General features: G+C 57.8%; 55 protein-coding genes and 1 pseudogene (2 of these 56 running past the window's edge). 31 read left to right on the top strand and 25 right to left on the bottom strand.

The window, feature by feature from the left end:
* The 3 genes in view from ACR0DK_RS07830 to ACR0DK_RS07820 are tightly spaced (each overlapping or abutting the next) and all read right to left on the bottom strand, a layout consistent with a single transcriptional unit that may run on beyond the window.
* Positions 1 to 6: the start of a DUF1761 family protein gene (locus ACR0DK_RS07830; RefSeq protein WP_480735538.1), read on the bottom strand. It extends 363 nt beyond the left edge of the window; only the first 6 of its 369 coding nucleotides appear in the window; its start codon is at positions 4 to 6; its stop codon lies off the left edge, out of view.
* Positions 3 to 425, bottom strand: coding sequence for an SRPBCC family protein (locus ACR0DK_RS07825; protein ID WP_170394703.1), 423 nt, complete (start codon positions 423 to 425; stop codon positions 3 to 5). The genes ACR0DK_RS07830 and ACR0DK_RS07825 overlap by 4 nt, the downstream gene beginning before the upstream one ends.
* Complete coding sequence (locus ACR0DK_RS07820; RefSeq protein ID WP_170394700.1) at positions 406 to 759, bottom strand: metalloregulator ArsR/SmtB family transcription factor; 354 nt, start codon at positions 757 to 759, stop codon at positions 406 to 408. The genes ACR0DK_RS07825 and ACR0DK_RS07820 overlap by 20 nt, the downstream gene beginning before the upstream one ends.
* Before the next feature lie 268 nt (positions 760 to 1,027).
* Here ACR0DK_RS07820 and ACR0DK_RS07815 point away from each other — a divergent pair, with 268 nt between their 5' ends.
* On the top strand, positions 1,028 to 2,629 hold the full coding sequence (locus ACR0DK_RS07815) for a BCCT family transporter (RefSeq protein ID WP_170513982.1): 1,602 nt from the start codon (positions 1,028 to 1,030) through the stop codon (positions 2,627 to 2,629).
* 116 nt (positions 2,630 to 2,745) lie between these two features.
* Here the strand turns inward: ACR0DK_RS07815 and ACR0DK_RS07810 are convergent, their stop codons facing one another.
* Entirely contained in the window at positions 2,746 to 2,955 is a 210-nt protein-coding gene (locus tag ACR0DK_RS07810) for a hypothetical protein (RefSeq protein ID WP_480735535.1), read from the bottom strand.
* A gap of 449 nt (positions 2,956 to 3,404) precedes the next feature.
* On the opposite strand from ACR0DK_RS07810, the gene ACR0DK_RS07805 reads away from it, so the two are divergent.
* Positions 3,405 to 4,652, top strand: coding sequence for an MFS transporter (locus tag ACR0DK_RS07805; protein ID WP_170408500.1), 1,248 nt, complete (start codon positions 3,405 to 3,407; stop codon positions 4,650 to 4,652).
* A 386-nt stretch (positions 4,653 to 5,038) separates the two neighbouring features.
* Here ACR0DK_RS07805 and rpsO read toward each other — a convergent pair whose 3' ends face one another.
* The 3 genes from rpsO to ACR0DK_RS07790 form a co-directional block, all read right to left on the bottom strand.
* Complete coding sequence (gene rpsO, locus ACR0DK_RS07800) at positions 5,039 to 5,308, bottom strand: 30S ribosomal protein S15 (RefSeq protein ID WP_050605082.1); 270 nt, start codon at positions 5,306 to 5,308, stop codon at positions 5,039 to 5,041.
* A gap of 143 nt (positions 5,309 to 5,451) precedes the next feature.
* Positions 5,452 to 6,486, bottom strand: a complete 1,035-nt coding sequence (locus ACR0DK_RS07795) for a calcium-binding protein (RefSeq protein WP_480735532.1) — start codon at positions 6,484 to 6,486, stop codon at positions 5,452 to 5,454.
* A 96-nt stretch (positions 6,487 to 6,582) separates the two neighbouring features.
* Positions 6,583 to 7,086 (bottom strand): DUF1643 domain-containing protein, encoded by a 504-nt coding sequence (locus ACR0DK_RS07790; protein ID WP_170513974.1) that lies wholly within the window; start codon positions 7,084 to 7,086, stop codon positions 6,583 to 6,585.
* A gap of 106 nt (positions 7,087 to 7,192) precedes the next feature.
* Between ACR0DK_RS07790 and ACR0DK_RS07785 the strand changes: the two genes are divergently transcribed.
* A complete protein-coding gene (locus tag ACR0DK_RS07785; protein ID WP_170626774.1) occupies positions 7,193 to 8,641 on the top strand; it encodes a pyridoxal-dependent decarboxylase in 1,449 nt (482 codons plus the stop codon).
* Positions 8,642 to 8,648: 7 nt separating this feature from the next.
* Here ACR0DK_RS07785 and truB read toward each other — a convergent pair whose 3' ends face one another.
* The 3 genes from truB to rbfA are packed head-to-tail and all read right to left on the bottom strand — an operon-like array spanning position 8,649 to position 10,744.
* Positions 8,649 to 9,557 (bottom strand): tRNA pseudouridine(55) synthase TruB, encoded by a 909-nt coding sequence (gene truB, locus ACR0DK_RS07780; RefSeq protein ID WP_170566955.1) that lies wholly within the window; start codon positions 9,555 to 9,557, stop codon positions 8,649 to 8,651.
* Positions 9,558 to 9,611: 54 nt separating this feature from the next.
* On the bottom strand, positions 9,612 to 10,352 hold the full coding sequence (locus ACR0DK_RS07775; RefSeq protein ID WP_480735529.1) for a phosphodiester glycosidase family protein: 741 nt from the start codon (positions 10,350 to 10,352) through the stop codon (positions 9,612 to 9,614).
* Positions 10,349 to 10,744: a 30S ribosome-binding factor RbfA gene (gene rbfA, locus ACR0DK_RS07770; RefSeq protein WP_170408494.1), complete on the bottom strand. Its 396-nt coding sequence runs from the start codon at positions 10,742 to 10,744 to the stop codon at positions 10,349 to 10,351. Before rbfA ends, ACR0DK_RS07775 begins: the two co-directional genes overlap by 4 nt.
* A gap of 90 nt (positions 10,745 to 10,834) precedes the next feature.
* Between rbfA and dapB the strand changes: the two genes are divergently transcribed.
* Entirely contained in the window at positions 10,835 to 11,644 is an 810-nt protein-coding gene (dapB, locus tag ACR0DK_RS07765; RefSeq protein ID WP_480735526.1) for a 4-hydroxy-tetrahydrodipicolinate reductase, read from the top strand.
* Between the two features lie 72 nt (positions 11,645 to 11,716).
* Here the strand turns inward: dapB and tmpB are convergent, their stop codons facing one another.
* Complete coding sequence (gene tmpB / locus ACR0DK_RS07760; protein WP_170733901.1) at positions 11,717 to 12,307, bottom strand: (R)-1-hydroxy-2-trimethylaminoethylphosphonate oxygenase; 591 nt, start codon at positions 12,305 to 12,307, stop codon at positions 11,717 to 11,719.
* Positions 12,304 to 13,440: a 2-trimethylaminoethylphosphonate dioxygenase gene (tmpA, locus tag ACR0DK_RS07755; RefSeq protein WP_170733900.1), complete on the bottom strand. Its 1,137-nt coding sequence runs from the start codon at positions 13,438 to 13,440 to the stop codon at positions 12,304 to 12,306. Before tmpA ends, tmpB begins: the two co-directional genes overlap by 4 nt.
* Before the next feature lie 99 nt (positions 13,441 to 13,539).
* Here tmpA and ACR0DK_RS07750 point away from each other — a divergent pair, with 99 nt between their 5' ends.
* A complete protein-coding gene (locus ACR0DK_RS07750) occupies positions 13,540 to 14,400 on the top strand; it encodes a LysR family transcriptional regulator (RefSeq protein ID WP_480735524.1) in 861 nt (286 codons plus the stop codon).
* Here ACR0DK_RS07750 and ACR0DK_RS07745 read toward each other — a convergent pair whose 3' ends face one another.
* Positions 14,401 to 14,583 (bottom strand): DUF1674 domain-containing protein, encoded by a 183-nt coding sequence (locus ACR0DK_RS07745; RefSeq protein WP_480735522.1) that lies wholly within the window; start codon positions 14,581 to 14,583, stop codon positions 14,401 to 14,403.
* Between the two features lie 90 nt (positions 14,584 to 14,673).
* Between ACR0DK_RS07745 and ACR0DK_RS07740 the strand changes: the two genes are divergently transcribed.
* The 8 genes from ACR0DK_RS07740 (at position 14,674) to ACR0DK_RS07705 (ending at position 23,593) form a co-directional block, all read left to right on the top strand.
* Complete coding sequence (locus ACR0DK_RS07740) at positions 14,674 to 15,933, top strand: RsmB/NOP family class I SAM-dependent RNA methyltransferase (protein ID WP_170426173.1); 1,260 nt, start codon at positions 14,674 to 14,676, stop codon at positions 15,931 to 15,933.
* Positions 15,934 to 16,021: 88 nt separating this feature from the next.
* Positions 16,022 to 17,761 carry a heparinase II/III family protein gene (locus tag ACR0DK_RS07735; protein ID WP_480436549.1) on the top strand — a complete coding sequence of 580 codons (1,740 nt, stop codon included), beginning with the start codon at positions 16,022 to 16,024 and terminating at the stop codon, positions 17,759 to 17,761.
* Between the two features lie 22 nt (positions 17,762 to 17,783).
* Positions 17,784 to 19,373 (top strand): bifunctional phosphoribosylaminoimidazolecarboxamide formyltransferase/IMP cyclohydrolase, encoded by a 1,590-nt coding sequence (purH, locus tag ACR0DK_RS07730; RefSeq protein WP_170394650.1) that lies wholly within the window; start codon positions 17,784 to 17,786, stop codon positions 19,371 to 19,373.
* Positions 19,373 to 19,843, top strand: a complete 471-nt coding sequence (gene lspA / locus ACR0DK_RS07725; RefSeq protein WP_170566969.1) for a signal peptidase II — start codon at positions 19,373 to 19,375, stop codon at positions 19,841 to 19,843. Before purH ends, lspA begins: the two co-directional genes overlap by 1 nt.
* A gap of 50 nt (positions 19,844 to 19,893) precedes the next feature.
* Entirely contained in the window at positions 19,894 to 20,409 is a 516-nt protein-coding gene (locus ACR0DK_RS07720) for a DUF3035 domain-containing protein (protein WP_170466572.1), read from the top strand.
* An 85-nt stretch (positions 20,410 to 20,494) separates the two neighbouring features.
* On the top strand, positions 20,495 to 21,835 hold the full coding sequence (locus ACR0DK_RS07715; RefSeq protein ID WP_223117189.1) for a M16 family metallopeptidase: 1,341 nt from the start codon (positions 20,495 to 20,497) through the stop codon (positions 21,833 to 21,835).
* Complete coding sequence (locus ACR0DK_RS07710; protein WP_480735518.1) at positions 21,832 to 23,136, top strand: M16 family metallopeptidase; 1,305 nt, start codon at positions 21,832 to 21,834, stop codon at positions 23,134 to 23,136. The genes ACR0DK_RS07715 and ACR0DK_RS07710 overlap by 4 nt, the downstream gene beginning before the upstream one ends.
* Positions 23,137 to 23,428: 292 nt before the next feature.
* Positions 23,429 to 23,593, top strand: a complete 165-nt coding sequence (locus tag ACR0DK_RS07705) for a hypothetical protein (RefSeq protein WP_170394635.1) — start codon at positions 23,429 to 23,431, stop codon at positions 23,591 to 23,593.
* Between the two features lie 69 nt (positions 23,594 to 23,662).
* Here ACR0DK_RS07705 and ACR0DK_RS07700 read toward each other — a convergent pair whose 3' ends face one another.
* Genes ACR0DK_RS07700 through deoC form a run of 3 tightly spaced genes read right to left on the bottom strand, consistent with a single transcriptional unit; the run spans position 23,663 to position 27,847 of the window.
* Positions 23,663 to 24,478, bottom strand: coding sequence for an SDR family oxidoreductase (locus ACR0DK_RS07700; RefSeq protein WP_170737228.1), 816 nt, complete (start codon positions 24,476 to 24,478; stop codon positions 23,663 to 23,665).
* Positions 24,479 to 24,503: 25 nt separating this feature from the next.
* Positions 24,504 to 26,837 (bottom strand): aldehyde dehydrogenase family protein, encoded by a 2,334-nt coding sequence (locus ACR0DK_RS07695; protein WP_480735516.1) that lies wholly within the window; start codon positions 26,835 to 26,837, stop codon positions 24,504 to 24,506.
* Between the two features lie 11 nt (positions 26,838 to 26,848).
* On the bottom strand, positions 26,849 to 27,847 hold the full coding sequence (deoC, locus tag ACR0DK_RS07690; RefSeq protein ID WP_170514996.1) for a deoxyribose-phosphate aldolase: 999 nt from the start codon (positions 27,845 to 27,847) through the stop codon (positions 26,849 to 26,851).
* 199 nt (positions 27,848 to 28,046) lie between these two features.
* Here deoC and ACR0DK_RS07685 point away from each other — a divergent pair, with 199 nt between their 5' ends.
* From ACR0DK_RS07685 to ACR0DK_RS07660, 6 genes are all read left to right on the top strand, one after another.
* On the top strand, positions 28,047 to 29,000 hold the full coding sequence (locus ACR0DK_RS07685) for a metal ABC transporter solute-binding protein, Zn/Mn family (protein WP_170426190.1): 954 nt from the start codon (positions 28,047 to 28,049) through the stop codon (positions 28,998 to 29,000).
* Positions 29,001 to 29,003: 3 nt separating this feature from the next.
* Positions 29,004 to 29,807 carry a metal ABC transporter ATP-binding protein gene (locus tag ACR0DK_RS07680; RefSeq protein WP_480735514.1) on the top strand — a complete coding sequence of 268 codons (804 nt, stop codon included), beginning with the start codon at positions 29,004 to 29,006 and terminating at the stop codon, positions 29,805 to 29,807.
* A gap of 2 nt (positions 29,808 to 29,809) precedes the next feature.
* A complete protein-coding gene (locus tag ACR0DK_RS07675; protein WP_480591468.1) occupies positions 29,810 to 31,015 on the top strand; it encodes a metal ABC transporter permease in 1,206 nt (401 codons plus the stop codon).
* Positions 31,012 to 31,941, top strand: coding sequence for a metal ABC transporter permease (locus tag ACR0DK_RS07670; protein ID WP_170426196.1), 930 nt, complete (start codon positions 31,012 to 31,014; stop codon positions 31,939 to 31,941). The genes ACR0DK_RS07675 and ACR0DK_RS07670 overlap by 4 nt, the downstream gene beginning before the upstream one ends.
* 283 nt (positions 31,942 to 32,224) lie before the next feature.
* Positions 32,225 to 34,075, top strand: a complete 1,851-nt coding sequence (gene mutL, locus ACR0DK_RS07665) for a DNA mismatch repair endonuclease MutL (RefSeq protein ID WP_480735511.1) — start codon at positions 32,225 to 32,227, stop codon at positions 34,073 to 34,075.
* Positions 34,076 to 34,127: 52 nt separating this feature from the next.
* Positions 34,128 to 35,357, top strand: a complete 1,230-nt coding sequence (locus ACR0DK_RS07660) for a DNA recombination protein RmuC (RefSeq protein WP_480735509.1) — start codon at positions 34,128 to 34,130, stop codon at positions 35,355 to 35,357.
* 3 nt (positions 35,358 to 35,360) lie between these two features.
* Here ACR0DK_RS07660 and ACR0DK_RS07655 read toward each other — a convergent pair whose 3' ends face one another.
* The 3 genes from ACR0DK_RS07655 to ACR0DK_RS07645 all read right to left on the bottom strand — a co-directional run bounded on the left by ACR0DK_RS07655 (position 35,361) and on the right by ACR0DK_RS07645 (position 37,132).
* A complete protein-coding gene (locus tag ACR0DK_RS07655; RefSeq protein ID WP_255611950.1) occupies positions 35,361 to 35,702 on the bottom strand; it encodes a hypothetical protein in 342 nt (113 codons plus the stop codon).
* 112 nt (positions 35,703 to 35,814) lie between these two features.
* Complete coding sequence (locus tag ACR0DK_RS07650) at positions 35,815 to 36,465, bottom strand: ChrR family anti-sigma-E factor (protein ID WP_170408477.1); 651 nt, start codon at positions 36,463 to 36,465, stop codon at positions 35,815 to 35,817.
* Between the two features lie 10 nt (positions 36,466 to 36,475).
* Positions 36,476 to 37,132 carry a sigma-70 family RNA polymerase sigma factor gene (locus ACR0DK_RS07645; RefSeq protein WP_480735705.1) on the bottom strand — a complete coding sequence of 219 codons (657 nt, stop codon included), beginning with the start codon at positions 37,130 to 37,132 and terminating at the stop codon, positions 36,476 to 36,478.
* A 147-nt stretch (positions 37,133 to 37,279) separates the two neighbouring features.
* On the opposite strand from ACR0DK_RS07645, the gene ACR0DK_RS07640 reads away from it, so the two are divergent.
* The 4 genes from ACR0DK_RS07640 (at position 37,280) to ACR0DK_RS07625 (ending at position 39,080) form a co-directional block, all read left to right on the top strand.
* Positions 37,280 to 38,050: a DUF1365 domain-containing protein gene (locus tag ACR0DK_RS07640; RefSeq protein WP_480735506.1), complete on the top strand. Its 771-nt coding sequence runs from the start codon at positions 37,280 to 37,282 to the stop codon at positions 38,048 to 38,050.
* Between the two features lie 87 nt (positions 38,051 to 38,137).
* Positions 38,138 to 38,455: a DUF3775 domain-containing protein gene (locus tag ACR0DK_RS07635; RefSeq protein WP_170394599.1), complete on the top strand. Its 318-nt coding sequence runs from the start codon at positions 38,138 to 38,140 to the stop codon at positions 38,453 to 38,455.
* A gap of 130 nt (positions 38,456 to 38,585) precedes the next feature.
* On the top strand, positions 38,586 to 38,822 hold the full coding sequence (locus ACR0DK_RS07630) for a DUF1127 domain-containing protein (RefSeq protein WP_170394595.1): 237 nt from the start codon (positions 38,586 to 38,588) through the stop codon (positions 38,820 to 38,822).
* A 57-nt stretch (positions 38,823 to 38,879) separates the two neighbouring features.
* Positions 38,880 to 39,080, top strand: a complete 201-nt coding sequence (locus ACR0DK_RS07625) for a DUF1127 domain-containing protein (RefSeq protein ID WP_480735504.1) — start codon at positions 38,880 to 38,882, stop codon at positions 39,078 to 39,080.
* A gap of 66 nt (positions 39,081 to 39,146) precedes the next feature.
* Here ACR0DK_RS07625 and ACR0DK_RS07620 read toward each other — a convergent pair whose 3' ends face one another.
* The 4 genes from ACR0DK_RS07620 to ACR0DK_RS07605 are packed head-to-tail and all read right to left on the bottom strand — an operon-like array spanning position 39,147 to position 42,638.
* Positions 39,147 to 40,289 carry a saccharopine dehydrogenase family protein gene (locus ACR0DK_RS07620; protein WP_480735502.1) on the bottom strand — a complete coding sequence of 381 codons (1,143 nt, stop codon included), beginning with the start codon at positions 40,287 to 40,289 and terminating at the stop codon, positions 39,147 to 39,149.
* A gap of 3 nt (positions 40,290 to 40,292) precedes the next feature.
* On the bottom strand, positions 40,293 to 41,348 hold the full coding sequence (locus ACR0DK_RS07615; protein ID WP_480735500.1) for a saccharopine dehydrogenase: 1,056 nt from the start codon (positions 41,346 to 41,348) through the stop codon (positions 40,293 to 40,295).
* 14 nt (positions 41,349 to 41,362) lie between these two features.
* Positions 41,363 to 41,977, bottom strand: a complete 615-nt coding sequence (locus ACR0DK_RS07610; RefSeq protein WP_170626796.1) for a glutathione S-transferase family protein — start codon at positions 41,975 to 41,977, stop codon at positions 41,363 to 41,365.
* A gap of 10 nt (positions 41,978 to 41,987) precedes the next feature.
* Complete coding sequence (locus tag ACR0DK_RS07605; protein ID WP_170514965.1) at positions 41,988 to 42,638, bottom strand: histidine phosphatase family protein; 651 nt, start codon at positions 42,636 to 42,638, stop codon at positions 41,988 to 41,990.
* A 129-nt stretch (positions 42,639 to 42,767) separates the two neighbouring features.
* On the opposite strand from ACR0DK_RS07605, the gene ACR0DK_RS07600 reads away from it, so the two are divergent.
* The 7 genes from ACR0DK_RS07600 (at position 42,768) to ACR0DK_RS07570 (ending at position 52,377) form a co-directional block, all read left to right on the top strand.
* Entirely contained in the window at positions 42,768 to 43,955 is a 1,188-nt protein-coding gene (locus ACR0DK_RS07600) for a Zn-dependent hydrolase (RefSeq protein ID WP_223117178.1), read from the top strand.
* 291 nt (positions 43,956 to 44,246) lie between these two features.
* The gene (gcvT, locus tag ACR0DK_RS07595) at positions 44,247 to 45,344 is read left to right on the top strand and encodes a glycine cleavage system aminomethyltransferase GcvT (protein WP_480735497.1); all 1,098 of its coding nucleotides are present in this window, start codon (positions 44,247 to 44,249) and stop codon (positions 45,342 to 45,344) included.
* Between the two features lie 17 nt (positions 45,345 to 45,361).
* Positions 45,362 to 45,727 carry a glycine cleavage system protein GcvH gene (gene gcvH / locus ACR0DK_RS07590; RefSeq protein ID WP_170393732.1) on the top strand — a complete coding sequence of 122 codons (366 nt, stop codon included), beginning with the start codon at positions 45,362 to 45,364 and terminating at the stop codon, positions 45,725 to 45,727.
* A gap of 111 nt (positions 45,728 to 45,838) precedes the next feature.
* Complete coding sequence (gene gcvP / locus ACR0DK_RS07585; RefSeq protein ID WP_480735693.1) at positions 45,839 to 48,694, top strand: aminomethyl-transferring glycine dehydrogenase; 2,856 nt, start codon at positions 45,839 to 45,841, stop codon at positions 48,692 to 48,694.
* 96 nt (positions 48,695 to 48,790) lie between these two features.
* Entirely contained in the window at positions 48,791 to 49,786 is a 996-nt protein-coding gene (locus ACR0DK_RS07580; RefSeq protein ID WP_480735495.1) for a helix-turn-helix domain-containing protein, read from the top strand.
* A gap of 317 nt (positions 49,787 to 50,103) precedes the next feature.
* Positions 50,104 to 51,120, top strand: coding sequence for a GlxA family transcriptional regulator (locus ACR0DK_RS07575; protein ID WP_170394570.1), 1,017 nt, complete (start codon positions 50,104 to 50,106; stop codon positions 51,118 to 51,120).
* 108 nt (positions 51,121 to 51,228) lie between these two features.
* Positions 51,229 to 52,377, top strand: coding sequence for an amidohydrolase (locus tag ACR0DK_RS07570; protein ID WP_480735493.1), 1,149 nt, complete (start codon positions 51,229 to 51,231; stop codon positions 52,375 to 52,377).
* Between the two features lie 89 nt (positions 52,378 to 52,466).
* Here the strand turns inward: ACR0DK_RS07570 and ACR0DK_RS07565 are convergent, their stop codons facing one another.
* Positions 52,467 to 54,446, bottom strand: coding sequence for a bifunctional 2',3'-cyclic-nucleotide 2'-phosphodiesterase/3'-nucleotidase (locus ACR0DK_RS07565; protein WP_480735491.1), 1,980 nt, complete (start codon positions 54,444 to 54,446; stop codon positions 52,467 to 52,469).
* A 240-nt stretch (positions 54,447 to 54,686) separates the two neighbouring features.
* Positions 54,687 to 54,812 (bottom strand): annotated as a pseudogene (locus ACR0DK_RS07560) (IS5/IS1182 family transposase); the annotation flags it as partial.
* A gap of 370 nt (positions 54,813 to 55,182) precedes the next feature.
* Between ACR0DK_RS07560 and ACR0DK_RS07555 the strand changes: the two are divergent.
* Positions 55,183 to 55,433, top strand: the start of a protein-coding gene (locus ACR0DK_RS07555) for a nucleotide sugar dehydrogenase (RefSeq protein ID WP_170407894.1). Its footprint extends 1,066 nt past the window's final position; only the first 251 of its 1,317 coding nucleotides appear in the window; the start codon lies at positions 55,183 to 55,185; its stop codon lies beyond the right edge, outside the window.

Raw genomic sequence — 55,433 nt, 5'->3', positions numbered from 1 at the left:
GATCACAGCGCACCCTCCAGCGTCTCAAGGATTCGGGTCCAGCCACCTTCGTGATTGTTGCGGCTTTCTTCCGAAGGGAAGCGGATGTGGTGCAGGCGCAATTCCGTACCCTTGTCGGTGGGCGTGAAATCTAGCGTCACGGTGGAATCGTCCTGACTGTATGGAGAGTTCCAAGTGAATTGCAGCCGATTGGGCCGGTCGATCACCTTGTATTCGCCCTCATGCGGAAGGTCCCCGGCCTCGGGCGCGCGCATGATGATCTTGAACCGGCCCCCTACCTTGGCGTCAGAATAAGCTTCGGGCACTGACATGTTGGGACCGGGCAGCATGAACTTGGCCAACATTTCCGGGTCTAGCCAAGCATCAAAAACCTTTTCCGGCGGGTGCGGAATGGCGCGGGTTATTTCAAGGGACAGTTCCGTCATCTTCTGGGTCCTCCAAAGCAGTTTCCAAGGCGTCCAGCCGAAGCGCCCAGATCGAACGCAGCCCGGCGAACCAGTCATCCACGGCTGACAAGGGGGCCATCTGCACCTCGATCAGATGCTCGCGCCATTCCGTCCGACGCCGCACCAGCCCGGCATTCTCGAGCACCTTGATGTGCTTGGACACCGAGTTGAGGCTCATATCGAATTGCCGCGCAATATCCGTCACCCGCAAGGGGCCTTGCTGCGCGAGCATCGTTAGGATCACGCGGCGGGTTGGGTCGGACGCGGCCTTCAATATAGCGCCTAGGTCATAGCGATTCTCTCGTTCAACCATTTGGATGAATTACATGCCTTTTCTGCTTCAGTCAACCATTTGGTTGAATAACAGGATATTTGCAGCTCTGAAAGCTAATTCGGTCGCTCCCACCGCCTAACTATTCGCGAAATCGAATATATTTGGTGAAAATTTAGTATCCGTATAGGCTGAAACCACCATACCTGCGGTCGAAACGACGGAAACGCGCCAAGGTAATACGAATATCACCTCCGTCCGCCGGTCGAATACCTTGGCGTTTGCACGTAGCGAACAGAAGGGCAGACGCATGGCACAAACCAAGAAAATGCTGGATCCGGATCCCCGGATTTATGACTTTGAGACCGAATATGAGCTGGGGCAGGACAATGTCCGGCCTTTCGGTCTGGACATCCATAACCCGGTCTTTTTGATCTCTAGTATCCTGATCTTTGCGTTCGTCCTGATCGCGCTGGCAAATCAGGAATCCGCAGCCACGTTCTTTGGCTGGCTCCGGCCATGGCTGACCAGCACGTTTGACTGGTTTCTGGTGCTGTCGGTTGACGCAATCACCCTGTTCTGTCTGGTGCTGATCATCTTGCCTGTGGGCAAGGTGCGGATCGGCGGCAAGGACGCCAAACCCGACTATTCCTACGCCGGATGGATCGCGATGATGTTCGCGGCCGGGATCGGCATCGGGCTGTTGTTCTTCGGCGTGATGGAGCCGGTCTATTACAACTTTGCAGAAGACGGCAACGCCCGCCCACTGGGCATCGATATCGCTGTGCCGGGTAACGAATATATCGGCATTGTCGGCACGATCCATCATTGGGGTCTCGAAGGCTGGGCGGTATATGCGGCCGTTGGTCTGGCGCTTGCAATCTTCAGCTATAATCTCGGGCTACCATTGACCCTGCGTTCGGCTTTTTATCCGATCCTGGGCGAGCGCGTCTGGGGCTGGTGGGGCCACATCATCGATACTCTGGCAGTATTCGCGACCCTCTTCGGCCTGACCACATCATTGGGTTTGGGCGCACAACAGGTGGCCGCCGGGCTATATGAGGTCTTTGGCATCGAACCCAGCCCCACCGTCACCGTCCTGCTGATCATAGGCATTACGATGATCGCACTGGGCTCGGTCCTGATGGGCATGGATGCAGGTGTCAAACGGTTGAGTGAGATCAACATGATCATGGCCGTAGGACTGTTCATCTTCGTCATCGTAGTTACCGGTGTCGGAACCGCCATTGCACGGTACTTCAACGTGATGGTGGATTACGTGACCCATCTACCGGCCCTGTCCAATCCGTTCGGTCGGGAAGACACCAGCTACTTCCACGGCTGGACAACCTTCTACTGGGCCTGGTGGATTGCGTGGTCACCTTTCGTGGGCATGTTCATCGCCCGCATTTCCAAAGGTCGTACGGTGCGTGAGTTCGTGATCTGCGCCTTGCTGGCACCCACTGCGGTATGTGCCTTGTGGATGTCGACCTTTGGCGGCGCAGCCATCGACATGCTGAACGCAGGCGGCGCAGAAGGTGTCCGCGCCACGGTGATCGACAGTTACGCCCCAGAAGGTGCGCTGTTCGGGTTCCTGAAGGAACTGCCGCTTTATGGCATCATTGCCCCGATCGCTCTGATCCTGATCGTTGTGTTCTTTGTCACATCGTCGGACTCAGGCTCGCTGGTGATCGACACGATCACGGCAGGCGGAAAGATGGACGCACCGGTTGTGCAACGCGTGTTCTGGTGCACGCTTGAAGGCCTCGTCGCAATCGCACTGCTGCTGGGCGGAGGTCTCTCTGCCTTGCAAGGGGCAGCGGTGTCGACTGGAATTCCGTTTACCCTGGTGGTTCTGATCATGTGCTACTGCCTGTGGCTGGCGCTTAAATCAGAAAAGGCCAAGATGTAACTGGGATTATCCTGAGAAAACCGAAACGCCCGCCAATTCGGCGGGCGTTTTTGGTCCGGAGCGGACCCTGTTGCGCGTGCCCATGCAGAAGTCGTCAGGAGCGTACCAAACGGCGGTCAGTGCAGCGAATCCTCGCGTTTGTCTTGGGTTGGATATTCCATCTTTTCATCTTCTAGGATCCCGCGAAGAACCGCCGCTGTCTCAACCTTCGAAATTGCCTTCTTGTGGTCGTAGGGGTTATTCAAAATCGACCGCGCATTTGTGGCGTTGGACGTCTCAGACATCTTGGTTGCAAACACCCGGCTCAGAATTGTCTTCAATGGCATCATTCAACTCCGGCAACATATGGTCATCAAATCCTTGCCGCTGCGGGTCAGGTCCAAGCCACTTGAGGGAAGGGCTCAAAGACCAACTTCCGTGAGTGTGAACCCGCAGCGACACCGTCCATGTAAGAAAAATGGGGTGCCGAGAAAGGGGGAAGAAATCTGCTGTTTGCATCATTTTTTTGACCGCTTGGAAAAAAATCACGGCACTGCTTACGCTTACGTCAACCTTCTAACCTTGGGCCCGGCTTTTGCGACGCGGCGTCACAATTCGAAACCCAAGGTCAGCCACCCGGATACCGCCCGTCGCCGCGCCAAATTGGACAGAAAACAAAACAGCCCATACCCTGACTCTGGGCAAATCTTGGCGCAGCGCGTGTTTCTTGTGATGTGGCCGGCCCCCTCGACGTTTTGAAATTGGATTATTCCGGGACCGTAATGAGGAAGCTGTTATGAACCTTTCACGATTGTCTCTGTTGCTGGTCGTATTCATTGACGTGATGGGTTTTGGACTGATCGTGCCGATTTTCAACACGATCCTGCTGGATCCACACCAGGCTTTCCTCGCACATGGAACAGCGACGAATATCCGCCAGCTCGACTATACGATTCTGATTGTCGTCTTCTTTCTGTTCTACTTTTTCGGGGCGGCCTTTATCGCCAAGTTGTCGGACTATATCGGGCGTAAAACAGGCATCATGATCTGCCTTACCGGTGCCCTGATCGGCTATGTTCTGACTGTGGCCGCGATCATGACGTCCAGCTATTGGCTGTTACTTTTGGGGCGCGCCATTTCCGGGTTTACGACGGCCAACCAACCCATTGCGCAGGCCGCATTGATCGACATCAGCCATGACGATCAGGAGAAATCAAAAAACCTCGGGATGATTGTTGCGGCATCCGCGCTGGGCCTGCTCGGGGGGCCACTGATTTCAGGATTGCTCAGCGACCAAAACCTGATGGGGTCATTTGCGTCACTGGAACTGCCTTTCTACGTCGCCATTGCCCTGATCCTGATCAACATGGCACTGATTCTGTTCTTCTTCTCCGAACCCGGTTTCAAAAGACAAAAAATTGACTTCGGGCTTTTAGATGTTGTTTTGAACCTGTGGAAAGTCTTCTCGCACCCGGTCGTTTTGCGGCTTTCGGTCGTCATGTTGTTCTCGCTGATGTGCCTGAATGCGTTTTTCTTCTTCATCGACACGTATCTGCTGACCCGGTTCAAGTTCAGTACGCTTCAAAACAGCATGGCCCTCGCCGTGTTCGGAGGCTCCATGGCCTTTGGCAGTGCCTACCTCACCGCACCGCTGCACGAGCGCTATAAAAAGTTTCCGATTCTATATGTCTCCATTGCAGCGATGGCGCTTGGGATATTGGCCTTCATGCTGAACCCCATGGCCGATCTGACCTATGTCCTGATTGTTCCGATAACCATCGCGTTCGCGATCATGTACCCGACCATGCTTTCGTTGTTTTCCGCGAGCGTCGGCCCAACCGAGCAAGGTTGGGTCATGGGTGTGACAGTCGCCATCTACGCGTTGGGCTCCGGGACCATTACGGCCCTCAGCGGGTCCCTCATGGCTATCAATTTGCGGATGCCTTTCGTGCTCGCGGTCATCTGCGGTGTACTGGCATTGATTGCGATGGCGAAACTCTTTCGCCATCCCGGCGTTCAAGCGCTTGATACCAAAGGCAAGTAGGTTTCATCAGTGTGTCCCGAACGAAAATGGGCGCGCCCGCTACAGGCACGCCCAGTAAAAAAGGGAGGACTATGAAAAACCTGACGCTCGAAACAAAAGAAGCGCCTACTCACTAACATCCTCAGAATGGCGCAATCTTTGACCGCGTTCAGTGAAGTGGTTCACAGGAAGTTAAAAAAGTTTGCGCTTCTTTGCGTAGCGGTAAGGTTTGGGCCGCAGGTATGTGTGTGCCGTCTCTCATGAACATGGCGGGAAATTCGCGCGCCGCACAGTTCACTAGATTAGACAGTGACCAAAACAAATACGCCCACCAAATGGCGGGCGTACAAGATGTACAATTTGTACGAACAGGGCCTCAGCGCCTGTACAACATGAACAAAACGCGTTTAGCGGCGGATGCCCAGCTTTTTGATCAGGTCCTGATAGCGTGCTTCTTCTTTGCCCTTCAGATAGTCCAGCAGCTTACGGCGCTGAGCAACCATCTTCAGCAGACCACGACGACCGTGGTTGTCTTTCTTGTGGGTTTTGAAGTGCTCGGTCAGGGTGTTGATGCGCGAGGTCAGGATAGCAACCTGGACTTCAGGCGAACCAGTGTCGCCGTCCTTGGTTGCGAATTCTTTCATGACGCGTGCTTTATCAGCGGCAGTAATCGACATCGGGGTCTCCTTTAAAGGTTAGAGTTGATGGCGCAGGCCGGGATGTCGTCCAGCACAGGCCCATGGAGAAAACCGCACCGATTCCGATGCGGATGGGCGCGTATAGGCGCATTCACCGCAAATGGCAAAGGGATTCTGCAGGCTCAACTGGTGAAGGCGTACTGCTCCAACTGGGCTTCGGTCACGAACTGAATATCTTCAACAGTCAGTCCCTCTGCGCCAAAAAGCTGAGCGACGTCTTCACCATTGACCCGAACATGGGTCAAGCTGTTGTTTTCACTGTCCTGTTCGATCGTCAATTCCGGTTCTTCCGGGTTGTCCCAGGTGATCAGAAGCTTGTCGTGACCGATCTGGAAATCCATGATTGTCGTGGCTTCCTGCTCGGGGTCGGACTGCACAACGATCTCGTCCTCACCCTCTCCACCTGTGACCACATCGCCGTCTTCGGCAAGAATGACGTCGTCCCCAGAGCCCCCGTTTAGGAAGTCGCGCGAAGGCTCGTCCGGGCCGTCTTCTCCGGACAAGATGTCATCACCATCTCCGCCAAACAGGGCGTCTTCACCGGCACCCCCAACAAGGTAGTCGTCGCCATCTCCGCCTTGTAGCGCGTCGTCGCCGTTATCGCCGCTTAACGTGTCATCGCCCTGACCACCAAAAAGCCGGTCATTCCCATCACCGCCGCTCAGATCATCTGTTCCGAAATGACCATACAGGTCGTCATTTCCTGACATTCCGTCCAGCGCGTCGTCACCATATTCACCATGGAGCACATCATTCCCGAGGTTGCCAAACAGGACGTCCCCGCCACCACCGCCATACAACACGTCGTTGCCAGCGCCGCCGTCGATCCAGTCGTCCCCGCCATATCCGTTGATCTGATCGTTGCCTTCCTGCCCGGTCACAACATCCGCATCCTCATCGCCCGCAATGACCAGATCGCCTTCATACTCGGACACAATCTCACCAGTGTCAGAGTCGGTTTCCTCGGCAGAGCTGGGCTCGTCGACATTCTCGTCCGCGTCAAGCAAATTGCCTTCCGACAGGTCGTCGTCGGCCGTTTCCTCGATGCGATCGTCTTCCTCCTCGTCATCGCCTTTGTCTTCTGGCACAAGTACGTCGCTGATTGCGTAGGCGGCACCACCCATGGCGGCCATTCCGAATAATCCGATCAGAAACATATCTACCCTCCGCAAGCACAATGGCTCCGAGTGTAAAACATCTCATGCAAACAATGGCTTGGTCAAAGCGAAGCTGAGAGCGTGGTTAACCCTTTATCACCAGGGTTCGGGCTGCTGAGTGTACGCAATGTAGAGAGGATGCTTCGGATGCCCGTCCTTGGTCAGCCCAAGGTGGAACAAGGGCTGGCCCGTGCCGCGCAGCAAGTCCTCAACTGCGGGGCCGCGTTCCAGATGTGCGCCATGGGTGCCCCAGGCGGCGATGACCTGATCCGCCCATTCCACGCCGTCTAGGATGGCTGCGTCATTCTCAGGCCCCACCGGATCTGCAGATGCTCGCATCTTGCGCGGATCAGTGTCGCGCCAGGCAAAGATATTGGTGACCTGAAAAGCTCCGAAACCCAGTGTGCGTGCGCGACGCTCGCAACGTTCCACCGTGGGGTCGTTCTGCACCTCGGTCGCCGTCGACGGATTCAGCATCACAAACAACGCCTTGCGGCCCGCCGGGTTCCAGATACGGGTCAGGCTATAGCGGTATTTTTCGCAATCGGAGTAGATGGCAGTCGAGGGCGCGTCGCCCTTGGTATGAGAACGGGTGATCATGCAGTCGGGTTTGGCTGGAATTAGGCCCGTTTACAAGGGGCGATGTCCTGATCCTTAACTTGTGCTATACCTGCCTTCATTTGAACGGCTTATTCTGGGGGAAGACATGACATTCGAGACATTGGATCCGGCGGATTGGGAGCAGACCCGCAAGTTAGCACATGAAATGTTGGATATGGCGTTGGATCATACGCGTGATGTGCGTGATAGGTCGATTTGGAAAGATATGCCGACTGCCATACGCAACGGGTTCGAAACGCCTGCACCTCAGCAGGGTATGCCGTTGGGTGATTTGATGGATGATGTCCAGTCTCAGGTCATGCAGTATCCAATGGGCAATATTCATCCCCGGTTTTGGGGCTGGTATATGGGCGCGAGCAATTTCACTGGCGCGATGGCGGATTTTCTGGCTGCGGTTCAGGGATCGAACCTAGGGGGAGGGAATCATGCGGCAGCCCTGATCGACCGACAAGTCGTCGACTGGCTACGCGAGATGATCGGTCTGCCGGAAGGGGCCAGTGGGACATTGGTCAGCGGCGGCAGCGTGGCAAACTTGATCGGGCTGACGGTGGCCCGCAACGTCAAATCCGGGATCGACATGCGCGAAGAGGGCATCGCCGCCATGGATAAGCCGATGCGGTATTACGGATCGGATCAGATGCATAGTTGTCACCAAAAGTCGCTCGAAACACTGGGTCTGGGCAACAAGGCGCTGCGGCGTGTTCCTACGCAAGACGATTTGACGATGGATCTTGAAGCGCTTGCCGGCATGGTCGCGCAGGATCGCGCAGACGGCCTTAACCCCGCTTGTGTGATTGCTACCGCCGGAACCGTGAACACAGGCGCCATCGACGACTTGTCGGCGATTGCCGATTTCTGCCGCGAGGAAGGCCTGTGGTTTCATGTTGACGGCTGTATCGGTGCGTTAATTGCAATCGCCCATGATAACAGTTGGCGCGTGTCCGGCATCGAACGCGCGGATTCCGTCGCGCTCGACCCACACAAATGGTTACATGCGCCTTTCGAAGTGGGTTGCGCATTGGTGCGAAGCCATGATGCCCACCACGCGACATTTACTCTGACCCCGGAATACCTGGAACCGCAATCCCGAGGCGTCGCCGGGGCGGCGTTTTTGCACGATTACGGCATTCAGACTTCGCGTGGGTTTCGAGCGCTCAAGGTCTGGATGTCCTTGAAGGAGCACGGCGTTCAGAAATTCGGCAGGCTCATTGATCAGGATATCGAAAAGGCGCGTTATCTGACTTCGCTGATCGAGGCAGAGGATGACCTCACCTTGATGTTCCCCACCAATATAAACATCGTTTGTTTCCGCTATGACCCGGGCGGTCTCAGCCCCGAAACTCTGCGTGCGATTAACAGCGAAATCATGTTGTGCCTGCAAGAGGAAGGCACAGCGGTTTTATCGGATACAACGGTTCAGGGGGCGCATTGCCTACGGGTGGCGGTCAACAATCACCGCACGCAAAAGCAGGATCTGGATCTACTGGTGTCCGAGATACTTCGACTGGGTCACAAATTGCGTATCGCCGCCTGAACAGTCATCAGTTGGCGGCAAAGACGCGGCTTGGGTGCAATTCGCCCGACTTGTAAATTCCTACGGCCACGGCCTTGCCATCCAGCGAGGCCCAGGCCTCGTCGCCGTATTCTACGTCAGAGGCCAGCACCATGCCCGGATTGCCATTCCGCAGACGGGTGGCTCCTTCAGAGGTGCATTTCAGCTCGGGTAGGTCCGATAAGCCGGTTTCCAGCGGATGCAGATAATTATCCAGTGCGGTGGTTTTGGCCATTTCGTCGATCTGTTCGATGGTCAGGCCATCCTCGGCCTCAAACGGGCCGGACCAGATGCGGCGCAGTTTTTTCACGTGGCCGTGGCAGCCGAGCGCCTCACCCAGATCACGCGCAATGGAACGGACATAGCCACCTTTGCCACAGGTCATCTCCAGCACGACGTGGTCTTTGTCGGGGCGGTCGATCAGCACCAGTTCCTCTACCCAAAGAGGGCGGGCGGTCAGTTCTACATCCTCGCCATCGCGGGCCAGCTTATAGGCGCGTTGACCGTCGATTTTCACGGCCGAGAACTTGGGCGGCACCTGTTTGATATCGCCCAGAAACGGGCCGAGCGCTTGTTTGATATCCTCATCCGAGGGGCGCGCAATGCTCTCAGCGATGACTTCGCCCTCAGCATCATCGGTGTTGGTGGCCTGCCCCAGCCGCACGGTGAAGGTGTAGGCCTTCAGCGCATCGGTGATGTAGGGGACGGTCTTGGTTGCCTCACCCAGCGCAACGGCCAAAACGCCGGTCGCCTCGGGGTCCAGCGTGCCCGCATGGCCCGCTTTCTTGGCGTCCATCGCCCAACGCACCTTGTTGACCACCGCGGTCGAAGTCATGCCAGCGGGCTTATCCACCACCAGCCAACCGGAAATGTCGCGGCCCTTGCGTTTGCGTCCCATTCTACACCTTGAGTCTTGCTGAGGCGCGCGAGTTAGCGGATCGTTTCGATGCTGTCAATTTGCCGGAACATCCTCGACGACACCCACGATGGGTCCCAGCGAAAACCCGATATCCGACCGATTGCTGGCGCGATCATACATGCGGGAAATGTTGCCATCTAGAAACAGCGCATTCGGTGTTTTTAAGACATCGCGGAATAGGCTGCCGAATTCGTGGAAAGTGACGTAATCGTCCGAGATCGCAAACACCGCACGCGTGCCATCGGCGCTGGTGCCCACCCCGTTTCGGGTGTAGCGCGAGGTTGATTCCGGCAGAAAGCGAGGGTGTAACTCTCCGTTGATCACCAGCATGGGGCCCGATTGTGTCGCAAAGCGGCACTGCGGTGCCTGATCGACGAAATCCAAAGTCTCGAACACATCGGCACGGTTTTCACGGATGCAGAACACACCGTTGGGCAGCAGGCCGAAATTGCCGGGTCCGGCATTCGGTATCACGCGCATCTGCTCTTCCCCTTCTTCGACATAGTGGCCGACGGGCGAGCGGTCGTCATGGTACATGCCCGCATTCATCGCAAAGACGAGCCTTTTCCCCTGAGGCTCCAACGCCTCATTCACCGAAGAGAAATGACCCAGCAGATCGCCATTTTCATCGTTCAGAAACAGGCGCAAATCTTCCGAGGTATCCACCTCGCAAACCGTATATCGCTTGTCCTCATGAGTCAGCTTCTCGCAGGTGACTGCAGAGACTTGCGCGGCCCAAAGGACAGCACACAGCGTGACAAGTGTACGGATCACTCGTCCAGATCGCGGCGTACCGCGTCCTGATTAAACATACGGCGGGTGTCGTCCAGTCGATCAAACGTGTCGTCCAAACGGAACCGCAGGTCGGGTGAGAATTTCAGGCCCACCTTCTTGCCCACTGCGCGCCGAAGCTCACCCTTGTTTCGAGCGAGCAGTTCGATCACGTCCTCCTGCCCCTTGCCGCCCAAGGGCAGCACATAGGCGGTGGCGATCTTTAGATCGGGCGAGGTGCGCACCTCACCCACGGTGATCGACATGCGGTTCAAGTCGGGGTCGTGGACATCTCCGCGCGCCAAAACTTCGGACAGGGTGCGGCGGATCAGTTCGCCGACACGCAGCTGTCGTTGGGAAGGGCCGGGGCCATCGTGGAATTTGTTCTTTGCCATGCCCCCCGATCTAAGCCCAAAGCGGGGCTTTGCCAAGCGGGCGCGAACCGGGTAGGAGGCTTTGAGCCGACTTTAGAAAGGACTAACGCAATGACCCATATTCCGGGGATCGTTATCACAGGGGCTTCGGGCCGTATGGGGCAGATGCTGATCAAGACCGTGTCTGAGAGCGATCAGGCGCGTCTGGTCGGTGTGGTCGAGCGTAAGGGTCATGACTGGATCGGTCAGGATGTGGGTCAGGCAATGGGCGGGCAGGCGCTCGGTATTACCGTCACTGACGATCCGCTGGAGGCATTTGCGCAGGCGCAGGCTGTTATCGACTTTACGGCGCCCGAGGCGACGCTCGAGTTTGCCGCGCTGGCAGCACAAGCGCGGTGCGTTCACGTGATTGGCACCACCGGAATGACGGATGAACAGATCGCAGCTTTGGAACCTGCCGCGCGCCATGCCGTGATTGTGCGGGCCGGGAATATGAGCCTCGGGGTAAATCTGTTGGTTCAGCTGACCAAGAAGGTCGCTGCGGCACTGGATGAGGATTTTGATATCGAGGTCATCGAGGGGCATCACCATCACAAGGTCGATGCGCCTTCAGGCACAGCTTTGATGCTGGGCGAAGCCGCCGCCGAGGGGCGCGGTGTCAAGTTGTCGGATGTGGCCGATAGGGGCCGCGACGGTATTACCGGTGCGCGCAAACGCGGCGACATCGGCTTCCACGCCATTCGTGGCGGAGACATTGTCGGCGAACACGATGTCCTGTTCGCGGCACCCGGTGAGCGTATCGTGTTGCGCCATCTGGCTACTGACCGTGCGATCTTTGCCCGTGGGGCGCTCAAAGCCGCGTTGTGGGGTCAAGGCAAGGCGCCGGGCCAGTATGACATGGTGGATGTTCTGGGGCTGTAGGCTTTAGGATCAAGAGCCAAGAAAATTCGACGAATTTTCTTGGCTTTATCGATCGGGCAGATGAAAGCTGTCTCAGCTTGCCTGAATGTGCCGGTCGACCATCCGTTGTACCATCGGTGCGAAATGGGCGAAATCCGGGGTCTCCATATCAGCGCGTTTTCCCGCTTCGTCCAGATAACGGACCTGAATGATTTCTTTCAGGTTCGGATTTGCCTCGAACTCGGCTATCTCCTTGGCACTCATCGGACCACCCTGCAGTTCCAGCGTATGGACCGAGGCTGCGGACAGGCGATTGAAATACTCCGGCTTGGTGGCGCAGAGATACCGCTTGGCTGCCACGTGGTATCGGCAGCAATCGGTGATGACCGACGGAAAGAACTGCTCCAACACCTCTGCACCCGCATCTTCATGATGCCGGTCTTCGGTATCGTCCGGATGGTAAGTGCCGAATTCCGACGTAAAATGGCCAATGTCATGCAACAGCGCACCGACGATGATTTCTTCAGACTGTCCGCTCTGTTCCGCAATCGTGGCACCCTGCAGCATGTGCTGGGCCATGGTGACGGGTTCCCCCAGATATTCCTCACCCCCCCGACGATCGAAGATGTCACCGATAAAGGCCACGATATTGTCCCGGTTTAAGGTCGAGAAATCGGGTTTCATTCCGCCGCCTCCGGTTGTGTCATCTGCATGGCGGCCAGTGTCGAAAGCAGCCCATCCTTGTCAGCATAGCATCCCTGCAACCAGCGAGACCCGGCCCCGGAATAGCCCAGCCGTGCATGCATTACGCGTGTGTTGTCGACGATGAAACTTTCGCCCGGTTCCAGCTTGAAAGACACGCCCATAGCGGGATCGTCAATGATCTCACCCAGCTGGCGATAGGCTGCATAGTAGGCTTCCATCTTGTCAAAGGGTACATCCACGAACGGCGCAGACGAGCGGTTGTTGAAGCGAATGCCGATCAACTCGCCATCGGGGGAAAGCTCGATCATCGGGCGACGTGACCGCAAACAGACCCCGTCCGAACCTTTATACTCGAACCGTGCCGGATAGCCTGCAAGCAAGGCGAAGCCCTCGGGGTTCAGATCGCGCAGACGCTCAGCCGCGCGGAAACCATCGACAACGATGGAATCGCCGCCTTCAGCCGAATTCTCAAGGCAGTAGAGGATTTGCAGTGTCGGTACCGGGTCGCGATAAGGGTTGTCGGTATGGGCCTGCAACCCCAACCCAGTATAGGCGAGGTTGGTCGGGTTCACCTCGGTCCGAACCTCGAAATAAGGGCCATAATTTGTCTGGCGCACGTAGCCGAACAGATCGGCCACTTTCAGCAGCGATTCCGGCTCGGTCGGGCCACCTGTCAGCTTGGCAAAGCCGTACTCCGCGACGGCAGCCAGCCAGCTGCGCTTAGCCTCCGGGTCGGTGTGCACCCTTTCCCAGTCACCGCTGGGGGCGCTGATACCACGCTCCCATGTGGTGACGCCGGATGCGGTGCGGCCAACGTCTTGCGCCTGTTCGCGGTCATAAACGTGATCGGCCAGCCAATCGGCAGGGAACATCACGGATTTGTTTTCGGGCTGAAAGGTAACACTCAGATCGCCATTTTGGATCTCGGCGGTACTGACCGAGATATCGGTGGGGATATCGCCGATTGTAATCAGACGCTGCCCGTTTCCGGGTGCGCGGGTCTCGGGGTCCAGCGCATTGTCGCGCAGCCAAATGGCGTGGAAGCGGGCCTCGGTACCATCGGAAAACGCGATAGTGACCACAGATGGGTCGAAAGTGGCTGAGCGCAGCATGGGGTCTCTCCTGTTCGGCGCGGGCTTTGCTTGAGGAGATATGCGCTTCGTGACATTACTACAATTAAACCTTATTGCCTCTGAGACTTGGAAAATCTTATGGATAAGAAGAAGATTGGACTACCTCCATTGGACTGGCTGCGTGTGTTCGAAGCCGCCGGGCGGCTGGGTGGTTTTTCTGCTGCCGCGCGCGAATTTGGTCTGACGCAGGCGGCAGTCAGTCAACGGATCGGAAATCTTGAGGCATGGCTGGGCAGGTCATTATTTTTGCGCGAGGCGCGGGGCGTGTCGCTGACCATCGAAGGCGAAAGCTATCTGCCATTGGTGCAGGACAGCCTGCAAGCACTGGAACGCAATACCGAGGATCTGTTCGGCAAATCCCCGCGCGAGCTTCGGGTCGCGGGACTTTCGTCGCATATCCACGCGCTGGTTCTGCCAGCCTTGCCCAAGTTCCTTGAGGCGCAGCCCAATGTGCGTGTGATGACAGATTCCATGGCGCGCCGGGCCTCATTGGAGGAAGAGCGTACCTGGCTGCAGATCCGCTATGGCAGAGGTGTCTGGCCTGGACGAAAGGCAAAGCTAATTGCGCCTGAAGTTCTGGCACCGATGGCCGCATCTGGCATCAAGTGGGGTGCGCCGCTGATTGATTTGCGCGGAGAACGCCCCGGTTGGAAGGACTGGGCGCAGGTCGCGGGGGTTGATGAATTACCGGCTGGCCGGATCAGTTTTGACTCGGTAGGTCACGCGATCACGGCCTCGCGTCAGGGCATGGGGATCGCGTTGGGTTCACTACCGTTGGCTTCGGGCAGCTTAAAGAATGGTCAATTACACAGATTGGATATGCCCGAGCTTAGGACAAAGGATGGCTATTGGCTGACATGGCCCGAGGATCGGGCAAGGTCGAAACGGCAAAGGGCGTTGATAGACGACTTTCTGCAAGCGCTGCGGGGCGGGGCCTGATCAGAAGTCGATGGCGATGCCCTTTTTCTCCCAATCGCCATAGCGGGCCGGATCAGGACCGTCGCGCCCACCCAGTTCCTTGGGCTGCGTCTTGGCTTCCGCTTCGACCTTTTTGCGACGTTCCTCAGCCTCGGCCAATGCGCGCTGCGCGGCGGGGGGCAGGTCTTTGCGCTCGTCACTCATGACATCGGGTTCCTTTCTGTTCAGGGCCTTGATATACGCCCTCGTCCGCCCAAGGCAATGCGGCAAAGGTCACGAGAGGCACTCAGCATCATGTCAAACTCTGCAACCGCCGCGCGGCGCAGTGCAATCTATCTGCTGGATCAGATATTGGGCGAGGGGCGGCTGTTACCTGAATGTCTGGCGGCGGGCGCATTGGATCGTCTGGTACCCGAGGATCGCGCGCGCGCGCAGCGTCTGACGATTGAAACCCTACGCGGGCTTGAGCGTGCCGACCGGCTGTTGGCCGATCACTTGCGGCAGACGCCCGCGCTGACTGTGCACAACGCGCTGCGGCTTGGAACGGTCGAGCTGTGTCAGGGCGAGGCCGCGCATGGCGTGGTCAATTCGATGGTCGAGATCGTGGGACGCTCGCGCAAGCATGGGCGGCTCAAGGGGTTGGTGAATGCAGTCTTGCGCAAGATTGCCGCCGATGGACCGGATGCTTGGCCCAAGATGCGCGTGCCCCGTCTGCCCGACTGGCTGCGCGATCCTCTGATCATGGCGTGGGGCGATGACGCAGTAAAGGGTATGGAACAGGCCCATTTCAATGGTGCACCGCTGGACGTGACGCTGAAACCGGGCGCCGAGGCGCCGGGCGGAGAAGCCCTGCCCACCGGCTCAGTCCGTTTGCAGGATGCGGGGCAGGTGTCGGCTTTGCCGGGCTACAAGCGTGGAAACTGGTGGGTTCAGGATGCGGCAGCGGCGCTGCCTGTGCGCGTGCTGGCCCCGAAAGCCGGGGAAAAGGTATTGGACCTTTGCGCCGCGCCCGGTGGCAAGACGTTGCAATTGGCTGTGGTAGCGGCAGAGGTCACGGCGCTGGATATCTCCGAAACACGGTTGGAGCGGGTGCGCGAGAACCTGAAACGGACAGGTTTGAAGGCCAAGGTGATCGCTGGTGATGCGCTGGACCATCAGGGCCAGTATGATGCCATCCTGCTCGACGCGCCATGTTCGGCCACGGGCACGATTCGCCGCCATCCTGATTTACCCTTCGCCAAGGATGGCTCGGAATTCGGGGGATTGATCGAACTACAGGCCCGGATGCTGGCCCATGCCTGGACCCTGCTCAAACCCGGAGGCCGATTGGTATATTGCACCTGTTCCTTGTTGCCGGACGAAGGAGAGGTGCAGATCGAAGAGGCGCTGGATCAATACCCGGATATGCAGATTGACCGTGCGGCGCTTGAGATTGCGGGCGTTGAACCAGACTGGATTACAGAAGAAGGTGGCTTGCGTTTGCGCCCGGATTTCTGGGCGGACAAGGGTGGCATGGACGGGTTCTATATCGCCTGTCTGAACAAATCCGCTTGAGGCGACGCTTTTCGATGACTTGACGCGCGGACCGGTCTATCGTGTGTTCAAGCGCCCGCAGAGCGCAAGGGGCAGAGTCGCAAGCGTCATGTCAGAATCGGACACAATGGCCAATCGCTGGATGCGGTTTCAGAACCGCCTTTACGCGCGCCTGAGCCAAAGGCGGAAGGCGGTTTCGGGATTCGTCAGCCAGCCTGAGCCGCGCACCGTGGGTTCGTTTGCACGCGGGCGACAACTGGTGGCCGGGAATCTCCTTTTCGCTGGATATCTAGTTGAGGCGGATGACACCGATCTATGGGATGTTGCTGCGCCCAGTCCGGATTTCGATGATGAACGTCACGGTTTTATCTGGCTGGATGATCTGGCAGCCGTTGGCGATATGCGCGCCCGTGAAAAGGCGCAGCGATGGGTCTGGGGCTGGATCGCTGCACATGGGCGTGGGAAGGGCCCCGGTTGGGCACCGGATCTGACCGGGCGTCGGGTGATGCGCTGGATCAACCACGCGCAATTTCTGCTGCGCGGCGCTGACGGAGCGCAAAGCAGAGCTTTCTTCCGCTCCTTGGCACAACAAACATGGTTTCTTTCCAAACGCTGGACAGCAGCAACACCGGGATTGCCGAGATTCGAAGCGCTCGCAGGGCTGGTTCAGGCTGGTTTGGCCCTGGAGGGGCTGGAGCAACTGGCTGATCCCGCATTGCGCGCACTGGCCCGGGAATGCGACCGCCAGATCGATGCCGAGGGCGGCATTCTCACCCGCAACCCTGAGGAATTGCTGGAGGTCTTCACTCTGCTGGCCTGGACCTCTGCTGCACTTGGTGAAGTTGGCCGAGGCACGCCTGCCTCTCAGACCGGGGCGATCAAGCGCATTGCACCTACTCTGCGAAATCTGCGTCATGCAGATGGATCTCTGGCCAGATTTCACGGGGGCGGGCGTGGGCTTGAAGGGCGGCTGGATCAGGCACTGGCACAAAGCGGTGTCAAGCCGCAGCAGCATTCGGACCTGTCAATGGGTTATGCACGGCTTGCCGCCTCGAGAACCACGGTTCTGGTGGATGCCAGCGCGCCTCCCAAAGGTGCTGCGTCGTTCAACGCCCACGCATCCTCGCTTGCGTTTGAGCTGACCTCGGGGCGCCGTCCTCTGATCGTGAACTGTGGATCAGGCGGCAGTTTTGGGCAGGAATGGCGCAGGGCAGGGCGCGCGACCCCGTCGCATTCGACCCTATGCGTCGAAGGGTATTCCAGCGCCCGGCTTGCAGAAGGCGCAAATGGGTCGTCGCAGGAAGCATTGGTGGATGGCCCGCAGGATGTGCCCGTGGATTTCGAGGATGCATTCGAAGGCACCCGCTTTATGGTGGGTCATGACGGCTACGCCAAAGTGTTTGGCCTGACCCATGCCCGCACGCTTGAACTGCGCTTTGACGGGCGTGAGCTGGTGGGCGAGGATATTCTGCTGACCGCAACCGACAAAGCCAAACGGCAGTTCGATCGCGCGATGGACGGGGCAGGTCTGCAGGGGATAGCCTTTGACATCCGGTTTCACCTGCATCCTGACGTTGATGCGGCACTTGATCTGGGTGGCGCTGCGGTGTCGATGGCGCTCAAAAGCGGTGAGATATGGGTTTTCCGCCATGATGGCGTTGGAAAGTTGTCAGTTGAACCAAGCGTTTACCTTGAAAAAGGCCGATTAAAGCCACGCGCGACAAAACAGATCGTTCTATCTGGGCGCGCAATGGAGTATGCGACGCGCATCCGGTGGACGCTCAGCAAGGCTCAGGATACAGCCTATGCCGTGCGGGATACGCACCGGGACGAGCCCGTTTTCGACTGACGCCAAAAGGACCTTTGGACCCATGACCGACCTTCACCCCGTGCGCCGCGCGTTGCTTTCCGTTTCCGACAAAACCGGGCTGATCGAGCTGGGAACGGCGTTGGCCGAACGCGGGGTTGAACTGCTTTCGACCGGCGGTACCGCGAAGGCGCTACGCGATGCGGGGTTGGAGGTGAAAGATGTCAGCGAGATCACCGGCTTCCCTGAGATGATGGATGGCCGGGTCAAAACGCTGCACCCGATGGTCCATGGCGGGCTGCTGGCTCTGCGCGATAATGACACCCATGTCGCCGCGATGAACGAACATGGTATCGGCGCAATCGATCTGCTTGTGGTAAATCTCTACCCATTTGAAGCGACCGTGGCCAAGGGCGCTGCCTATGATGAGTGTATCGAGAACATCGATATCGGCGGCCCAGCCATGATCCGTGCCGCATCGAAGAACCATGCTTTTGTAAACGTGGTTGTGGATGTCGAAGACTACTCGTCGCTGCTGGATCAGCTGGAAGAGAATTACGGTAAGACTTCTCTGGGCTTCCGTCAGTGGTTGGCGCAAAAGGCCTATGCCCGCACTGCCGCTTATGACACAGCCGTGTCCAACTGGATGGCCGATGCGCTGGAGCTTGAGGCGCCCAAACGCCGCGCCTTTGCCGGTGAGCTGAAACAGACCTTACGATATGGCGAGAATAGCCACCAGTCGGCAGCGTTCTATGTAGATGGCTCGGGTCGTCCGGGCGTGGCGACGGCGGTACAGCATCAGGGCAAGGAACTGAGCTATAACAACATCAACGATACCGATGCCGCCTTTGAGCTGGTCGCTGAGTTCGACCCGGCCGAAGGGGCAGCTTGTGCGATTATCAAGCATGCCAATCCGTGTGGTGTAGCGAAAGGTGCGACGTTGCTTGAGGCCTATAAAGCCGCGTTCGACTGCGACAGGACGTCGGCATTCGGCGGTATCGTGGCGTTGAATCAACCGCTGGACGCGGAAACCGCGCAGGAGATCACGGGGATTTTCACCGAGGTTGTGATCGCTCCGGGGGCGTCAGACGAGGCCAAGGCGATCTTCGCCGCCAAGAAGAACCTGCGCCTGCTGACGACCGAAGCTCTGCCGGATGTGACCGCCGGTGGTAAAACTGTGCGACAGGTGGCCGGTGGCCTGCTGGTGCAGGACAAGGATAACGGCTTTGTTGGTATGGATGATTTGAAGGTGGTCACCAAAAAAGCGCCATCTGAGGAGCAGATGCGCGACCTGCTGTTCGCGTGGAAAGTGGCGAAACATGTCAAATCCAACGCCATCGTCTATGTCAAAGACGGCGCGACCGTGGGTGTCGGCGCGGGGCAGATGAGCCGCGTTGACTCGGCACTGATCGCGGCAAAGAAAGCCGAGCGTATGGCTGATGCGCTGGGCTTGCCCCAGCCGCTGACCATCGGTTCGGCCGTAGCTTCTGATGCATTCTTCCCCTTCCCCGATGGGCTTATGGAGGCCGCCGAGGCAGGCGCAACATGCGTTATTCAGCCCGGCGGTTCGATGCGTGATGATGAAGTGATCGCGGCGGCGGATGAGGCCGGTCTGGCCATGGTCTTCACCGGCATGCGGCATTTCCGTCACTGATGCGCGGTTCGTTCATCCTTTGGGCCGGATTGGCGGCGTTTTTGATCGACCAGATCAGTAAGTATCTGGTCGTCCACGTAATGCGCGTGGCGCAGGGCGATATCGACGTGCTGCCACCGCTTCTGGTTTTCAGATACGGCGAGAATCGCGGCATCAATTTTGGCCTATTTCAGGGCGACGGTGAGGCCGCCCGCTGGGTGTTGATCGGGGTTTCCGTGGCGATCTGCCTGGGCGTCCTGATCTGGCTGGGCCGCATCGCTCCTACGAAGCTTCAACAATTCTGCGGGGGTCTCCTGATCGGCGGTGCGCTGGGAAATGTCGTGGACCGGGTGCTTTACGGCTATGTTCTCGACTTTTTGAACATGTCCTGCTGCGGGATCAGCAACCCTTTTGTGTTCAATCTGGCGGATGTGTTCATATTTGCGGGAGCTTTGGGATTGGTCCTGTTCGATGGCAAAAAGCCCTCGTGACCTGCCGGACGATATGCGATAAAAGCGCCTGAAACTGGCTGGAGACACTGATGCGTATGCCACGCGCCATTCTTGTTCTGACACTCGCCGTTGTCGTTGCGGGCTGTTCCGATATTGGTTTGCGCAATCTTGATCCGCCCGGAGCGGGGCCGGATGAATTTTCGGTATTGCCCGTCAAGCCGCTGACCCAGCCCAAGGACTACGCCTTTCTTCCAGCGCCGACTCCCGGCGGTGCAAACCTGACCGATCCTAACCCCAAAGCGGATGCCGTTGTGGCGCTGGGTGGTAGTGAGGCAGCGCTGAACCCGAATACCGCAATACCGGCCAGCGATGCGGCGCTTGTGACGGCCTCAAGCAGATATGGCGTTCCTGCCAATACGCGTCAGGTAACGGCCGAAGAGGATGCGGCTTTCCGCAAAAATCGCGGTCGCTGGACCCGCCTGCGCCTGTTCCCGGTTGATCGGTACTCGCAGGTCTATGAACGTCAGTCAATCGATGCGAACGCGACCAATGAAGCGGCGCGTCGTCGTGGGATCGAAACGCCGTCGGCCCCGCCGCTGGAATGAATTCTTCTTAACTTTCCGTCATTGGCCTTGAACCCCGGCGGCACCACCGTAGTTTGAATATCAGAAATGAAACGGAGGATGCCCCATGGTTCGGGCCCTGGCACTGTCGGCTGCCCTGATCGCCGCCACCCCCTTGTTCGCGAAAGAGGGGCAAGAGGCTGTCACCACATTTACGCTTGAAAACGGCATGGACGTCGTGGTGGTCGAGGATCATCGCGCGCCTGTTGTTCAGCATATGGTCTGGTACCGGGCCGGATCCGCCGATGAACCGATCGGATCCTCTGGCGTTGCACATTTCCTGGAACATCTGCTGTTCAAAGCCACCGACACAATGGAAGCGGGCGAGTTGTCAGCCACTGTCGCGGCCAATGGCGGCAATGACAACGCTTTCACTTCTTACGACTACACCGCCTATTTTCAGCGCGTCGCCGCTGACCGGCTGGAACTGATGATGCGGATGGAGGCAGATCGTATGCGCAACATCCGCCTGACCGAGAATGATATCATCACCGAACGCGACGTGGTTCTGGAAGAGCGTAATCAGCGGACCGAAAACAATCCACGCGCTCTGTTCGGAGAACAGATGAATGCAGCGCAATATTTGAACCACCGTTACGGAGCGCCGATTATCGGCTGGCGCCACGAGATGGAGGCGTTGGATATGGACGACGCCCTGTCCTTCTACCAGACCCATTATGCACCCAATAACGCCATATTGGTCGTCACCGGAGATGTTGACCCCGACGAAGTCAGGGCGTTGGCCGATCAGTACTACGGTGTTATCCCAGCCAACCCTGATTTGCCCGAGCGGGTACGCTCGCAAGAACCACCCCAGACTGCCGAACGTCGCCTGACCTTCAAGGATGCGCGTGTGGCACAACCCTACGTGCAGCGCAGCTATCTGGCCCCTGAACGGGACGCCGGTGAGCAGGAGAAGGCCGCTGCCCTGTTTCTTTTGGCGGAATTGCTGGGAGGAAGCACAACCTCATATCTGAATGAAAAGCTGCAATTTGAGCAGCAGAAGGTGGTCTATACCGGTGCGTTCTACAAGGGGGTCTCATTGGATGACACGACCTTTGATCTGATCGTTGTGCCGGCTGAGGGCGTTTCGCTTCAGGATGCGGAGGATGCCATGGATCAGGCCGTTGCGGATTTCATCGCGGAAGGTGTCAAGGATGAAGACCTGGAGCGCATTAAGATGCAGCTCCGCGCCGCGCAGACCTATGCGCGCGATAACGTGGACGGTATTGGAAACCGCTATGGTCGTGCGTTGACCAGCGGGTTGACGGTCGAAGATGTGCAGGCCTGGCCCGACATCCTGCAGGCTGTGACGGGTGAAGAGATCATCGCGGCTGCCCGTGAGGTGCTGCAACCTGAAACCTCGGTCACTGGCTGGTTGATGCGTGACGATGAGGTGACACAATGAAACGGTTTGCCGCAACGCTGATTGCGCTGATCATTGCCCTTCCCGCCTGGGCCGAGATTAAGATCAAAGAGGTAACCTCGCCCGGTGGTATTACCGCTTGGCTGGTCCAAGATCATTCGATCCCCTTCACTGCGCTGGAACTGCGGTTTCGTGGAGGAACGTCGCTGGATGATCCCGATAAACGCGGCGCGGTTTATCTGATGAGCGGCCTGATTGAGGAAGGCGCCGGCGACATGGATGCCCGCACCTATGCACGCGAACTTGAATCTCTGGCTGCATCCTTCAGCTACAGGGCAACAGATGATACGGTCTCCATTTCGGCGCGGTTCCTGACTGAGAACCGGGATGAAGTGATTGATTTGCTGCAGACCACAATTCATGAACCGCGTTTCGATGAGGATGCGATCGATCGGGTGCGCGCTCAGGTGATTTCGGGTCTGAAGTCCGACCAGACTGATCCAAGCGATATTGCCGGACGCAGCTTTGCTGAAATGGCATATGGGGATCATCCTTATGCGTCGGACGGTAAAGGTACGATTGAAAGCGTTTCAAGCCTGACCCGCGACGATATCGTCGCTGCCTACGACAATGTCTTTGCCAAGGACAGACTGTATGTTGGGGCTGTTGGCGACATCACGGCAGAAGAGCTGGGCGTTCTGTTGGACAAATTGCTGTTGGATCTGCCAGCAACCGGGAAACCCATTCCAGACAAGGCGAAGGTCACCATTGACGGCGGTGTCAGCGTAGTGGACTTCAACACTCCGCAATCCGTCGCCCTGTTCGGGCAAAGTGGCATTGATCGCGACGATCCCGATTTCTTTGCGGCCTATATCCTGAATCACATTCTGGGCGGCGGCGGATTCGAAAGTCGCCTGATGCAGGAAGTACGTGAGAAACGTGGCCTGACCTACGGTGTGGCGACCTATCTGGTGCCCAAGGATCTGGCGTCGGTGTATCTGGGCTCGGTCTCATCTGCCAATGACCGTATCGCCGAAGCGGTCGAGGTGATCCGACAGGAATGGGCGCGCGCGGCTGCGGAAGGTGTGACGCAGAAAGAATTGGATGACGCCAAGACCTATTTGACCGGGGCCTATCCGCTGCGTTTTGACGGCAATGGCCAGATTGCCGGAATCATGGTCGGGATGCAGATGGAAGATTTGCCTATCGACTACATTGCGACTCGCAACGACAAGGTGAATGCAGTGACCTTGGAGGATGTGAACCGGGTGGCGTCTGAACTTCTGGACCCCGAGGGTCTGCATTTCACCATCGTCGGCAAACCGGAAGGGGTGGACGGCTGACGTCGTCCATCTACCCGCTGCCGAACAGAATTATTCGTTGTTATTGAATAATTTTTCTTGGAATTGACGGCAGTGGGTGATGCGAACCACTGGCGAAAACAACGAGTTTGTGAACTCTTCCAGGGCGCAGCGCCAGACAGAAGATCGGCAATTCTCCGCCTTAAGTAATCGTTAACTCGCCTTGGCCATACTTTGGCCAGAAATGTCGAGAATTCTATGTTAGTCGGGAACGGAGATGGGGTTCAGAAGATCAACATCTCCTGAGACGAGGCTTGGGACGGATAGCGGCACCATGATAGTTGCGATAATGGGATTGGGAATACTTGCAGGGTTGTTAACCTTTGCTGCCGCTTTGATTGTCGGTCAATCTCTGCTCAGCGCTTTCGCACTTTACGTGGTGGCCGGTACGCTGACATCGCTTTTGGTAGCAGCGGGTATCTATTTCAGAAGCTCTTGAATTTGGTAGGTTGGAAATAAAGCCCAGCGACTGAAAAGTTTGCCACCAATCGGATTCCTGTGTTCTAACCTAAGCTTGGCCCTTTTTCGCTGCGCGCAGCATCTGACCCATCATCTGGCCAAACTTGCCCGAGCCGCGCTGATACAAAGCCCCGTCAACGGCCATGACTGTTCCGCTGATATAGCTCGCCATATCAGAGCTAAGGAATAGGCAGGCATTTGCCACATCCTGGGGCTGACCCCAGCGACCCAGCGGGACGTCCCGACGCAGCTCTTCATGGGCGTTTTCGGTAGGGGCCAGCCGTTTTGCGCCTTCGGTTCCTTCGATAAAACCCGGAACGACCGAATTCACGCGAATCCCTTCGACGCCCCATTCCATTGAAAGGGTTCGGGTGATCTGATCAACGCCCGCCTTGGCGGCGCAAACATGGGCCTGCCCTTCGTAAGGCAGATAGGATTGCGGGGCCGAAATGTTGATAATGCTGGCACCGGGACGTTTGAGATAGGGGTAGGCCCCTTTCATGACGTGGATCGTGCCCATCAGATCGATATCTATGACCGCCTTGAATGCATTGACCGACATTTCAGATGCCAGCGCTGGGAAGTTGCCGGCAGCACCAGAAATCAGGACATCGAAATCTCCAAAAGCGTCGTGGAATTGCTTAAGGCCTTCGGCTACGGCCTCTGGATTGCGAACGTCGAACGCCGCGCCGATCGCGTCGGATGCGCCTGCTGCTTTCAACGCAGCCACGGTATCATCGACCTTTTCCTGCGACCGGCTGGCGACAGCCAGATTAGCACCCGAGGCCGCAAAGGCCTCGGCAATGCCGCGATTGATACCGCTGGTGCCACCAATGACGATGACGGTCTTACCTGAAAAATCCATTTAGGCCTCCGGTGGTACGGGGGCCTTACTCTCCGTAGGGCACCCAGATGTTTTTCACTTCGGTCGCAGCCTGCAGGAAGCGGCGCGAATGGTCCACGCTCCAATCAAATGCCGTCGCGTTATTGACCCAAGTCCGCTTCAGGTTCCCGGCCGAGACGATCTCGATCTTTTTAGACAGATCGGTGGACGAGAAGGACCAGACCGCATCCACGTTCAGATGCGAGGCCAGCGGCTTTGCCAGCTCTGCGTGGCTGCCGGTCAGGATGTTGACCACACCGGCGGGCACGTCCGAGGTTTCTAGGATCTGGTAAAAATCCGTTGCTGCCAGCGGGTAGGGCTCACTTGCCGCCAGAACCACCCGGTTGCCCATCGCAATCGCTGGCGCCATGGCCGAAACTAGACCCAACAGCGGTGCTTCATCCGCACACAGGGCGCCGATCACGCCAACCGGCTCTTTCATGGCAATGGCGACGCCCCGGATCGGAACACCATGTACTTGACCATCATACTTGTCCGCCCAAGCGGCGGCGGTGAACAGTCGCTGGATCGAGGCCTCAACCTCTTTCGCGCCGTCTTTCTTACCGGTCATCGCATCAATACGAGCAGCGAACTCGCCCGCACGTGCCGAGAGGTTTTCACCGATGTAATACAGGATCTGAGCCCGCAGATGGCCGGTGGTCTTGGACCAGCCTTTTGCACCCGCTGCAGCCTCAACCGCGTTGCGCACGTCCTTACGGTTGGCCAGACCCACATGGCCAAGTAGGCCGGATTTGCCCCAGACGGGTTTCGAATAGCCGCCATCGGGCCGCGCCTGCTTACCGCCGACATACATCTTGGCGGTGCGGTCAATAGGATCGACTGGAGCGCCTTCGCCCATTGCCGCCTCAATCTTCGTCAGCGGTTTGGCCTTGGCTTTGGGCTTGGTATAAGCCGTCAGCCCTTCCCAACCGCCTTCACGGCCAAAACCGCTTTCGCGTACACCGCCGAACCCGGCAGCAGCGTCGAACAGGTTAGTTGCGTTCACCCAGACCACGCCCGCAACCAGCTTGGGCGCGATATCCAGCGCGAGGTTCACGTTCTCGGTCCAAACAGTCGCGGCCAGCCCGTAGCGGGTGTTGTTGGCCAACTCGACCGCTTCTTCCGGGGTGCGGAAGGTCGAAGAAACCAGAACCGGGCCAAAGATTTCTTCCTGCATCAGCGGATCGGAGGTTTCGAGCCCAGAGATCAGCGTTGGTGGATAGTAGCAGCCATTCGAGGGCAGCTCACAGGCCGCCTGATGCACGTGACCCGCAGTGTTGCTCTCGACCATTCCTTTAATGGTTTGCAACTGAACCGGGTCCACAACCGCGCCCACATCGATGCACTTGTCCAGCGGATCACCAATACGCAGATTGTCCATCCGGGCACGCAATTTGTCGTGGAAGCGATCAGCGATACCCTCCTGCACCAGAAGGCGCGAGCCCGCACAGCAGACCTGGCCCTGGTTGAACCAGATCGCGTCGACCAAGCCTTCGATCGCTGAATCAATATCGGCGTCGTCAAAGACGATGTAGGCGGACTTGCCGCCCAGTTCCAACGTCAGTTCCTTGCCAGAGCCAGCGGTCGCTTCACGGATGCGACGGCCCACGACGGTCGAGCCGGTAAAGGCGATTTTGTCGACGTCCGAAGACACAATCATCTCACCAACGGCACCATCACCTGTGACGATGTTGACCACGCCTTTCGGCAACCCGGCCTGCATGCAGATGTCGGCAAACAGCAGCGCGGTCAGCGAGGTGTACTCGGCCGGCTTCAGAACCACCGTGTTGCCCATTGCGATTGCAGGCGCGATCTTCCACGCCATCATCAGCAGCGGGAAGTTCCACGGGATGATCTGGCCGCAAACACCCAGTGCTTCGGCATCGGGCAATTCGCTTTCCATCAACTGCGCCATGCCCGCGTGATAGTAGAAATGCCGCTGTGCCAGAGGGATGTCGATGTCGCGGGATTCTCGGATCGGCTTACCGTTGTCGAGGCTTTCGAGCACAGCAAACAAACGCGAGTGCTTCTGTAGCAGGCGCGCAATCGCGTAGAGGTAGCGCGCACGACCGGCTCCGCCCAGTTTCTCCCATTTCGGCTGCGCCTTGCGCGCCGCAGAAACGGCGGCGTCCACGTCAGCCTGTTTGGCTTGTGTCAGCTTGGCCAGAACCTCTCCGGTTGCTGGGTTGCGGCTGTCGAATCCTTTGCCGGGTTTGGTAAACGCGCCATCGATGTAGTGGCCGAACTTGTCGCCCTGATCGACCAGCCAGGCCAGTGCCTCGGCTGCGCTTTCGGGGGCAGGGCCGTAGTCCATGGTCTCGAAAATCTCTTTGACTGTCATTGTTTTTGTCCTCAGCCCATGGAGTGACGGTAACCGGCAGAGTAAGCGCCGGTGACATAGTGTTCCAACTGCCGCTCAATGTCGCCCAGCAGTGATGAGGCGCCAAAGCGAAACAGGTCCGGCTCCAGCCAGCGGTCGCCCAGCTCGTCCTTGATCAGCGACAGATAGACCAGCGCATCCTTGGCTTTCGAAATCCCACCCGCAGGCTTGTAGCCTACGCGATAGCCGGTGCGGTCATAATAGTCGCGAATGGCTCGGATCATTACCAACGACACAGGCAAGGTGGCGTTGACGCTTTCTTTGCCGGTCGAGGTCTTGATGAAGTCTGCCCCTGCCATCATGCACACCAGCGAGGCACGGGCGACGTTGCGCAGGCTGCCCAGCTCTCCGGTCGCCAAAATGGCTTTGACATGTGCATCGCCGCAGGCGACGCGGAAGGCCTTCATCTCATCATACAGGGCCTGCCAGTCGCCAGACAGCACATGACGGCGCGAGATGACGATGTCGATCTCCTCGGCTCCGGCCTTCACGCTTTCTTCGATCTCTGCCACACGCAGATGAAACGGAGAGAGCCCGGCCGGGAAGCCAGTGGATACCGCCGCAACCGGAATACCAGTGCCTTCCAATGCGTCCACAGCCGTTTCGATCATGTCATGGTAGACACACACCGCTCCGGTTGTGATCGGCGGCATGTCCAGCGCCTGCAAAACCGAAGCCGCGACAGGCTGACGAGCCTTTGCGCACAGGCGACGAACCCGCCCAACCGTATCATCGCCCGACAGAGTGGTCAGGTCGATCATTGTGATCGCCTTGAGCAGCCATGCGGCCTGGTATTCTTTTTTCACCGACCGCCGACCGGGCAGCGTCGCTGCGCGGCGCTCGATGGCCGAAGTGTTGGCCTGCACGGCCCGCACCCAATCCAGATCCAGATCCATTCCTGGGTTCCGGGGCTCGGTCACTTGCGGCAGATGCGGGGTGCGCACGGTGCTTTCTGAGCTCTGCGTTTCCATTATTCCGTCCTTTTGGAGGTTCGCGTCAAAATCGCATGGGTCGCAGCGAAAGGGAAGGTGTGCCAGCGTCGTAAGGGGCAAATTTTTGACCAAATGGACAAATATAGTCGCTTTCTTGCGAGTAATTCGCATTTGCATTGACTTAGTTGCGAATGGTTCTCATATTTTGACTTAACAGGATAACCGTTCGGAGTCTGAAATGATTCGTCGATCGCTACTTACGGCATTGGCTCTCGTGTTTGTGTGGCCCGTCGCCGCAATCGCTCAAGCGCCGCTGAAAGTCGTCGCCACCACCGGCATGATTGCAGACGCTGCGCGCCAGGTCGGCGGTGAACAGGTCGACGTTAAGGGCTTGATGGGACCCGGTGTCGACCCGCACGCCTATCGCCAGACCCGCACCGATATTGTTGCGATGACCCGCGCTGATCTAGTGCTGTGGCACGGGCTCTATCTAGAGGCTCAGATGGAAGGTTTCTTTGACGATCTGGGCCGCAAGCGGACAGTGGTTGCCGTGGCGGATGGCATCGACACATCGAAACTGCGCGCCCATGACGATTACGCTGACAAATTTGACCCGCATGTCTGGATGAGCCCGGTTCTGTGGCGCGATGTCGTGATCGAAGTGCAGGAAGCTCTGACCGAAGCCCGGCCCGAAGCGGCAGATGAGTTCGCAGCCAACGCACAAGTTTTTCTGGCTGAGATCGATCTGCTGGCCGCCTATGGCAAGCAGGTTTTGGCGGCCGTTCCCGAAAACAACCGCGTGTTGGTGACTGCGCATGATGCATTTGGCTATTTCGGTGATGAATATGGCTATGAGGTGCTGGGTATTCAGGGCATCTCGACCCAATCCGAGGCAGGGTTGAACCGGATCGGTGAGTTGGTCGAAACTCTGGTAGAGCGTCAGCTGAACGCCGTGTTTGTGGAGAGTTCCGTTTCAGATCGATCCATGCGTGCCTTGATCGAGGGTGCTTCGGCCGAAGGTCACAAAGTGGGTGTCGGCGGAGAGCTGTATTCCGACGCGATGGGCGAGCCGGGCACATATGAGGGTACTTATATCGGCATGCTTGATCACAACATTACCGTTATCGCCGGCGCGCTGGGCGCGGATGTTCCCGAACGTGGCATGAACGGCAAACTGTCGGCGGGGTTTTAAACCATGATTGAACTCGCAACAGTTCAGGGCGTTTCTGTCGACGGGCAGGACATCGATCTTTGCCCTCTCGCCATTCGTGGTCTGACCGTCTCGTACGGTCAGAAGCCAGCGGTTTTCTCGGTCGATATGACGGTGCAGCCCGGCGCCATGACGGCGATTATCGGGCCAAATGGGGCTGGCAAATCAACCTTGCTAAAGGCTGCTTTGGGGATCGTGTCTCCACTGTCGGGTCAGGTGACCGTGTTTGGTCAGCCGCTCGAGGACCAGCGGGCACGCATCGCCTATGTACCACAGCGCGCCAGCGTGGACTGGGATTTCCCGACGCGCGTGATTGATGTGGTGCTGATGGGCTTGTCGCGTCAATTGGGCCTGCTGGGTCGTGTTCGTGCCCGCCATACCGCCCGTGCCATGGACTGCCTGCACCGTGTCGGGATGCGGGAATTTGCCAACCGTCAGATCGGGCAGCTTTCTGGTGGTCAGCAACAGAGGGTCTTTCTTGCGCGCGCTTTGGCACAGGATGCCGACATGTATTTGTTGGACGAACCTTTTGCAGGCGTGGACGCCGCGACTGAAAAGGCGATCATCGCCGTGCTGAAATCGTTGAAAGAGGCTGGCAAGACCGTTGTTGTAGTGCATCACGATCTGGCCACGGTCACCGACTATTTCGACCATGTGTTCCTGATAAACACCCGCAAAGTGGCCGAAGGTCCGGTTGCACAGGCCTTTACCGCTGAAACGCTGCAAGCCGCTTATGGCGGACGTCTTGCAACGGCCCAGATCGATCAGATTTCGCGCGCGCTGGGGTAATCATGCTTTGGGAGGCTTTGACCTTACAGCTTGGCTATAACGCCACGCTGGTTGCTATTGGTGCGACGTTACTGGGCGTTTCGGCAGGTGTGACGGGCACGTTCTTATTCCTGCGTAAACGCGCGCTGGTTAGCGATGCCATCAGCCACGCGACCCTACCGGGCGTTTGCCTTGCCTTCATGGTGCTGGTGGCTTTCGGTGGTGATGGGCGTAATTTGATCGGACTGCTTGCAGGTTCGGCAATATCCGCATGGGTTGGTTTGCTCTGTATGAACTGGCTGACCAGTCGCACACGTTTGGCAGAAGATGCAGCGATCGGCGCAGTGTTATCGGTGTTCTTCGGTTTTGGTGTCGTACTGCTGACCGTTATTCAAACCATGGGGGTTGGACGCCAGGCAGGATTGGAAGGATTCTTGCTGGGTTCTACTGCTGGGATGCTGTGGGCTGATGCTCTGGTCATTGCGATCGGTGGCGCGGCAACGTTGGTACTGGTGATGATCATCCGCCGCCCGATGACGATGGTCGCCTTCGATCCTGAATATGCCGCTGCGCGCGGGTTGCCCGTGCATCGGATTGATCTGGCGATGATGGGGCTCGTGATGGCGGTGACCGTGGTCGGGCTAAAGATCGTTGGTCTAATCCTGATTGTTGCTCTGCTGATCATCCCGCCTGTGACAGCGCGGTTCTGGACGGAGCGATCCGACCGCGTGGTCGTTCTGGCAGGTTTGGCCGGAGGTCTTGCAGGGTATCTGGGGGCAGGTATTTCGGCCTCGGCTCCGAACCTGCCGACCGGACCGATCATCGTTCTGGTCAGCTTTGGGTTCTTTGCCCTGTCGCTCCTGTTCGCGCCGGTTCGGGGTGTGTTGGCAGCTATTCTCAGCCACCTTCGGTTCCAGCGTCGAGTGCACATTCGGCAGGGACTGCTGGCACTGGCGCAGGGACAGCAGATCTATGAACCCCTAACCATTCGCCTGCTACGCCGCACCGGCCTTGTGCGCGCCGATGGAGTTGCAACGGAGCATGGGAAGGCGCGTGCGGCCAAAGCCCTACGAGACGAAAAGCGGTGGGAGATCGTCCGCGCGGATCAGGCGCATGAGGCCACTGCGGCGCTGTACGATGGGCTGCGCGATATCGAGACTGTGCTGACTCGCGATCAGATCGCCGAGATCGATCGTCGTATCGGCGGCCCGCAGGAGGTCACGCCATGAGCGGAGAAGAGTTCGTCCCCCTGTCGCTGACGCCTTTGTTGATTGGGACATTCGCGGCCATCGCATGCGCTCTGCCCGGCAACTTTCTGGTGCTGCGCAAGCAAGCACTGATTGGTGACGCGATCAGCCATGTGGTGTTGCCCGGTATTGTCGTCGCGTTTCTGCTGACAGGCGCAATTTCAACTTGGCCGATGATGCTTGGCGCAGCAGGGGCTGCTGTGGTCGCCGTGGTCATGATCGAAGCGATCCGGCGATTGGGTCAGATCGAGCCGGGGGCAGCGATGGGTGTCGTATTCACGACCATGTTCGCCGGTGGTGTCCTACTGCTTGAGCAGACTGACACGTCGACCGTCCATTTGGACGTTGAACATGCGCTTTACGGCAATCTGGAAAGCTTGATCTGGCTGGATGCAACGGACTGGTCGTCGCTGCTGGATCTACAGGCATTGGCAGGGTTGCCACCTGAATTGCCGCGCATTGCGCTGACATTGACGGGGGTCTTGCTGTTCACGTGGTTGTTCTGGCGACCGCTCAAGATATCGACCTTCGATGAAGGCTTTGCGCGCACAATTGGTATCCGCACTGGTGCGTTAGGGATGGCGCTGGTGATCATAGCTGCGATTGCTGCTGTCGCGGCATTTGATGCAGTGGGGTCGATCATCGTGATTGCAATGTTCATCTGCCCGCCAGCTGCGGCACGGATGATGACCAACCGGTTGGAAGTCCAGATCGTCTGGAGTGTCCTGTTCGCAACCCTTTCCGCCGTGTCCGGTTATGTTTTGGCAGGCTATGGCCCATTGTGGTTGGGGGCTGCGGATGCTGTCAGCGCCGCAGGAATGATCGCCACGATATCAGGCCTGATTCTGGCGCTGACCGCTGCTTTTGGCCCATGCCGAACCCGCAGCGGAGCGCCCAGTCAGGCTTGACTTGGCGTATTCACGCCAACGCCCATCACGCAGTTTCGGCTGAACTTCGCCAAGTGGAAACAATCACGAATTCTTAACAAGATTTATTCCATTTTCGATGATACCAAACTTTCAATTGGAAACCACAAGACCACCACTCACTCTGGTATATCCGGCCAGTTCTGACCTTAGTCGCTACCCCCTTAACGGCGCGGTCAAACTGGCCGGATACCTCGTTTAAAGCCCGCTCTTCACAATTCAAACCGGTGGTCGAATCGCGTGCGCCTATGCTAGGTCTAGCGGTATGGTGTATGCGAACCCCAATATCAGCGACAATCAACCGGTCATCCGGCAGCTTGATGACGCAGCGATCAACCGGATTGCAGCGGGTGAAGTCGTGGAACGGCCTGCTTCTGCCGTCAAGGAACTGGTCGAAAACGCCATCGATGCCGGGGCCACACGCATCGCTATTGAGGTCGCGGATGGCGGCAAGACCCTGATTCGTGTCACCGATGATGGGTGTGGGATCGCAGCGGGGGATTTGCCTCTGGCGCTGTCGCGCCATGCGACATCGAAGATCGACGGGTCAGATCTGTTGAATATCCACACATTTGGATTTCGCGGTGAAGCACTGCCCTCGCTGGGGGCGGTCGGGCGTTTGACCATCACCAGCCGTGTCTCGGGTGCTGATGCGGCCTCGATCCAGGTGTCCGGTGGCAAAATGGATGCAGTGAAGCCAGCAGCCTTGCGCGCTGGGACTGTGGTTGAGTTGCGAGACCTGTTTTACGCCACCCCGGCACGGCTGAAGTTCATGCGCACGGACCGGGCCGAGGCGCAGGCGATTTCAGACATTGTGAAACGTTTGGCGATGGCCGAGCCTTCGGTCGCGTTCACCCTGCGCGATGTCTCGGGTGGGGGAGAGGGCCGCGTGACCTTTCGTGCCGACCGCGAGAATGGCGATCTGTTTGATGCGCTGCATGCCCGATTGGCGCGCGTTCTTGGCCGTGAGTTCGCCGAGAACGCTTTGCAGATCGATGCCACACGCGAAGGGCTCAGGCTTTATGGCTATGCCGCGCTGCCGACCTATTCGCGCGGGGCTGCAGTGGCGCAGTATCTGTTCGTCAATGGGCGACCCGTACGGGACAAGATGCTGACCGGTGCGCTGCGAGCGGCCTATTTCGATTTCCTCAGCCGCGACCGGCATCCGGCGGCGGCGCTGTTCATAGATTGCGATCCAACGCTGGTGGATGTGAATGTACATCCGGCAAAATCCGAGGTTCGGTTCCGCGACCCCGGCCTCGCGCGTGGCTTGATCGTGTCCAGCCTGCGTCACGCGTTGGCCGAGGCTGGGCACCGGGCATCTTCGACCGTGGCCAACGCAACCTTGGGTGCGATGCGGCCCGAGCCGGCACCTGCAACCCCGGCGCGGGTGTATCAAATGGATCGCCCGTCACCCGCGGCGCGTCAGGCGGCCTATCGGGCGCAGTCTCCGGGCTTTGCGGAACTGTCGCAGGACTATAGCGGACGCATCATGGAACCGGTGCCCGAAACTGCACCGGTGGATGAGCCGCAAGACCTGCCCTTGGGGGCGGCGCGCGGGCAGGTGCACGAGAATTACATCATCGCCCAAACGGCAGACGGCATGGTGATCGTGGATCAACACGCCGCACATGAACGGCTGGTTTACGAAAAGCTCAAGTCCCAGATGGCCGAAAATGGCGTTGCCGCACAAGCGTTGTTGATCCCCGAAATCGTCGAACTGACAGACGGTGACTGCACACGTCTGATGGCCGTTGCAGAGGACCTGTCGCGCTTTGGATTGACCATCGAACCCTTTGGTGGCGGGGCAATCGCCGTGCGCGAAACTCCGGCCATTCTTGGCGAGGTCGATGCCCGCGCGATGATCCTCGACATCCTTGATGAGCTCTCCGATCAGGGCGAAAGCCAGATGGTGCAAGCGCGGATCGAGGCGATCCTGAGCCGCGTGGCCTGCCATGGCTCGGTTCGGTCTGGCCGTCGGATGCGGGCCGAAGAGATGAATGCCCTGCTGCGTGAGATGGAGGCGACGCCCCATTCCGGGCAGTGCAACCACGGGCGGCCAACTTATGTGGAACTGAAGCTGAGCGATATCGAACGCCTGTTCGGCCGCAGTTGATCCGCTGGCCCGCTCGGGCTATGAAGAATAAAACAAGAACATCTGAGGCGATATGATCGAGATTGCTGGCACCCAATATGCGTTGAATGACCCTATCATCCTGATTGCAGGCGGGGTGGTGGTGTTGATTCTGCTGCTTCTGTTTCTGTCACTTCGAGCGTCACAGCGTTCAGCTCGGATGGCGGAGCCGCTGGCCCGGCAGATGGCGCACCTTGGGCAGCATGTGCAGCAACTGGGCCAGGGGCAGGAACAACTGCGGGGTGGCCTACAGCATGTCTCGGACACGCAGGCCAACGCGCAGGTGCAGGTGATCCAGACCGTTGAATCCCGCCTGTCATCGGTGCAACAGCAGATGAATGACCGGCTGGCCGATAACGCGATGAAATCGGCGCGCGCTCTGGCTGAGATGCAGGAGCGGATGAAGGAATCGCTGCATGGTTCGTCGAAACAGACGGCGACCACGCTGACGCAATTGCAGGAACGTCTGGCAGCCATCGACAAGGCGCAGGACAATATCACCAAGCTTTCAGGCGACGTGCTGTCATTGCAGGATATTCTGTCGAATAAGCAGACGCGCGGGGCTTTCGGGGAAATTCAGCTGAACGATATCGTTTCGAAGGCGCTGCCATCAGATAGTTTTCTGCTGCAGGCCACGTTATCGAACGGACGGCGCGCTGATTGCCTGATCAACCTGCCGAACCCTCCCGGACCGATCGTGATCGACAGTAAGTTCCCGCTGGAAGCCTATGAGGCACTGATCGGATCGACCAATGATATGGAGCTGAAAGCAGCGGTACAAATGTTCCGCAGTACCGTGCGTAAGCACATCAACGATATTGCCGAGAAGTACATTCTGGACGGTGAAACTGCGGATGGGGCGCTGATGTTTCTGCCCTCTGAGGCAGTCTATGCCGAGCTGCACGCCAAGTTCCCTGAATTGGTGCAAGAGAGTTTCTCGAAACGCGTTTGGATCGTTTCACCCACAACTTGCATGGCGACGCTGAACACCATGCGGGCGATCCTTAAAGATGCGCGCATGCGCGAACAGGCCGGTGCGATCCGCAAGGAATTGGGGCTGCTGCATAAGGATGTGGAACGTTTAGGCGACCGGGTGTCGAACCTCGACCGTCATTTCGGGCAGGCTGCAAAGGATATCTCGGAAATCAAGATCAGCGCGGAAAAGGCGGGTCGCCGGGCGCAACGGTTGGATAATTTCGATTTCGAAGAGCTTGCGCCGGATGACCAAACAAACGTCGTGCCGCTGGGCAAAACCGAAGGGTAAGCGTTATTGGATCGACAGGTCCAAATTGTAACCAACCGTCTTGCCTGTGTCGCGATCGTTACCCATCAAATAAACACGTATGGTGTAGTCGCCATCATCGGGAAGCTCGATCCGGGCGGTATTTCCATCGATTGAGCCGTTGTAAATTGCGACGCCGTCGCTATCCGGCGGCAAGATGTTGAAATAGATCACGCCGTTGCCATTGGTGTCACTGACCTTAAGGTCGGCGAACATCTCCTGCCCAGCCTTGGCTCCGAGTTTATAGTCGAAATATTCGTCGCCGGTGACAGTCCCATTCACCATCGTGCCGAAATTGCCCGGTTGGAATTTAACGTCTGCGGACATCTGTGCGGAAACGCTGGCTCCAAAAGTCAGCAAAAGCGCTGTGACTGCCATCCTTAAGAACATCGAAAACCCCGATTTAGTTAGCGTCGATAAACAACCCTACCACGACGGGTCAGATTCGAAGGAATGGCTGGAACAGGCGTGGCATCAGCTTGCTGAACTTCAGTGGAGCATCAGTGACGGCCAGGCAAATGCAGTCTTCAGAGATATCTGCCGTGGGGGTATGATGGATAGACTGGTCAGCGATTTCGACATCGCCGCGGTCGAAGCGGTCGATCTCGTCAGAGAATGCACCCTGCAGGACCATCGTCAGTTCTATGCCTTTATGGCTGTGATCCGGCACTGCTGCCCCGGCGGGGATAAACAACAACCGGGCGGTGGCTTCGCTGGTCGTGGGCAGGATTGCCTGTTTGACACCCATGCCGACGGGCTTCCATTTGATCGCGTTCACGTCGCCGCCGACATAGTCCTGCAGCGGTGTCGGAAGAACTGCACAAGACGGGTGCGCGGGTTTCACCTTTGGTGCGCCCTGAGCAATCAATGCCATTGTTGCCGCCAGTGAACCGTCACTCATGCTTGCTGACGCATCTTGTTCCTGCAAAACGCATCCGCCAACTGCGTCAAAGCTTTCAGCGCGGGCGCGGCAGTGGTCGCACAGAGACAGATGCGTTGCGACCATCAGGTCAAACGCTTCGGGCAGATTGCCTGCGGCATAGGCCATCAGCAGGTCGTCTGTCAGGTGATGTTTAATCTCGTTTTTCATGCTCGTCATCTCAGTTCATCGCGTGGCGCAAGCGGTCCAGCGCCAGCCGTATCCGTGATTTGATCGTTCCCAAGGGCAACCCGGTCTGAGATGCGATTTCTCGATGGCTCAGATCTCCGAAGTAGGCCTTCTCGATCAGCTGTCTTTGCGCCTCAGGTAATGCCGCCATGGCATCACGCAGCTGCGCGGTTTCCTGTTGCAGCGCTAGAACGTCTTCCTGTTCCGGCTCCGCCTCCGGCCCCCACCCGAGGTCTTCGGGTTCGGGGCGGCGTTGCTTGCGCAATACGTCAATGCGCTTGTTCCTTGCGATCGTGAACACCCAGGTCGCAACCGTTGCCCTTGTCGGGTCAAACAGATGCGCTTTGTGCCACAAGGTCGCCATGACTTCCTGCGCGCATTCTTCAGCCAGGGCGGCATCCGAACCGGACTTGATCAGGAACGCCTTGATACGAGGCGCGAAATGCTGAAACAGTTCGGCGAAGGCCGCCTGATCCTGAGCGTCTCGGATTCGACGGACGTGTTCCACCCAATCCTTTCTGGCGCCACAAGTATTATTCTGTCCGTTCACCGAGTTGCCCTTAAAACGCTTAGGTCCGCGCCAAACAATTCTTCCAGCAGCTTCTGCCGTCGGTTCGTCCAATGTCGCGGTGTCAGTCTCGGTAAACATAACCACAATACGTGGGGACACCCAAGGTGGATCAGTCGGTTGGATAAATTTCATCCAAAACCGGCTGAATATCGTATTGTGAGATACCAGATATGCGGAAATGCATGTCAATTGAATGATTTGCGGGCAGGACGGAAAATCTGTTTTATGAACAGAATTGATTATATCGCGGGCCATACCTTTCACGGGCGCAAAGGTGCGGTCGAGAATGCGTTTCGCTATTCCGTCGATTATATCTTGCTAGACCCCGAGGCCCACCCCAAGACCCCATCCCTGTTTTCGATCAATGGCGCGAACCTAACAAGCTGGCGAGATTGCGATCATGGGGGTGAACCTGGTCAGGGTCGCGGGGCGATCTGGCTGCGTGAATGCTTTGATGCGCAAGATATTCCACAACCGGACAGGATGACCTTGCTGACACAACCCCGTGTGTTAGGGCATGTGTTCAATCCGGTCAGTTTCTGGTTCTGTTTTGATAAAGATAACCAGCTTTATGCTGTGGTGGCCGAGGTGACCAACACTTATGGCACACGCCATAGCTACTTGTGCCACAAACCCGATTTTTCACCGATTGCACCTACCGATCGGATACTTGCGGACAAGTTGATGCATGTCTCTCCGTTTCAGAAGATCGAGGGCACCTATACCTTCCGCTTTGACTATCAGGACGAACGTGTTGGTGTCTGGATCGATTATGGGCGTGCCCGAGGCGGTTTGATTGCCACGCTGACCGGTCCGCGCCAGCCGTACAGCAACCGGATCATTCTAAAGTCTCTCTGGCGGCGTCCGTTCGGCGCGCGCCGGGCGGTATTTCTGATCCACTGGCAGGCGGTGAAGCTGTGGTTCAAACGGGCGCGGTTCAGCCCGTTTCGTACCGCGCCGGTTCCCGATCAGCCTGTATCCCGGTCGCGGCACTAAAGCCCTCCGCTTTGCGCAAGATCAAAGACGGTCACCTGTGGGATCGTGCAGAAATGCCTGGACCGCGAACACGAGGAGTTGAGACAGATGTTGGAAATCTCGGCAAGAAAGATCGCCCAGGTCGCCATGATGGGGCGTGAACTGGACCGGGCCGAGGGCGAATTGCGCGCATTCATCGACCGTATGAGTGAGGATGAGCAAGCAGAGCTGGTAGCCGTCATGTGGATCGGCCGAGAAAGCTTTTTTGCCGAGGATTTGGCCGAAGCGATCGCGACGGCTAAGTCCGAAGCCTCGACGCCTTGCGCGGATTATCTGATCGGAACACCGCATCTGTCGGACCATCTGGAAAACGGGTTGGATGCGCTGGGAATTTCAGCCGAGGACGTTGAAAACGATCTGATGTAGTCGGTGATCTGGCGACGGGTCAGCTTATCCTAGCTTATGAAGCAAAATTAATGCGGCCTTCCATCGGGGTTAATGTCGAGTTCTTTGATCAGGTTCATCAAACACAGCGATGAATCTAGGAGGAACCGTCATGGCACATGTCAATGCAACCGGAGCAGATCATCGGGATCTGCTCTTTGGCCAACTTGTGAACCAAACAGTGCCAAAGTCAGGATGGCAGCGCCGCAAGGTCTACAAGAACACGATCCGGGCGCTTGAAGAACTCAGCGATCGTCAGCTTTTTGATATCGGCATTCCGCGTGGTGAGATCAGGCGGCGCGTATATCGAAACGTCTATCAGAACATACCCTATCTGAACGGCGTTTAAGCCTTTCCGGCGCTGTACGGATATCGGTCCATTGTAAATTTTGCTGAGGTAACGAGTATGTTGGATGCCAACCCAATCCCGAAACAAACCCCTTCAAAAAGCGCATTGATGCTGTTTGACCGGGCGATGAGAATACACGCGATCAGGGCGGATATCGTTTGTGCCGCCCAGGAACTGAATCGGCTTTCTGATACCGATCTGTCAGAACTGGGCATCAACCGCTGCGATGTGGAAGCGGTGATTGCGCAATACATCTGACGATAGCGGGTTAAGCCGCATTAAGAACGCAGCCGCTCCGAAGGTACCGGAGCGGCTGTTTGTGATTTAAGCCGTGTGGTCCACGATCTGCAGGTGCTGCGCCAGTGTGTCGATCTCGCGCATCCAGTCCTGCACCAGCTTCGGGTCGCTGGGTGCAGCGTGAACTCCTGCGGGAATAGCGCGGTTCAGCACGGCCTCGACGGCCAGTGAAACCGGGATCGAAACCAGCCGCGCCATCGCCGTCCCGCGCGCGTCGCCCCAGGCATCCATGACATAGGTTTTGTGCCAAACTTCAACGCCGTCCTTTTCCGCCTTCAGGCCCACACATAAAACCACGCGGTCAGGCTCGCCCTCGTCATAGGCGTTCTCGGCCCAGAACTGATCCGACATCTCTTTCAAGCGCGCATCGCCTTCGGGGCCGGACAGCGTTTCGATTTCGGTGAACACATCCGACCACGCCTCAGCCCAGCCGTTCAGGCGCAGGGTGCCACGGACAAATTCTTTGACCGGCCAGTGATCCTCGAACTGGTACTCGGCCTTGAAGGGGATCGAGTCGCGGTTCGGGTAGACTTCGAAGCTTTCCGGAGTGGGCAGCGGTGCGATGTAGCTGGTGATCGCGTCCCAAGGTCGGGCGACATCCAGCGGCGCGTAGTCCCGGATTGACTTGGAAGGAGAGCGCAGCGCTTTGAGCACACCCAGAGGTGACCAGCTGAATTTGTAGCGGAACGGGTTGGGATTCTTGGGAACGCCTCCGCAATAAGAGATAAAGCTCAGGTGGTTTTGGGGATCAAACGCGTCCGAGGCGCGGTAATCGGCAACCAGCGCATGCGCCATCAGATGGTCGATGCCCGGGTCCAACCCAACTTCGTTAACCAGCGCTACTCCGGCCTCGCGGGCCTTGCTGTCCAGCGCGCACATCTCAGGTGCGATATATGAGGAAGAGACAAAGTTGGCTTCTTTCGAGATTGCCAATTCTGCCAAAGGTACATGCCAGTCACCAGGCAGCATCGATACGATGGCGTCACCTTTTTCCAGCACCGCACCCAATGCGTCGATGTCGAAGGCGCGGATGTCGTCGGTGAGGTCACCGACCTCTGTCTTGGCCTTCTCAATGGTCCGGTTCCAGACAGTGACTTTGTGCCCGCCTTCAATAAGACGGCGCAGGCCGGGGATGGCCGACAGGCCGGTGCCGCACCAGTGAATCGTCATCGCTCAGATCCCTTCAATATGAGTTTTGTAAGTTGCTTCTGCCCGGCCCCAGACGCCGCTATCCAGATCGGTGAGGGTCAACAACGACGGAAGTAATTGCGCCGCGTAGTCCTCGGAACTTTCGACAGGCAGCATCGACGGCAGGTTGTCGATCGCCATAACATCCATCACCGGATCGGTGGCCACGCGCAAGGCGGGGGCATCCCATGTGGTCGCGCGGTCATAGACCGGCACCGGGTTGTAATCGCTATCCGGGTCGCAGGCCACATCGCCGATAGCTGTAAGGTTCCGCGAGGTGGTCAGCGCTGACCGTGGGACAAAGACAGGTGTGCCGGGACGAGCGAAGATACAGTTCAGGAACAGGTCGTGATCGAGGATTTCTGGGAATGGTCCGCCGCGGGCGGTTTCGGCCATGTCCCACTTGGTAACGCTGACGCCCATTGCCTCGCAGAGATCAGCCGCGCCTGTGCCAACACGGCCCAACGCACCGATGACGATGGCGCGGGGACGGTCGGCGCCGGTGGAGTCCAGCTCGGCCAGCAATTCGGCGTTCAACGTGTCTTTGTTCTTATAAACACCAACCGGCGGGCATTCTTCATTTCGTTGCTGGGCCGCCCATGTCTTGAGCGTCACGGCAGCCCCCGCGTACCCAGCCCAATAGCCGAAAGCGGCAACCCGGCGGCCGTTTTCCTCGACCAGATACTCCAGATCATAAAGTGTGCCGCCGCCAGCCTTGAACCGCTGCAAAAGCGCGCGTCCTGAATGTTGCCCCTTATAGGCATGGCCGAACATGATATGGCGGTGGGGCAGGAGCGTGCCGTCCTCGGGCAGCTCCTTGAGGCCAAAGATGATCGCGTCCAGCGGGGCATTGGGCCAGGAATTCTCAGCCGCGATTTCACAGCCCGCGTCCTTGTAGCCATCAATTGCGATGGCGCGGACGGAACTTTCCTCGACCGTCACGCGGATGCCTGCCGCGATCAACGCGGCAGTGCCTTCGGGGGTCAGCCCGACCCGTTCCTCGTTCGGGCGCTGTTCTGCCCGGACCCAGAGATGTGTCATTCCAATTCCTTTTGTCAGAGCATACCGGCAGCGCGTACCGCCTGTACCGAGGGACGCGCCTCCATCGCTTCGCGGAAGGCGATGATCTTTGGAAAGGCCGAGACGTCAACACCGTCGCCCTCCAGCCAGCTGCAAACCACGTACAGGTACGCGTCGGCCAGCGAGAACGCCTCGCCCAAAACAAACGGCCCACGCAACCCGTTCGACGAGATATATGCGCAGGACTCAGTCATGTTTTGCGCGACTTTGTCCTTCATGTCTTTCCAGCTGGATTTCTTGTCTGCCCAACGGGGCCCGCGCATCTTGTGGGCATGGTTCACATGCATGGTCGAGGCGAGATAAAACATCACCTCTCGCATCCGCGCCGCCATAACCGGATCTGATGGCACCAATCCCGCCTCGGGCGCTTTAGCAGCAATGTATTCCAGCAACGCTCCGGTTTCGGTCAGAATGCCGCCATCCACAACCAGTGCCGGGACCCGACCTTTTGGATTGATCTGCTTATAGGCGGGTTTGGTTTGCTCACCTCCGGCAAAGTCCAGTTGGATGGCCTCATACTCAAGCCCGGCCTCTTCCAGCGCAATTGCCACGGCGACCGAGATTGTGCGGGGGGCATAATAAAGTTGCATTGTAGCCTCCTTACAGATGGGTCTGCGCGAACTGACGGTCTGGCGCTTCCAGATGGGGCACTGCGTTGAACAGAACCGGACTTAGCTGCGCGCCAATCGGGTGCAGACGATGCATCGACGTGTTCATGATGGCAAGCGCCACCCGCGCCATCGATGGGATATCCAAGCCCATCGCCTGCCGCACCACCATCGAGATCAGCCCGCCCGAGGTTACGACAATTGCCGGACCGCCTTCGGTACCTATCTCTCGCAGAGCGTCGCGAACGCGAGTCTCGAACTCTTCAAAGGTTTCCGGCGTATCTTCGATCTCGCCCCGGGACCAGGCGGCAAAGGTGCGGGGCAAGTGCTCGACAAAGCCTTCGCGGTCGGTTGGTATTTCAACCCCGTGCTGCTGTTGGAACAACTGGGCAAGGGTGAAATACTCGATCTCATTCAGCCGCGCATCCCGAGTTGGCTGCGGCAGCCCCATGCTGGCCGCAGTTTCCACGTGCCGGTTGAGTGTGCCGCAATAAACCCGAGGGTAATGCAGGCGGGTATCGCGCAGATGCGCGCCCAGCCAACGGGCCTGTTGGTGACCCAGTTCGCTCAGCCGGTCATAGCTCAGCTCATCCCGTGCGGTTGTGTTGGCCTGCCCGTGGCGCACTAATGTGATATGTGACATGATGATCCCTCTTGCGTTGACGTCTTAGGGCAGGTTCGGGGCCGGGACCAGAGGGCTTTCACGCGGGCCCGAAAAAACTCCTATATCAGGCGAAGTTTACCGCTATGGTCACCCCGACAAGGAGGACCCATGGCTGTCGATCACACACGGTTTCTGACCGATCTACACACGCTGCGTTCATTCGGGGCTTCGGGCGTCGGCAAGGGCGTCATCCGTCCCGCCTATTCCAAAGCTGATATCGCCGCGCGCCAGTGGCTCGCCGCGCGCATGGCCGAGGCTGGGCTGACCCCGCATGTCGACCCGGTTGGAAACCTGTTCGGGTTGGCTGATGGACCCTCGCTGCTGATGGGCTCGCATTCCGACAGCCAGCCCGAGGGCGGTTGGCTGGACGGAGCCCTGGGCGTCATTGCGGCACTGGAAATCGCGCGTTCCAGTGATCGACCCATCTCGGTCGTCAGTTTTCAGGACGAAGAAGGGCGGTTCGGCGTCACCACCGGATCGGCGGTCTGGTCAGGTGGATTATCTTTGGAACAGGCGGACGTGCTGATTGATGGCTCAGGCGTCACCTTTGGCAGCGCGCGGGCTGAAATGGCAAAGAAGTCGCAAGGCTTTGTTGATCCTGTCCGGTTCAGCGGCTTCATCGAAATGCACATCGAACAGGGCCCGGCACTGGATGCAGCCGGTGAACAGATCGGCGTTGTCACCGATATCGTCGGCATCCGCGATATGGTCATCACCTTCCAAGGCCAGCAAAACCATGCTGGAACCACGCCAATGCATTTGCGACGTGACGCGTTTCAGGCCCTGTCGCTGTTCAACACGCGCCTCAATGACCGGTTCCGTAATGTGGTCATGCCGCAAACCGTCTGGACCATCGGGCGTGTTGATGTTCACCCCAATGCGTCCTCTATCGTGCCGGGACGGGTGCGGTTTTCGATGCAATGGCGCGACGGCGATCCTGAGCGTCTGGTGCGTATGGAAGACATCATTCGCGCGACCGCACAGCAGATTGCCGAAGAGCAGGGCGTAACACTAACCTACGGCCCGATGCTGGGGTTAGAGCCCGTCAGCATGGACCCGGTTTTGCGCGGTGCGCTGGAAAGCGGCGCGCAGGCCATTGCGCCTGGGCGTTGGCGCAATATGCCATCCGGAGCGCTCCACGATGCCACCAATGTCTCGCGCCTGATGCCGGTTGCGATGCTCTTTGTCCCGTCGATTGACGGAATCAGCCACGATTTTGCCGAAGACACAGCCGAAGAGGATTTGGTTGCGGGTCTCAGGGTGCTTGATCGCGCAGTTCATTCCCTTGAGGAATGAAGGTAAGTTGAAGACCATTTCATGATTTTCCACGCGAAACCAAGTTACTATCGGGGATGTCCACCAGCTATGGGCGGGTGCTCGGCACAGTTTTACTGACTCCGAACAAGGAGTGTTGCCTAACGGAAAAAAGTTTCCTATAGGAACATTATTGATGCATGCACCCGTATACTGTTCTGACGTGATCGAGGCGATCCGCTGAAATCCTGGGCTGAATCGTTGCAATCTGTGCAGCTTGGGTCAGACTGACAGGAACGTTTCTGGGTAACTGATACAAAGCAGGTGGCCACCATGACTTCGTCCTTAAAACGCACTCCCTTGCACGCTTTGCATGTTGAGTTGGGAGGTAAGTTGGTTGATTTTGCGGGTTGGGAGATGCCTGTTCAGTATCCTTTGGGGATTATGGGGGAGCATAAGCAGTGCCGTGAGAAGGCGGCGGTGTTTGATGTGTCTCATATGGGTCAGGTGATTTTGCGGGGCGAGAATGTGGGTGAGAAGCTGGAAGCGCTTTGCCCGCAGGCCTATGCGACGCTGAAGGAAGGCAAGGCGCGGTACGGGTTCTTTACGAACGCAGAAGGCGGGATCATGGATGACCTGATCGTGTCGAATGCGGGCGATCATTACTTTGTGGTGGTGAACGCGGCGCTGCGGCATCAGGACATTCCGCATATGCGTGAGCACCTTGAAGGCGTTGAAGTGATCGAGATTTTCGACCGCGCGCTGGTGGCGGTTCAGGGCCCTGCGGCGGAAAACGTTGTGGGCGAACTGTGCCCCGCCGCGCGTGATCTAAAGTTCATGGAAACCACGGTTGCCGATATCAACGGTGTTGAGTGCCGTATCTCGCGGCTGGGCTATACCGGCGAGGATGGCTACGAGATCTCGATCCCCGAGGACAAGGCGATCGAGATCACCAAAGCCTTTCTGGCGCATGAGGATTGCGAGCCGGCCGGTCTGGGCGCGCGCGACAGCCTGCGGCTTGAGGCAGGTCTGTGCCTTTATGGCAATGACATCGACCAGAGCACCTCGCCGGTCGAGGCCTCGCTGGGCTGGGCGATGCAAAAGCGCCGCAAGGAAGAGGGCGGTTTCCCGGGCGCGGACCGCGTGCAGAAGGAACTGGCCGAAGGTCCCGCCAAAAAGCTGGTGGGCATCAAGCCCGAAGGCCGTGCGCCTGCGCGTCAGGGTGTGGAAGTGCGGTGCCTTGAGGGCAACAGCATCGGTCAGATCACCTCGGGCGTGTTTGGCCCCACGGTGGGTGGACCGGTGGCGATGGGCTATGTGAGCAAAGGCCATGGCGAGCCGGGCGAGAAGGTGAACCTGATCATCCGGGGCAAGCCGCAACCGGCTGAGATCGTGGCGCTGCCCTTCGTCAAACAGAATTACAAGCGTTGAAGTCAGGAGAGAGAGACATGGCAACCTATTATTCCGAAGAGCATGAATGGCTGAGCGTTGACGGCGACACCGCCACGCTGGGCATCACCAAACACGCCGCCGAGCAGTTGGGTGACGTGGTGTTCGTGGAACAGCAGGAAGCAGGCGACGAGTTCGAAAAAGGCGGCGAGATCGGCGTGATTGAATCCGTCAAGGCGGCGTCCGAGCTTTACGCACCGGTCGACGGCGAGATCACCGAGGTGAACGAGGCGCTGGCCGACAATCCCGGCGCGCTGAACGAAGACCCCGAAGGCGAGGCCTGGATCTACAAGATCAAGATCGCGGACGCCTCGCAGCTCGAAGACCTGATGGACGAGGCCGGCTACAAGGCCTTCATCGGTTAACTCAGGCGGCGGGTCCGTGCGCGGCCCCGCCCCTTCATCTGTTTCCAAATACTTCCGCCGGAGGCTCCTGCCGTCTCCGCCGGGCCTGACCTATCCTTGAGGAGCGCACACATGGCCTTCAAACTGACCGATTACGAAGCCTATGACTTCGCCAACCGCCGCCATATCGGGCCCAGCCCGACCGAGATGCGCGACATGCTCAAGGTGATCGGCTTCAAGACACTGGACGAGCTGATCGACGCCACCGTCCCGCCGGCGATCCGGCAGAAAGAGCCGCTGGACTGGGGTCCGGCGATGACTGAGCGCGATGCGCTCTTTCACATGAAAGAAGTGGCGAGCAAGAACAAGGTTCTGACTTCGCTGATCGGTCAGGGCTATTATGGCACCACCACGCCGGCGCCGATCCTGCGCAACATTCTGGAGAACCCGGCCTGGTACACGGCCTACACGCCTTATCAGCCCGAGATCAGCCAGGGCCGACTTGAGGCGCTCTTGAACTTCCAGACCATGGTCAGCGACCTGACCGGGCTGGACGTGGCCAACGCGTCCTTGCTGGACGAAGCGACTGCTGCGGCGGAAGCCATGGCGATGGCCAAGCGCGGTGGCCGGTCCAAGGCCAACAATGCAGCCTTCTTTGTCGACAAGAACTGCCACCCGCAGACCATCGCGGTGATTAAAACGCGCGCCGAGCCTCTGGGCATCGAGGTGCAGGTGGCTGATCCGGACACGCTGGATGCGGGCGCGGTCTTTGGCGCCATCTTCCAGTACCCCGGCACCCATGGCCATGTGCGCGACTTCACCGCCGAGATTGCGGCCCTGCATGAACACAAGGCGATTGCCATCGTCGCCGCCGATATCCTGTCGCTGGCGCTGCTGAAGTCGCCCGGCGAGATGGGCGCGGATATCGCCATCGGCTCGACCCAGCGCTTTGGTGTGCCGATGGGCTATGGTGGCCCGCACGCCGCGTATATGGCGACCACCGACAAGCTGAAGCGCTCGATGCCGGGCCGGATCATCGGTGTCAGCATCGACAGCCGGGGCAACAAGGCTTACCGCCTGGCGCTGCAGACCCGCGAACAGCACATCCGGCGTGAGAAAGCCAACTCGAACGTCTGCACCGCGCAGGCGCTGCTGGCGGTGATTGCCTCGATGTATGCCGTGTATCACGGCCCCGACGGCATCAAGGCCATCGCGCAATCGGTGCACCGCAAGACCTCGCGTATGGCCGCCGGTCTGGAAGAGGCAGGCTTTGCTGTGGAGCCGGAAGTGTTCTTCGACACGATCACGGTTGAGGTTGGCCATCTGCAGAAAACGGTCATGGAGGCCGCTGTGGCCCGGGGCGTCAACCTGCGTAAGGTCGGCGACACGAAAGTGGGCATCAGCCTGGACGAACAGACCCGGCCCGAGACCATCGAGGCGGTCTGGGGGGCCTTCGGCATCGACCGCAAGGATGACAGCTCGAACGTGGCCTATCGCCTGCCGGATTACGCGCTGCGCGAAAGCGAGTACCTGACCCACCCGATCTTCCACAAGAACCGGGCCGAGGCCGAGATCACGCGCTACATGCGCCGTCTGGCCGACCGCGACCTGGCGCTGGACCGGGCGATGATCCCGCTGGGCTCGTGCACCATGAAGCTGAACGCCACGATCGAGATGATCCCGGTCACCTGGCCCGAGTTCGGCAACCTGCACCCGTTCTGCCCCGAAGATCAGGCGCAGGGCTATCATGAGATGATCGATGATCTGAACGACAAGTTGTGCCAGATCACCGGCTATGACGCGATCAGCCAGCAGCCCAACTCGGGCGCGCAGGGTGAATACGCAGGCCTCTTGACCATCCGCAACTATCACTTCGCCCGGGGCGAAGGGCAGCGCAATGTCTGCCTGATCCCGACCTCGGCGCATGGGACCAACCCGGCCTCGGCGCAGATGGTCGGCTGGCAGGTTGTGCCTGTGCAGGCGGATGAGAAGGGCAACATTGATCTGAATGACTTCCGCGCCAAGGCCGAAAAGCACTCCGATCATCTGGCCGCCTGCATGATCACCTACCCCTCGACCCATGGCGTGTTCGAGACCACCGTGCAGGAGGTCTGCCAGATCACCCATGATCACGGCGGTCAGGTTTATATCGACGGCGCCAACATGAACGCCATGGTGGGTCTGTCGCGTCCCGGAGACATCGGCGGTGACGTCAGCCACCTGAACCTGCACAAGACCTTCTGCATCCCCCATGGCGGCGGCGGCCCCGGCATGGGTCCGATCGGCGTCAAAGCGCATCTGACCGAGCACCTGCCCGGCCACCCGGAATACGGCACTGCCGTGGGTCCGGTCTCGGCGGCGCCCTTTGGGTCGCCCTCGATCCTGCCGGTTAGCTGGGCCTATGTGCTGCTGATGGGCGGCGCGGGTCTGACGCAGGCCACGAAAGTGGCGATCCTGAACGCTAACTACATCGCGGCGCGGCTCAAGGATGCCTACCCGATCCTCTACACCTCGGAAACGGGTCGCGTGGCGCATGAATGCATCCTCGACACCCGCCCGCTGGACGAGGCGGCCCATGTCAGCGTCGATGACATTGCCAAACGTCTGGTGGACAGCGGCTTCCACGCACCCACCATGTCCTGGCCGGTGGCCGGCACCCTGATGGTCGAGCCCACGGAATCGGAACCCATGGACGAGCTGGACCGCTTCTGCGACGCCATGCTGTCCATCCGCTCCGAGGCGCAGGACATCATCGACGGCAAGATCGACGCGGAAAACAACCCGCTGAAAAACGCCCCCCACACGGTGCGCGATCTGGTCGGCAACTGGGACCGCCCCTACACCCGTGAACAGGCCTGCTTCCCCCCAGGCTCCATGGGCGTCGACAAATACTGGTCCCCCGTCAACCGCGTCGACAACGCATACGGCGACAGAAACCTCATCTGCACATGCCCTCCAATGACCGAATACATGGACGCAGCAGAGTAAACCTCAATCAATAAACCCCCGCCAACTGGCGGGGGTTTCAATCCGAGTTCGGGAACGATTGCTCGCGGCCGAAGCGCTAAAGAAGGTGGAGGAGAAATGAAGCATTATGTCCCTGCAAATGACCATGCGCATTTGACCGAAACCACGTTGGCAAGACCTAAACGAGATCATTATATCGAGATCATTCTTTGCGAGGCCGAAGCGGAAGCATCGGCAGATATGCTGGTTGATTTCTATCGTGCCCTGAATGAACTGAACGAAGGCCATACATACATTACAAATATCCGCAGCATTGCCGACGGCGCGGCGGGTGGACCCTTGCACTGGGCCGGGCGAACCGCGATTTTCTGGGGGGACATCTACAAAAGCTGGCCTCTGACACCGTCGGACAAAACCTGGATTGCCCAAGTATTGAACCTGTCCTACCGATCAATTCTCGTTGGCGGTGCAGCGTTTCTTCTCGCCCAGACTAGTCGCGCAACCAAGCGGATTGCATCGGTTCACCCCAATTTTTCTGCCGCAGCGCAAGAGGTTGGCCTGATCGACGTCGGTTCGGGTACATATTGGTCCTCAGATAGCCGCACCCATAGCGCATCAACCAGATTGGGCACGTTGCGTTTGTTGTCCGATTTTGTTGCCTTTGATCACGGCGAGCATCTGGCCGAGTCAGTACGCAGCTATATCGGGTTGGCCGACAGGCAAACTACATGCGCAAGCCAACTGGCAGCTCGATTGATCAGACGTTCAAAAGCCGACCCAATGGTGCGACAGGTTGTTGAAAAGATGCAGAACAATCTGGAGGATCCGCTTAGGATACCGGAACTTGCGATGGCGCTTGGTACATCAACGCGCCAGTTACAGCGGCGGTTTCTGGACAGAACGGGTGTAAAACTGCTGACTACGTATCGGGAACTTCGCCTAGAACGGGCCTATGGCCTGCTTCAATTTACCGAGATGACCTATCTTGAAGTGGCGACTGCTACGGGCTTTTCTTCCACAAGTGCATTGGTGCGTGCGTTCCGGGATCACTATGATGCATCGCCCGAAAGTGTACGAAATCGGCGATTTGCAGGCAAAACTCAGGCTGTTTAGCTTGATCGTGTGAATCGACAGCGCAGTCGAATGCGGTTGATATCACACTGGGCCTGAACTTTTGGCATTCACCATTCATGAGGTTGACGACAGATACGATTGTTAGTCCAGTTAACAATGCTTTGCCACCGGCCCAAATATTGGCCCGGCTAAATCCTCAGTTGCCGTCTTTCAGACAAGCTCGCAGCTACGCGCTGGCCAATTGTTGTCGTAGGACCTCTCGCTTGAGATCTGCGAAGTTGATACGCTGGTGTTTCGATCGATACGATATTGTACGGGCCGGTTATCCATCCAGGTCCGCACTGGGAAAAGAGAGCATGAAACCTAGGAATTTCGTTCCGAAAGGGGCCGCGACGTTCGACATCGATTATGACGGATCATCCAACGAGATCTATTTTCTGTTGCTGCCGAAACTCACCATGCTTGCCTTTAGCGCAGCGGTTGAACCGCTGAGGATCGCCAATCAGGTCACCAACAAAGAGCTCTACAAGTGGTTTCTGATCTCTGAGGATGGGAACCCTGTTCGATGCTCCAATGGAGTCGAAATAGCAGCTGACTTGGCTCTGCATAATTTACCGCGATCATCCAGATTGTTTGTGTGTTCAGGGATTGAACCATCGGAAAGCATTAATTCAACGATCCTTTCGTGGATCAGCCGTCAGAAAGCGTTTGGCTGCAAGCTTGGTGGAATTTGTACCGGCGCATTTACGCTGGCCAAGGCAGGCATGCTGACCGGCAAGAGGTTCACACTGCATTGGGAAAACCAACCCGCCTTTGTTGAACACTTCGAACACCTGACACCATCGGCTAACCTGTATGAGATTGACAATGATCTGATGACCTGCGGTGGAGGTAACGCGGCAACCGATATGGTACTGGACATGATTGAAACCGACTTCGGAAAGGATCTGGCCATCATCGTCTCGGACATGTGCATCCACTCACGATCCAACAATCAAAAAACGCTCCAGAAATCCGCGTTTTCTGTCGCGTTGGGCAGTCGGAACCAATACCTGATCAACGCCATCCAGATCATGCATGAAAATCTGGAAGAGCCTCTGGATATCTCTGAGATCGCCAAGATCGTTCAGATTTCTCGCCGACAGTTGGAGCGGCTGTTTCAAAAGTATGTCGAGGTTTCCCCGGTACAATTCTACATCGAGTTGCGTGTGGCGCGCGCCTACGCGTTGCTAAGCGAAACAGAAATGACCGTTGCTGAAATTGCGGCCGCCACGGGTTTTGGCAGCGCGACCCAACTGACAGTTCGGTTCAAGAAACGATACGGCGCAGCGCCGACTTCATTCAGGCGGGGCTGGTCGGGACAGAACGATTGAGAGATGCCGTGCCGGTGGACCCGTCTGCCATCGTACTCTACCAATCAGGGCTAGAGTTCGAGTTCGCCCCGCTCGGATAGCACCTGTAATCTGGGAACATTAACCGCCATGGAATTGAACCAACCCGAACTTCGCCAACTTAGGCGGTCATTCCACAGACACCCCGAATTGGGCTTCAATGAAACGAAAACCAAAGCCAAAGTTGCGGCGCTGCTACGTCAATACGGGCTTGAAGTTCATGAAGGCGTGGGCGTGGTGGGTATCCTCAGGGCCGGTCAAGGCAACCGCGCGATCGGATTACGCGCAGATATGGACGCGCTACCCATTCAGGAAGCCAGCGATCATGATTATGTGTCACAAAATACCGGCATTATGCACGCCTGTGGCCATGATGGTCACATGACGATGCTGTTGGGCGCAGCAAAGACTTTGTCCTCGGATCCCGGTTTCAGCGGCACGGTGGTGTTCCTGTTTCAACCGAATGAAGAGCTTGGCCTGGGGGCCAAAGCGATGCTGGACGAAGATGTCCTAACGCGATTTCCAATCGAAGAAGTCTACGCCATACATAACCTGCCCGGGGCACCCGTCGGGCAGATGTCGACCCGAACCGGTTTAATGTGCACATCGGAAAGCCTTTTCGAAATTACGATCAATGGGCAAGGCGGCCATGCGTCCATGCCGCAGTCTGGACGTGATGCGCTAACCGTGGGGGCAGAAATCGTTCTGGCGCTTCAGACAATTGTCGCACGCAAGCTGGCCCCGGGCGCCGGGGCGGTTGTGTCAGTGACCGAATTTCTGACCGACGGGCAGCGCAACGTTCTACCTGGAACGGCAACGCTAAAGGGTGATGCGCGGGCTCGCAGCCCTGAAGATCGAAACAAGATCGAAGAACACATGCGCAAGATTGCACATGGCATCGCATCCGCCCATGGCGTCGAAGTCCAAGTGGATTTCAAAACCGAATTCATCGAAACAGTCAACGCACCGACCCCGACCGAGGCTGCCATCCGCGTCGCGCAGCTATCCGGGCTGGACACACTTCCCAATCGTCAACCGATGAGCTTTTCAGAGGATTTCGCGCATTTTTGCAAAGCCGTACCCGGCTGCTTTATCCTATTGGGCAACGGTGAATCCGGCCCCAACGGTCAACCGCTGCATTCGAACGACTACGATTTCAACGATGCGTTACTGCCGATCGGCGCGGAATTCTGGGCAAATCTCGTGCACGATAGGCTTCCGCTTCAAGACGAAGACTGAACGGGGCCCAGCAACATAGCACCTTCGAACGGCCGTCAGATGAATGATCTAAGACGGCCGCTCACACTATAATTTGGACCTTACCCTTGCTAGAGCCTGATGCGGAATGCCGCAAACCCATCAGCGCCTTCACCGGCATCCTCGATGTTGACGCCTTTGACTTCGCCCATGTAGTCGCGCGCTTTTGGACCAGTTTCAAACAACACGGTAGTGTCAGAAAGCGGCGCGAACGACCAGTTTGCATCGGCCTTGGGATCGATTGTTCCTTGCTCGACGATATACCGCACGATCACGTCGCGGTTGGTGTCAGGGGCTTCGAACACGACGGTATCACCCATTGCGCCCGGGAAAGAGCCGCCGCCCGAAGCACGATAGTTGTTGGTGGCAATGATGAACTCCATGTCATCCGTGACCGCCTCACCGTTGAAGGCCAAATCTACGATACGGGCTGCATCCGGGTTGATCTCTTCCCCCTTGGGTCCAAAGCGCGACGGTTGCGATAAGTCGATCTGGTAGGTCACACCGTCCATCACGTCGAAATTGTAAGACGGGAAGTCCGGGTTTAGCAAAATCGCATCCTCGGATCCCGCCTCGATCTGGTTGAACATACCCGCCGAGCGTTCCAACCAACCCCGAACCTGTGCACCGTTCACCCGCACCGCGCGCACGGTATTGGGATACAGGTAAAGATCAGCCACGTTTTTGATCGCAACATCGCCCACCGGAACATCTGTGTAATAGTCCGGGCCGCCGCGACCCCCTGCCTTGAACGGCGCTGCAGCCGATAGAATGGGCAGACCTTCATGTTCGGTGCCCTTCATCATCTCTTCGACGTACCATTTCTGCGCAATCGAGACGATTTGCACCGATGGATCATCCGCAACCAACGCGAAGTAGCTGTGCAGCGGGGCCGAAGTCTTGCCGACCGCGCGGCGTACATAGGCCAGTGTTTCGTCATGATCTTTCGCCACCGAGTCCAGCACCTTCTGATCGTCGCCAACAAGTGCCGCGATCGAACGATCTTCGTTGCGCTTTGAAATCGGGCGCGCCTCAGACGTTGTCGTCACAACCCGCCATTCGTTTCCGTCGCGCTCAAGCAGCAGATCCAGCAGGCCAAGATGTGACCCCCAAAATCCGCCCATCACCGCCGGTTTGCCCATCAAGGTCCCCTTGTCGACATCAATGCCGGGACGATCAGCAAAGGTAGCGGACGGGAATACGAGGTGATTGTGCCCGGTCACCAGCGCGTCGATGCCATCGACCCCTGCCAAAACGACTGAAGCATTTTCCATTCCATCAGCGTGATCCGCATCCCCAATGCCGGAATGCGACAAGGCGATGATCAGGTCGCAACCCTGCTCTTGCATCTCGGGGACATAAGCCTGCGCCGTTTCGACTATGTCACGCGCCTGCACGTTGCCTTCCAGATGCTTGCGATCCCAGTTCATGATCTGAGGCGGAGTAAATCCGATGACACCAACCTTGATCGGATGCTTGCTGCCATCCCCCATTTCAATCTCACGCTCAAGGATGGCATAGGGCTTCACCAGAGTCGTATCATCGCGGGGGGACGCCCCAGTCTCTTTTGCAACATTGGCCAGAACCACGGGGAATTCTGCACCAGCAAGCGCTTTTTCAAGAAAATCTAGGCCATAGTTGAACTCGTGATTGCCCAAAGTGGCAGCGTCATAACCAACAGTATTGAAGGCAGTGATGATCGGATGGCTGTCGCTTTCTTTCATGCCCCGCTCATAGGCGATGTAATCGCCCATCGGATTGCCTTGCAGAAAATCTCCATTATCGACGAGCAGCGAATTTGTCGCCTCGGAACGAATCTCATTGATGATCGAAGCGGTTCGCGACAAGCCAACTGTATCGCGCGGTTTGTCCGCATAGTAATCGTATGGGAACACGTGAACATGGATGTCAGTGGTTTCCATGATCCTCAGATGCGCCTGATTGTTGGCCGCCGCCGCCGAAAAGGGATGCAAGGTGATGGCAGCAGCGCTGGCGGTCGTAGTGGCAAGAAACTGACGGCGCGAAATCAAACTACGATTGGAATAGGACATAAGGCACCTCTCAGGTTTGTGGATCGACGCGTGTTCTGGATGCTTTTCACAACAAGGGTATGACAGTGAAGATCTTTGCAACAAACATGTCGAACTTGGGGGTAGGATCCTAAAAGCCTATTGTATTGAATTGCTCAGTCCAAGCCACTTTACGCACCAAAGGCGATTGCAGCGAACTGCCCCCATCGTCAGTCCATCCAACCAATGGATGGCGGTTTCCGCGAGAGCGCTAGCTGAAAGTCAGACCCCCGAACAGCGGTCAAGGAGCGCCGCAACGCGCATTAGACCCTTGAGCCTACCGGACGTGATCTCGACGCGGTTTTGCCGTCTGTACCAACGCTTGTCATATTTGACCGGGGTCTTGCGCGGACCATAAACGGCATGAGCGGCACGTCAGCGCATATCATTGTGAATGAAAAAGACTATTTCTCTCAATACACACCTATCGTCGAACCGGGGCTTTCTAGGCGACTTCGGGATGAAGGGTCTAGGCGTGCTATCTGCGCGTCAGCCAGCCGATGAACTCAATCATGATTTCAGTTCAATTTTCCAATCGGGAAAAAAGTGAAAGCTGCAAGTCAATGGCTTCCGAACTTGACGAAGTTACAATGGCCAAAACTGTTTGCAAAGCAAATACCCATTGCCTTTTCCACCAAAGCAACTAGTAGAGACGCGACTTCGTATTCGGGCCCCCTCTGACTTTCCTGCGCAGACTTAGATAATGAGCGATTTTGTCATGACACAGACATCACTGGACAACCTGCTACACAAACTTAATGCGAAGCAGGCTGTGATCGGGATTGTTGGACTGGGATATGTCGGACAGCCCCTGGCCCTCAGATATACCGAAATTGGATACCGGGTCATTGGCTTCGACCTGGATGCCACAAAGGTGCAGGACTTAAACTCCGGTCACAGTTCGATTGAGCATATCGACGATGCCCGCATCACAGCGGCACGGGAAAATAGGTTCGAGGCTACCACGGA

The organism is Ruegeria sp. CE6 (assembly GCF_056537485.1).
This window is presented reverse-complemented; position numbering and strand designations above follow the sequence as displayed.

What these genes read in the sequence shown, in the direction of transcription:
- ACR0DK_RS07600 (WP_223117178.1), top strand. Translation starts at nt 42,768, where the DNA reads ATGGCTGTCGATCACACACGGTTTCTGACCGATCTACACACGCTGCGT.
- ACR0DK_RS07805 (WP_170408500.1), top strand. Translation starts at nt 3,405, where the DNA reads ATGAACCTTTCACGATTGTCTCTGTTGCTGGTCGTATTCATTGACGTG.
- ACR0DK_RS07675 (WP_480591468.1), top strand. Translation starts at nt 29,810, where the DNA reads ATGCTTTGGGAGGCTTTGACCTTACAGCTTGGCTATAACGCCACGCTG.
- ACR0DK_RS07635 (WP_170394599.1), top strand. Translation starts at nt 38,138, where the DNA reads ATGTTGGAAATCTCGGCAAGAAAGATCGCCCAGGTCGCCATGATGGGG.
- ACR0DK_RS07570 (WP_480735493.1), top strand. Translation starts at nt 51,229, where the DNA reads ATGGAATTGAACCAACCCGAACTTCGCCAACTTAGGCGGTCATTCCAC.
- ACR0DK_RS07810 (WP_480735535.1), bottom strand. Translation starts at nt 2,955, where the DNA reads ATGCCATTGAAGACAATTCTGAGCCGGGTGTTTGCAACCAAGATGTCT.
- ACR0DK_RS07680 (WP_480735514.1), top strand. Translation starts at nt 29,004, where the DNA reads ATGATTGAACTCGCAACAGTTCAGGGCGTTTCTGTCGACGGGCAGGAC.
- ACR0DK_RS07670 (WP_170426196.1), top strand. Translation starts at nt 31,012, where the DNA reads ATGAGCGGAGAAGAGTTCGTCCCCCTGTCGCTGACGCCTTTGTTGATT.
- ACR0DK_RS07655 (WP_255611950.1), bottom strand. Translation starts at nt 35,702, where the DNA reads ATGTCCGCAGACGTTAAATTCCAACCGGGCAATTTCGGCACGATGGTG.
- deoC (WP_170514996.1), bottom strand. Translation starts at nt 27,847, where the DNA reads ATGGAAACGCAGAGCTCAGAAAGCACCGTGCGCACCCCGCATCTGCCG.
- ACR0DK_RS07815 (WP_170513982.1), top strand. Translation starts at nt 1,028, where the DNA reads ATGGCACAAACCAAGAAAATGCTGGATCCGGATCCCCGGATTTATGAC.
- rbfA (WP_170408494.1), bottom strand. Translation starts at nt 10,744, where the DNA reads ATGGCAAAGAACAAATTCCACGATGGCCCCGGCCCTTCCCAACGACAG.
- ACR0DK_RS07820 (WP_170394700.1), bottom strand. Translation starts at nt 759, where the DNA reads ATGGTTGAACGAGAGAATCGCTATGACCTAGGCGCTATATTGAAGGCC.
- ACR0DK_RS07605 (WP_170514965.1), bottom strand. Translation starts at nt 42,638, where the DNA reads ATGTCACATATCACATTAGTGCGCCACGGGCAGGCCAACACAACCGCA.
- ACR0DK_RS07740 (WP_170426173.1), top strand. Translation starts at nt 14,674, where the DNA reads ATGTCAAACTCTGCAACCGCCGCGCGGCGCAGTGCAATCTATCTGCTG.
- ACR0DK_RS07580 (WP_480735495.1), top strand. Translation starts at nt 48,791, where the DNA reads ATGAAGCATTATGTCCCTGCAAATGACCATGCGCATTTGACCGAAACC.
- ACR0DK_RS07660 (WP_480735509.1), top strand. Translation starts at nt 34,128, where the DNA reads ATGATCGAGATTGCTGGCACCCAATATGCGTTGAATGACCCTATCATC.
- ACR0DK_RS07825 (WP_170394703.1), bottom strand. Translation starts at nt 425, where the DNA reads ATGACGGAACTGTCCCTTGAAATAACCCGCGCCATTCCGCACCCGCCG.
- ACR0DK_RS07735 (WP_480436549.1), top strand. Translation starts at nt 16,022, where the DNA reads ATGTCAGAATCGGACACAATGGCCAATCGCTGGATGCGGTTTCAGAAC.
- ACR0DK_RS07705 (WP_170394635.1), top strand. Translation starts at nt 23,429, where the DNA reads ATGATAGTTGCGATAATGGGATTGGGAATACTTGCAGGGTTGTTAACC.
- ACR0DK_RS07745 (WP_480735522.1), bottom strand. Translation starts at nt 14,583, where the DNA reads ATGAGTGACGAGCGCAAAGACCTGCCCCCCGCCGCGCAGCGCGCATTG.
- ACR0DK_RS07610 (WP_170626796.1), bottom strand. Translation starts at nt 41,977, where the DNA reads ATGCAACTTTATTATGCCCCCCGCACAATCTCGGTCGCCGTGGCAATT.
- ACR0DK_RS07685 (WP_170426190.1), top strand. Translation starts at nt 28,047, where the DNA reads ATGATTCGTCGATCGCTACTTACGGCATTGGCTCTCGTGTTTGTGTGG.
- mutL (WP_480735511.1), top strand. Translation starts at nt 32,225, where the DNA reads ATGGTGTATGCGAACCCCAATATCAGCGACAATCAACCGGTCATCCGG.
- ACR0DK_RS07750 (WP_480735524.1), top strand. Translation starts at nt 13,540, where the DNA reads ATGGATAAGAAGAAGATTGGACTACCTCCATTGGACTGGCTGCGTGTG.
- gcvP (WP_480735693.1), top strand. Translation starts at nt 45,839, where the DNA reads ATGGCCTTCAAACTGACCGATTACGAAGCCTATGACTTCGCCAACCGC.
- gcvT (WP_480735497.1), top strand. Translation starts at nt 44,247, where the DNA reads ATGACTTCGTCCTTAAAACGCACTCCCTTGCACGCTTTGCATGTTGAG.
- dapB (WP_480735526.1), top strand. Translation starts at nt 10,835, where the DNA reads ATGACCCATATTCCGGGGATCGTTATCACAGGGGCTTCGGGCCGTATG.
- tmpB (WP_170733901.1), bottom strand. Translation starts at nt 12,307, where the DNA reads ATGAAACCCGATTTCTCGACCTTAAACCGGGACAATATCGTGGCCTTT.
- lspA (WP_170566969.1), top strand. Translation starts at nt 19,373, where the DNA reads ATGCGCGGTTCGTTCATCCTTTGGGCCGGATTGGCGGCGTTTTTGATC.
- purH (WP_170394650.1), top strand. Translation starts at nt 17,784, where the DNA reads ATGACCGACCTTCACCCCGTGCGCCGCGCGTTGCTTTCCGTTTCCGAC.
- ACR0DK_RS07710 (WP_480735518.1), top strand. Translation starts at nt 21,832, where the DNA reads ATGAAACGGTTTGCCGCAACGCTGATTGCGCTGATCATTGCCCTTCCC.
- ACR0DK_RS07700 (WP_170737228.1), bottom strand. Translation starts at nt 24,478, where the DNA reads ATGGATTTTTCAGGTAAGACCGTCATCGTCATTGGTGGCACCAGCGGT.
- ACR0DK_RS07575 (WP_170394570.1), top strand. Translation starts at nt 50,104, where the DNA reads ATGAAACCTAGGAATTTCGTTCCGAAAGGGGCCGCGACGTTCGACATC.
- truB (WP_170566955.1), bottom strand. Translation starts at nt 9,557, where the DNA reads ATGGGACGCAAACGCAAGGGCCGCGACATTTCCGGTTGGCTGGTGGTG.
- ACR0DK_RS07645 (WP_480735705.1), bottom strand. Translation starts at nt 37,132, where the DNA reads ATGTTTACCGAGACTGACACCGCGACATTGGACGAACCGACGGCAGAA.
- ACR0DK_RS07790 (WP_170513974.1), bottom strand. Translation starts at nt 7,086, where the DNA reads ATGATCACCCGTTCTCATACCAAGGGCGACGCGCCCTCGACTGCCATC.
- ACR0DK_RS07615 (WP_480735500.1), bottom strand. Translation starts at nt 41,348, where the DNA reads ATGACACATCTCTGGGTCCGGGCAGAACAGCGCCCGAACGAGGAACGG.
- ACR0DK_RS07650 (WP_170408477.1), bottom strand. Translation starts at nt 36,465, where the DNA reads ATGAAAAACGAGATTAAACATCACCTGACAGACGACCTGCTGATGGCC.
- tmpA (WP_170733900.1), bottom strand. Translation starts at nt 13,440, where the DNA reads ATGCTGCGCTCAGCCACTTTCGACCCATCTGTGGTCACTATCGCGTTT.
- ACR0DK_RS07715 (WP_223117189.1), top strand. Translation starts at nt 20,495, where the DNA reads ATGGTTCGGGCCCTGGCACTGTCGGCTGCCCTGATCGCCGCCACCCCC.
- ACR0DK_RS07785 (WP_170626774.1), top strand. Translation starts at nt 7,193, where the DNA reads ATGACATTCGAGACATTGGATCCGGCGGATTGGGAGCAGACCCGCAAG.
- ACR0DK_RS07625 (WP_480735504.1), top strand. Translation starts at nt 38,880, where the DNA reads ATGTTGGATGCCAACCCAATCCCGAAACAAACCCCTTCAAAAAGCGCA.
- rpsO (WP_050605082.1), bottom strand. Translation starts at nt 5,308, where the DNA reads ATGTCGATTACTGCCGCTGATAAAGCACGCGTCATGAAAGAATTCGCA.
- ACR0DK_RS07630 (WP_170394595.1), top strand. Translation starts at nt 38,586, where the DNA reads ATGGCACATGTCAATGCAACCGGAGCAGATCATCGGGATCTGCTCTTT.
- ACR0DK_RS07620 (WP_480735502.1), bottom strand. Translation starts at nt 40,289, where the DNA reads ATGACGATTCACTGGTGCGGCACCGGCCTGTCGGCCATCCCCGGCCTG.
- ACR0DK_RS07565 (WP_480735491.1), bottom strand. Translation starts at nt 54,446, where the DNA reads ATGTCCTATTCCAATCGTAGTTTGATTTCGCGCCGTCAGTTTCTTGCC.
- ACR0DK_RS07720 (WP_170466572.1), top strand. Translation starts at nt 19,894, where the DNA reads ATGCGTATGCCACGCGCCATTCTTGTTCTGACACTCGCCGTTGTCGTT.
- ACR0DK_RS07640 (WP_480735506.1), top strand. Translation starts at nt 37,280, where the DNA reads ATGAACAGAATTGATTATATCGCGGGCCATACCTTTCACGGGCGCAAA.
- ACR0DK_RS07795 (WP_480735532.1), bottom strand. Translation starts at nt 6,486, where the DNA reads ATGTTTCTGATCGGATTATTCGGAATGGCCGCCATGGGTGGTGCCGCC.
- gcvH (WP_170393732.1), top strand. Translation starts at nt 45,362, where the DNA reads ATGGCAACCTATTATTCCGAAGAGCATGAATGGCTGAGCGTTGACGGC.
- ACR0DK_RS07695 (WP_480735516.1), bottom strand. Translation starts at nt 26,837, where the DNA reads ATGACAGTCAAAGAGATTTTCGAGACCATGGACTACGGCCCTGCCCCC.